Below are 57,671 nucleotides of genomic sequence, written 5' to 3' on the forward strand. Positions count from 1 at the left end.
ACCCTGTAAAGAAATGCACTTGACAGGATTAGTTTAGTGCGCAAAAAAACAAAAAGGGTGCTTAGGGGTTGACAGGTTTCGTTCATATCAGGGGGGAGAAATTCCCCCTACTCCAAACTGTAAACGATTTCAAACGAGTTTTTGAGCAAATAGTGTATTTATCCCCTTATATTTCTCGCCCTCTCGGACTTCCTTCAATCCAAAAAGAACAACAACACTTTAATTAAAAACAATACATTTTTATTGCAAAACAATAAACACCATGGTAAAGTCAAATCAATAATTCATAAGCGAGGTGCTTTTCATGAAACGAGGAACCACCCTCTTTTTAAAAATGGCGGTTATTCTCATGGGAATCCCGGTTCTGGCTTTGTGCATCTTTTTGGTGCCTGAGCTTGGAAATGTAGCAGCCAAATTGTTGCCTGCATTTACTCCGACCAAATTTCTCGTTTTCATCGTTTTTGATGGAGCGGCGATCCCCTTTTACTTTGCACTGTATCAGGCATTTAAACTTCTAACCTACATTGATCAAAACAAGGCTTTCTCGGAGTTATCTGTCATAGCTTTGAGGAAAATCAAATACTGTGCGATCACGATCAGTGGTTTGCATTTGCTCGCCTTGCCGCTCTTCTATCTTTTTGCAGAGATGGACGATGCGCCAGGGGTGATCTTCCTAGGATTAGTTGTTCCTTTTGCTTCGCTGGTGATTGCTGTTTTTGCTGCGGTTCTCCAACGACTTTTACAAGAAGCGATCCATATCAAATCTGAAAATGATTTAACGGTCTGAGGTGACTAACATGGCAATTATCATTAATGTTGATGTGATGCTGGCGAAACGTAAAATGAGCGTAACGGAACTTTCGGAGAGGGTGGGGATCACGATGGCGAATCTTTCAATTTTGAAAAATGGAAAGGCAAAAGCGATTCGATTAACCACTTTGGACGCGATTTGTAAGGCTTTGGATTGTCAGCCTGGAGATATTTTAGAATACAGGAGCGATATCGATGAACAATCTGATCACTGAAAATATCTCTAACCCCCATGAACTGGAGAGAATGTATAGAAAAGAACCCGAGGCTTTTAAAAAGTCATTCACCTCCGCCTGGGAACAAAACCCCGATTCACAGGTTCTTGCGGTTTGGTTTGAAAGATTGCATTTCAAGGAGATCGAAAAACCTTCCTTGCTGCGGAAAGATTTCTTGTTCATGGGTATTTTAGCCATCCTGGCGGGGATTACATCGAGGATCATCTTTCAATTTGTCGAGCAGCAAGTGATAGCACCTATTAACCTAGCTTTTGGCATTCTTCCTTTTATGGCCGCCTATTTTGTATACCAAAATCCCCCCAAAAGAGGTGTCCTTTACACCCTTATTGCGCTATTCGTCGTCTCTGGGTTTTACCTGAATATGCTGCCACTTGTGCAGAAAGACAGTGTGATCCTGGTTTACCTACACCTCCCCATTTTCTTATGGGTGTTAGTGGGGCTAGCCTTTACGGGAAATGATTATGGTGCCGGAAGCATGAGATTGGCCTACCTTAAGTTTAATGGGGAATTTTGCATCCTCTATGCCAGCATGGCCATCAGCGGAATGCTGCTAACCGCCTTAACTATGCAATTATTCCGATTTGTGGGCATGGATATCGCTGAATTCTATTTTAAAAATGTCGTGTTATTCGGGGCTGTCGCTCTCGCTATTGTGGCTGTATACCTGGTATCAAGGAACCTTTCGAAAAATATTGCACCCTATCTATCGAAAATTTTTAGTCCCCTTGTTTTGGCTACATTGTTGGTTTATCTGATCACGGTGATTTGGGTTGGCAAAAATCCATTTTTAGACCGCGATTTCCTGCTATCGTTCAACGGAATACTTCTTAGTGTGTTGGCGGTTACCATCTTTTCCATCACCGAAAGCGGGAAAGACGAGAAAAAGACCATTACCGATTATATTAACTTTGCCCTCATTGTCCTTGCTCTGCTCATTGACAGTGTCGCTTTATCAGCCATCGCGTTCAGACTTTCATCTTACGGGATTACCCCTAACAGACTTGCGGTTTTGGTCGTGAACATCCTGATCTGGGCGAATCTTATTTGGATTATGCTATCCTACTTGCATTTTCTGCAAAACAAAACCGGACCGGGGGCCATCCGGGATGCCGTGACAAAGTATTTGCCCGTCTACGGGCTTTGGGCAGCTTTCGTTACATTTGTTTTCCCACTTATTTTTTAGGGATTTGGTGGGCGATGACCGGGGTTGGCTAGCAGGATGGCTCCGGTTGTCGTGATTCTAGCTTGATTGGGACTGAGTCGGGGGGGCTCCAGGCTGCTCTGTCTTCATAGCCCCGATGAACATCAATCTCCCGTGTTCAAAGAGGCAGTTTGATCTTCATAGCCTCGATGAACATCATTCGCATCAAATTCAAGGGTCTCATTGATCTTCATAAGCCCGATGAAGTTCATTCTCTCCAATTCCAAGGGTCTCATTGATCTTCATAAGCCCGATGAAGTTCATTCTCGTCAATTTCAAGGGTCTCATTGATCTTCATAAACTCGATGAAGTTCATTCTCGTCAATTTCAAGGGGCTCATTGATCTTCATCACCCCGATGAAGTTCATTCTCTCCAATTCCAAGCAGCGCTTTGATCTTCATCACCCCGATGAAGTTCATTCTCTCCAATTCCAAGCAGCGCTTTGATCTTCATCACCCCGACGAAATTCATTCTCTCCAATTTCAAGGGGTCCCTACACTTCAGTTACACCACCACATCTTCTCTCCAGCTCTTCCCTCTTTCACTCCCCCCTCCCTCCCCAACCTAGTTAACATTAGGCACATGAAGAGAAAGAAGCCAACCGCGGCGACAAGGCCCACCCACACCCTGAGAGAACAGCCACCCCGTTTTGTTTAACATAGAGAAAAAACCTCCCTTAATCCTTTCCTCAAAAAAAAGTTTGCTTTAAAACCTTAAAATCCAAATAATTTTGTTGATTGTCAATTTTAAATATAGGAAAATGATCTTACTAACAGTGCAAGGGTGGTGGTATCGTTGGAAGACTTTATTAAGACTTTAATGACTAATTTCATGTTTATTTGTATACCACCTATTGTTTACTTTTTATACTGGACGAATATCGAAAAGAAAAATGACCGCTTTCCTTCTCTATTAATTTTTGTGGGACTCTCCATATCCATGATTTTGTGTATGTCTTTCCCAGTTCGCTATATGGAGCATTATACATTTGATTTCAGGCAGGTTCTTCTGGTTTTGGGGGTCTTTTATGGAGGGGCAAGGATTGGTGGGGCTCTTCTTATCATTTTGTTAACTTACCGCTACCTCATTGGCGGGGATGGTTTCTATATTGCATTATTCGTTTCCGGGACCCTTTATGTTTCCCTTTTATATATTAAATCCAAATTCGAACTGAATAGCCGGTACAAAATATTTTTAGCCCTAATGGTTTCCACGATCATTATTCCTCTCCTCTTAAAATTTGTGCTCTATTTAGGGAACTTTTACAGTTTAAAGGCATTATTCCTATTTAGCAGTTTTATCATCGTCCAAAGTATCGTTTTATGCTTACTCATTTATCTCATCGAATTTGTCATTGACCATTTCAAAATGGAAAAACAGCTGCAAGAAGCGGAAAAAATGAGGGTTGTGAGTGAGATCGCCGCGAGTGTATCCCATGAAGTCAGAAATCCGTTAACCACAGTCAAAGGGATGTTGCAATTATTAGGCGATGTCGATCTTTCCCAGGAGAAGAAACAGGAATTTGTTCGCTTAGCTCTAACTGAGTTAAATTCTGCGGTCAATATTATTTCTGATTATTTAACTTTCGCTAAACCCCAGCTTACGAATATAATGCACCTCAACTTAGCTCATGAATGCCGACATGTGGTGAATGTCCTAACTCCATACGCGAATTTTCATCAAGTGGATTTGATCTACAAATCGAATAACGATTGCATGATCATCGGCGACAGCCAAAAGCTTAGGCAAAGTCTCATCAATCTGATTAAAAACTGCATTGAAGCTTCCCACAAAGGAACAGTGGAAATCACCACGTCCGCGATCGGAGAAGTGGCAGTCATTAAGATTAGGGATACAGGAATCGGCATGTCCAAGGAGCAGATCAAAAGACTCGGAACCCCCTACTACTCAACAAAAGAAAAGGGAACTGGACTTGGAACCATGGTTTCGTTTAGCCTTATAAAAGCCATGAGTGGGGCGATTACGATTGAAAGTGAAATAGACAAAGGCAGCCTGTTCGTCATTTCCTTTCCTTCCCTTGATGACGCGGAAACACCTGGGTGACGTGGCCTTACTTTTCCATTCACCACGGGAGCCTAGATCGCATATTTTATTGCTAAAAGGCCCCCAAAATAGCAAGATCAACTCAATCAACCAACTCGCCCTACCGGGACAAACCAAAGGCCCTCAACTCTTGCATGATGCAATAAATGGGGGCCTTTAATCGTTTTCACTTACGGAGGGATCGTATCGTATGAACCTAATCCAGAGGCTGCACTCTTGCTTTGATGGAATCACAACGGCTACTTTAGAAGATCTTAGAAACTTATTGGAAAAGTTAAATCTTACGATGGATATCGTTCAGGACCATATTACAGAACCCCAGCATCTCCCTTATGGACGTCATGTGGTCTACTCAAATGAATATATAGAAGTGATCGTATTGAATATCCCTCCTGGCAGGCGAACAGCTTTGCATGATCACGGTGAATCCATCGGTTGTGCCTACGTCGTCGAAGGGGAACTGTTGAATAGAAACTATAAACTAGATGAAAAAGGGACTCCGGTAAAATCCAGTGAACAGCACCTGAAATCCGGTGATTATTATGTTGCTTTCAAAGGCCAACTTCACATCATGGAAAACAAGGGAAACGCAAGGTTTATAGGCCTCCATGCATACACACCCCCACTCACCAATATGAGCGTTTATGAGGATCCTGCATCTTGGTAAACCCCAGCACACTCGAGTAAGCGGACAGAGAATCACTTTTGTCCCACCCCCTCAATGACGGTCCATCCATCCCATCTGAAATTTGATCAATTCCTAAATCATTTGTATAATCATCCGTATGCTCAATCGTAATGGGACGCTTTTTACAAAAAGGTCCCTTACTTTGTGTATTGCCATTTTGAAGGGTTGAGATATTCGATGAAACATACATTATCTAACAAAGAAATTTTATTTATTGGTCTGATGATCTTTTCGCTATTTTTTGGAGCGGGGAATTTAATTTTTCCGCCCGAGTTGGGTCAAGATGCGGGGAGTCATATTGCCTTTGCCATGGGAGGGTTCCTTATTTCCGGCGTGGGTTTGCCTTTGCTCGGTATTCTTGCCATTGCTTACGCAAGTAATAAGGGTTCAACAGAAGATTTAAGCAAAAAAGTACACCCTGTCTTTGCCGTCGCTTTAACCAGTATCACCTATCTCACCGTTGGTCCTTTTTTCGCAGCACCTCGGACAGGCGTTGTTTCATACGAAATCGCGATTGTGCCTTTTTTAAAGGATGGGGGCAATTCGTTTACGCTCGCCATATTTACCTTAATCTATTTCTTGATCGTTTATGTACTAGCTTTGAATCCAAGTAAATTCGTGGATCGTTTTGGAAAAATGATCACACCCTTTCTACTCGCTGTTTTATTCACATTAATTGCAGCCGTGATCTTCAAACCATTTAACCCACTAGGGACGCCCACGGATAAATTTGCCAGTTTCCCCCTTTTCAAAGGGATCACAGAAGGGTATTTAACCATGGATACCATCGTTTCGATTGTGTTTGCGATGATTGTCATCAATTCGATCCGAGCAAAGGGGATCGATCAGAAAAGGGATATTCAGATCATTATCTGGAAAGCTGGTGTCATCGCTGTCGTTTGTTTGAGTGCTGTCTATGTCGGCTTGGGATATTTAGGTGCGGTGAGCTCATCCCTGCAATTTGCGTCAGGGGCTTCCATTTTATCTGGTGTCTCGCAGGCCTACTTCGGTGTGTACGGCAATGTCATTTTGGGTATGGCGATCTTATTAGCGTGCATTCCAACCGCTACCGGCCTTATGTCATCGTGTGCCCTTTATTTCAATAAACTATTTCCGGCCTTTTCCTATAGAGCACTCGTTACCGCTTTTGTATTATTCAGTGCAGTCATTGCAAATGTGGGATTAGCGCAATTAATTAACTTGTCCGTCCCCGTTTTACATTTTATTTATCCGATCATCATCGTGCTCATCCTTTTGACCTTTTTAGATAGGGTTTTCCGTGGTCATCGATTTGTTTATCGAGGCTCCGTGCTATTTACGATGGTTGTGAGCCTAAATGATGGTCTGATTGCGATCAATAAAAACTGGGATTTTATTTCTCCGATCCTCCACTTGCCATTTATTGAAGTGGGATTCGGCTGGATATTTCCTGCTTTATTAGGCGGGGTATGCGGATGGGTGTTGTCGTTGGGGAAAAAGTGAAGGCCGAGGAACCCGGTTCCTGACAGGCTGGACCCTCCTCACCCCTGTTCCTGTCAGAAAAGGCCCCGTTTCCTGACAGGCTATCACCCTTTTACCCCTGTCCCTGTCAGAATCCGACCCGTTTTCTGACAGGCAAGACCCTTTTCACCCTTGACCCTGTCAGAATCAGCCCCCTTTCCTGACAGGTTAACCCCTACTCACCCCCGACCCTGTCAGAAAAAGCACGCTTTCCTGACTGGCTAACTCCTGCTCACCTTGTTCCTGTCAGAAAAGGCCCGCTTTCCTGACTGGCTAGACCCTGCTTACCCCTGTTCCTGTCAGAAAAGGCCCGCTTTCCTGACAGGCCTGCCCTTCTTACCCTTGATCCTGTCAGAAAAAGCACGCTTTCCTGACTGGCCAGCCCTTCTTACCCTTGATCCTGTCAGAAAAAGCACGCTTTCCTGACTGGCTGACTCCTGCTCACCTTGTTCCTGTCATGAAAAGCACGCTTTCCTGACTGGCTGACTCCTGCTCACCTTGTTCCTGTCATGAAAAGCCCGCTTTCCTGACTGGCTAACACCTACTCACCCCCGACCCTGTCAGAAAAAGCCCGCTTTCCTGACTGGCTAACTCCTGCTCACCTTGTTCCTGTCAGAAAAGGCCCGCTTTCACATTGAATCCTGATACTTCCCACATAAAAACCCATCTTATACAGTGATAAGATGGGTCTTCTTTATTCAAACTCATCGCGGGATATATAGGTCGCCTTTCATGATCCTTCTCGCTGTTCTCTCTAATCCGACAAATGCCACATCGTGGCCATCGGTAGTTAACGATGCGCGGACTTCAGCAATTCCCTCAGGGTGCCCGATGCGAACCACTTGATTCTTTCGGTTGTCCATGTTTTGCGCTAACTGGTTCGGTAAGGTTCCTGGAAGTAACACCGCAGCCGCCAAATTGTAAAGACCGCTGCCTGCGAAAGTTCGGTGAAATCTCCCCATAGAGACCATCTTTGCGACAATATCGACCTCCTCTTTGGAAATCTTCTTTCCATCCGATGTCACATAATCTTGTGGCTCGGAAACGATGGCCAGCTTGGGAACAGCAGGAGCTAGCTTGGCCTCTACAACCGTCTTTTCCATCCCCGCCTCAACGGCACTATGGCTGCGGATTTCTTCCAATTCTTTTAATAGCTGTTGGTTCATAGAAAGCTCATGGTTAGGCTCAATCCCCTTGATCCCTAAGGAACGGCTTGATAAATAGACAAAGGGGTTTACAACATCCACAAAAGAAACATCCACTTTTTTATTTCCGATGAACAGAGACGAAGCTGCCCCAAGTGGAAGCGTCTTTCCTGTTTTCCCCCCGCCAGGCTCCAGGATATCGACTATAAACTTTGCCCCAGATGGGTAGACCCCAGGCATGAGATAATCCCCGCTCACTTTGGCCTTCCCATCAATAACAGGAACCTGCAGCTTGATCATTTTTCCAATATTGGTGTTAAAAACGGAAACCTCAACCATCTCTTGTTCATGATCCGCAAGATCCACAAGACCTTCATCGACAGCAAAGGCTCCGACGGCAGCCATTAGATTTCCACAAGTCCCTTTATCGTCTACAATCTCTTCACCAATCCCGATTTGATAAAAGGTATAATCGACATCCGCTCCCTCCACAGATGGAGGAGAAATCACAACCACCTTACTCGTATGCGAGGTACCACTTCCTAACCCGTTTACTTGCGATACATTGTACGCGTCAATCCCAGCGAGAAAAACTTTCCTTTGCAGATTCGGATCTTGTGGTAAATCCTTTTGGTGGAAAAATAACCCGCGACTGGTACCTCCACGATAGACAGAACATGGAACTGTGAATTGTGCCACGCAAATCGCCCCTTTACAGTTTATGGTTCCCCTCTACTAGCAGCTAGAGTAACCTCTCCCCTAAGTCTCCTTTCACATAAATCACCGTTCAATACGACAACCTTATTTCGACCACTGGCCTTCGCTTGATACAAAGCCTGATCTGCCCTTTCGATGAGCTGTTCTAACGTATCCACTTTAAATATGGTTATTCCAATACTGATTGTAAAAGAAATAGCAGCACCATGATGGTCTAACTTAACTTCTTGAACCTGATGCCTGATACGCTCAGCCATGCTGTCAGCTTGGTTTAAATCGGTATTCGGCAAGAAAAGAGCAAACTCTTCTCCGCCCATCCGCACAAAAACATCTCTTTTTCTTATTAACTCTTTGATTTCCGCTGCTAATCTCTGCAATACCAGATCGCCCGCATTATGCCCAAATTGATCGTTAATTTTTTTAAAATGGTCAATATCGAACAACATAATACTTAGCGTCTGCTTTTGTCTTGATGATTCCGTTAGAAACTTCTCATAGTACTGTTCTAAATACCTGCGGTTAAACGCTTGTGTAAGGTTATCTGTTAAGGAGTGATATTCAAGTTCCTCAACTAGTCGTTTATTTTTTATGATAAAAAAGGTCATGGTGAGGAGGATGAGCCATCCCACGATAGAGGTCGATACTAACCGGTAAAGGTAATCATTAGGGATGTTCCCGGAAAAAGCGGCATATTGCGTCAAATATCGAACGAACACTAAAATCACAATACAAAGGTTCCCTACTAGCCAGGTAGGAAAAAGAACAATAACCCCAAACAATGGCATTAAGAATAACATCCATAAACCCAGGAACGGAAAAAGATAATTTAATAGAATAGATAACGTCAAGGAAATAAGGGTGAAACCATAGATCAATCTACGATTCTTCATGATCTTTTTCTCCCAAGTTGAAGGCAGCAGAGCCTTTTTTTTCAATTTTACCACAACTTAATTGACTTTTAATTAACTCCTCCATTTCCTCTGCTGGGAGCGGTGGACTATAAAAATAGCCTTGTCCAAAATGGCAGCCGTTTTGGATTAAAAACTCAGCTTGCCTCTCGTTTTCAATCCCTTCTGCGATGAGGCCAAAATTCAAATTTTTCCCCATCTCAATCATCGTCTTCACGATGGAAGAGGTATTCGAGTTATTAAATATTTCACTCACAAATGATTTATCTATCTTCAAAAAGTCGATCGGTAATTTGTTTAGAACGCTCAAAGAAGAATAGCCTGTCCCAAAATCATCAATAGCGACTTGAACACCTATATGATTGAGCTTTTCGATAATAATCGCTGAGTGCTTTATATCTTGCATGACACTTTCGGTAATTTCTAAAATCAGATACTTAGGGGATAATTTATTGTTAGATAGCATTTCTTTTACAAAATCGATAAAAGAATGATTTTCAAACTGTAAAGCTGAAACGTTCACGGCCATTTTCATTTCAATGCCTGCCTTTTGCCACGCTTTAGTTTGTCTGAGCGCTTCTTTAAGCACCCAGTTTCCGAGTGGAACAATCATTCCTGTTTCTTCTGCAATGGGAATAAATTCGAGTGGAGGAACAGGACCTAACTCTGGATGATCCCAGCGAAGCAACGCTTCAACCCCTATGATGACTCCCGTTTTCAACTCTACTTTCGGTTGATAATTTAGTATAAACTCGCGCTTGTTTAGTGCTTTTTTGAATTCACGCTCTAAGGTATTACGCCGAACCAATCTATTTTCATTTTCATGTATAAAGAATTGAAAGTTGTTTTTCCCTCGTCTTTTCGCCATGTACATCGCAGTATCGGCATTTTTAATCAGCGTATTAGCATCCATCCCATCCTTTGGATACATGCTAATTCCGATGCTAGGGGTGATATAAATTTCTTCCCCAAATAAAATAAATGGCGCTGTGAAGCTATTTAAGATTTGTTCTGCAATCTCCTCCGCTCGTACAGAGTCAGTATCCCCTAGTAAAATAATGAATTCATCGCCACCTTGACGAGAAACGATATCATCTTCACGAATATGATTCAACAATCTTTCACTCACTTGTATTAATAGATGATCCCCTAATTGATGCCCCATGGTATCATTGATGAATTTAAATCGGTCCAGATCAATAAACAGGAGTGCTAAATACTGGTTGGATGTTTGACAGTCAGCTAATGCATATTCCAGATGCCTATTTAAAAAGAATCGGTTGGGCAGTCCTGTCAATGTGTCATGGAAAGCCATGAACTCAATTTTCTTCTGATATTCCTTATATACGGTTATATCTTTCCCAACAACCATGATGGCCGCTTGTCCTTTATAATTAATCTGTCTGCCTAACAATTCGAGATAAAGGGGTTTTCCTTCAGCATTTACGAGTGTATATTCTAAAAAATCATCGCCGCGCTCATTTTCTAGAATTTTTTGATTCCGAAGGATGGCCTTGTCTTTGTTCGTAGGATGGATAAAATCAAAGATGGATTTACCGATGACATCCACACCATCCTTCAAACCTGCCAGCTGTACGGCCGTTGGATTCGCATAAATAATTTTTTCATTCTGATGGATAATAATTAATTGAGGTGAATTTTCCACGACGTTTCGATATCGTACTTCACTTTCTTTCAATTCTTTGATTAGCTTTCCTAATAAGATGGCAAAAGCGAAAGAAACAATAGTTAAACCCAAATGATTATAGATATTCTGAAACGTGCTTCCGCCAATTACAATTTGGTAGTATACTCCCCATGCCAGATGAATGATACTGACTATAGATGTCCATAAAACAATTTTCCTTATATTAAAATAAAAAACAAAGATAACGATTGGGACAAAGAAAAGAAGAAATATCACCGCTGGAGTTTCTGATCGAAGAACATAATCTGTTGCAATTGGGACCACTATACTTAATATAATCACTCCCCACAAATGAAAAGGGATTTCTTTGTTATCCTCCATGTCTCACTTTCTCCTTTTTTACTTCGTGGTGATCCATTGCTCTCGCCTTAATCCATAGATTTATTGTGCATGATGAATCATAACTTGCATACTACTTTTTTTGATATTTTTAAAAAAGTTGACCAATATGAAATCTAGAAATGATTTCACCAAGTAAAGGTTAGCAGGACTTTTTTATCGTGAAAGGGAAAAACCAAAATCTATACTTCCTATTATGATGGCTACCCTATTCAATGGGGCGAAGAAAGAAAAGATCCCCCCATCACATCGGCTAATAAGGAATCCTTTGCCCTTTTCGTCAATGGAGAAGAAAAGAGGGGCCCAGGGTTTAACACCTTTTTAGAGCAAATCTTCTCGCGGGGTGAGGAAATTTATATCCCGATTGAATCCTTGTATGGTTTGGGTGTAACTGGAGACTTAAGTGATGATTATAACACCAGTATGGTGGATATGGAGAACGGTGTGTATTGGAGATTTCAATGGGATGGTGTTCCGAAAAAAATGGCTCCACTTATCCCGGGACGCAAATCTACTGCAACCAAAATGATATCCCGGAAGAATTTATTTTAAACGGCAGAAAAGTAAAGGTTGCCTGCCTATTATCCTACGGATAGCAGTTTACATTTCAATATTGGCTATAAGAAGAAATAAATTGTAAAAACCACTCTTTTTTATGGAGTGGTTTTTGCTGCATCTTGGGCCGGCACCCGATAAGGGGAGATTTTACACCTATTTTCTAGAAGGTAGCCGAATCAATCGAAATAAGGGCAGAAATTCCACCTAATAGATTTGAAAACGTCTTCAAAACATCGTTTTGTATAAATAAGAGTACTCCCCCTACTTCAACTCATTTGCATCGATTCTTAGAAATAGGGAGAATCTCTACCCTTATCCTCCCCCGCTCACGGGGAACGGGGACACAACCATTTGATCAATGAACGGATTCTATGTCCGCTTAACCCTTCAAATATCCGCCACACATCACATCATTTCACCCCATACATCCGCTCAAAATACCCGCGATACTCCCCACTAATGATCTGTTCCCACCATTCCTTGTTATCCAAGTACCACTGGATGGTCTGGGCGATTCCTGTTTCGAAGGTATAGGTCGGCTTCCAGCCTAACTTCTCCAACTTACTCGGATCAATGGCATAACGCTTGTCATGACCCAAGCGGTCCTTCACAAATTCGATCAAGTCCTCAGATTTCTCCAAGGTGCGGATGATGGTCTTCACAACCTCCAAATTCGTCCGTTCATTATGTCCACCTACATTATAGACTTCGCCGTTTACCCCCTCATGCATTACCAGATCAATCGCTGTGCAATGGTCCAGCACATGCAGCCAATCCCGGATATTGCCGCCATCCCCATACACGGGAACCTTTTGATCGTTCAGCACACGTGAAATGGTCAGTGGAATCAGCTTCTCAGGAAAATGGTAAGGTCCATAGTTATTGGAGCACCGTGTAATATTCATAGGCAGGCCATACGTTTCGTGATAGGCCCGAACCAATAAATCGGACGATGCTTTACTTGCGCTATACGGGCTGTTTGGTTGTAATGGGGTTTCTTCGGTGAAGAAGGTAGTTGGATCAAAGTCCAATTCCCCATAAACCTCATCGGTGGAGACGTGTACAAACTTCAACACCCCAAACTTCCGCGCAGCATCCAACAACACCTGGGTTCCAAGGACGTTCGTCCGAATAAACACCTCGGGATCTTCGATCGAGCGGTCAACGTGGCTTTCGGCGGCGAAGTGAATCACGTAATCAAATTTTTCCTCCTGAAAAAGGGGGATAATGGCCGCACGGTCGGCAATATCTGCCTTCACAAAGCGGTAGTTCTCCTTATCCTCCATTCCGCGATGTTTCGTTAGATCCCCTGCATAGGTCAAGGCATCCAAATTATAAATGTCATATTCAGGATATTTATTCACCATATATTGGACGAAGTTTCCCCCAATGAAGCCGGCGCCGCCGGTGACGAGTACCTTTTTTCTAGTCATTTTTAGTTCACCTCATGTGTTAAATAGTGTCGTAGTGCATCCTGCCAATGCGGCAGTGGCTTAAATCCTTGGTCCACCAGTTTCTGCTTGGACATCCGCGAATTTCTCGGACGGACAGCGCGGGTTGGGTATTGTTCAGTAGTTATGGCATTCACCTTCACAGCCTTCCCTGCCTGTGCAAAGATCTCGCTCGCAAAATCAGTCCAGCTGCAGTACCCTTCATTGGACGCATGATAAATCCCATATTTATCCGTCAAAATCATATCAATTAACAAGTGCGCCAAATCAAAAGTATAAGTCGGTGACCCAAACTGATCCGCAACGACGTTCAATTCATTACGAGTCTCCGCCAAACGCAGCATCGTCTTCACAAAATTATTCCCGTTCACACCAAACACCCAGGAGATCCGAACGATAAACCAATGATCAAGCAAAGTGGTGACCAACTTTTCCCCTTCATATTTGGTCAAGCCATAATATCCGATCGGCCCCGTCGAATCTTCCTCTGTAAAGGGGGTCTCCCCTTCTCCGTCAAAAACATAGTCGGTGCTGATGTACATAAACTTGGCGCCGATCTCTCGGGCAGCCTGAGCCAAATGCCTTGTGCCCTCCACATTGACCTGCCAGCAGGCTTCACGATCATCCTCCGCTTTATCTACAGCGGTGTAAGCCGCACAATGGATCAAGGCATCCGGCTTCAGCTGCCTAACTAGCTCAAAAACAGCCGCCTCATCCGTAATATCCAAATCACGAGATCCCACGCCATGCATCTCCAATCCACGGCGCGCCCCCTCGCGAACCACATCATATCCCAGTTGTCCTGTATAGCCTGTGACTAAAATTTTCATTATTTATTCTCCATAAACAAAATTGTTTTCTGCATCAAGGATTGACGGGGCAGCCTGATCTTTCGCAGATAAAACAGGTTCGGCCAACTCCACCGGCCACTCGACACCGATCGTTGGATCGTTCCATATAATCCCGCGGTCACATTCCGGCGCATACAGCTCGTCCACTTTATACTGGACTTCCACATCGTCCGTCAAGGTCATGAACCCATGGGCAAACCCTTTGGGAACCAACAGTTGCTTCTTATTTCCCTCACTCAACTCAATCCCAAACCACTTTCCAAAGGTTGGGCTTCCCTTGCGAATATCGACCGCCACATCAAAGATCCTTCCGCGGGTGCAGCGAACCAATTTAGTTTGTGCCTTTGGCGCTAATTGGTAATGGAGTCCACGCAAAGTTCCCTTTGTCGCGGAAAAGGATTGATTATCTTGAACAAACTTCAAGTCCAGTCCCGCCTCACGGAACTTCTCCTCACTATACGTTTCCATAAACCATCCACGGTGGTCGCCAAACACTTTTGGTTCAATGACCAAAACCCCAGGTAAACTTGTCTCCATTATGTTCATCTTTTCCCTCCGTGCTGTTAGTCTATTTCTATATAATACCATGTCTGCTCCATTACCTGAAACAGACCAGATAATCCCTGAAGGCAAGTAGCGCTTGGGAAAAATGGTTTATTATGTAATATGTTCACAAAAAAGAGCAGAAGTTATCTGCTCTTTACCTCTCAATCACAAACCACGAGTTCCCATTCTGCTTCAACTGTTTATAAACCAACCCATTTAATTGAACCGTGGCGGTATCCTTATACTGTTCATACTGCTGTTTCTTCCTGCTCGGCAGCCGAAACCGTTTCGACCGAATCAGAAGAAGCTTCGTCCTGTTCCTTTTTGGCTTTCATTAGCCACTCCAGCGCTTCAGTAGAATCCGGATCTTCTTTCATCGCAATTTGAAAAGCGCTAAACGCATCCTCATATCTTCCATCCTCGAACGCTTCCTGCCCCATCTCCATACTAACCTCATATTTGCTGCTTGACCCACACGCACTAAGCATGGCAAGGAGGATTAAAGGACTAGCTAGCATAAAAAAACCGGACCCTTGTCACGAATAGGGACCTCTAACTTACTCAATCCCCCGCAATTTTTGCGATACATTGACCCGCTCTTGTTTTAGCTCCCATACTTGGTCCTGTAATCGATCAAATTCATAAGAGATAAGTGTATTGTTCATTTTCCCGTAGATTTCTAGCAACTTCGTGTTGATTTCATCAAATTTCCCCCATAATTGAGCTGTTAATAGGGCTTCGACCTGTTCTTTCACTAAGACATCTCTATTTTGAAGTTTGCTAAGGATGTCTTGCTGCCAATCCAAATCCCCGATTTCCTTTGCGTATTGATAAAGATCCAGATAATCATTGATCCTTATTCGCTTTGTTCTAATTCGCAAGCTAACGCTTTAGCACAGTGATGGGGTCAGACCCACTGGCGTTGCATATAATTAGAATTAGAATTAACAGGTTAATACACGAAATATTCAGATTAAAAACTTTGGCCATAAAGGGCTAAAAAGTCTAACTCGAATAGAGTTTGACCTCGTTACTTCCATTAACTGGATATATATGTAATAAACTTACTTTTTCTTAAGCCATTTATGACGCCAGGTGACCTTTGCCACGGTTCCCACAAACGGATAGACGGGTTCTTTGTTTTTGGGGACTTTTTGTCGTCCTTTCGAAGTACGCGTTGGCTTACGGTTGAGTTCCTTAAGAAATGCATTCCAACTTTTATCTGCATAGGTTCGGATTAATCGAAGGACCTCAAAAATAGTCTTTTTTGTCTTGGTTTCCAACTTTACGAGTAAAGCAGCTCCATATGCCATAAGGGCTAGAAACATCTGATTCCATATTCCCTGAGGTTTGGTACTGTGAATCTTAATCAGACGTAAGTGTTGTTTAATCCACTTGAAAAAGGTTTCAATAGCCCAACGGTGGTGATAGATCTCGGCAATTTGTACCGCGGTAAGATCGCGACGGGTGGTAGCAATCCGGTAAGTACGGCCTTTCTCATCCCGATATTCCACTAATCGTAAAGGTTTCTTCACCCGATAGGTAGACTGGCCAAGCTGAATTTCAGCATCCTTCAAAATCATCGGATCTTCGGGGAGATCGTTCTCTTTTATTATCGTGATGTTATGGTTTTCTCTTAGTCTAATCACGAATTCAATACCCTTTTCACCCATTTCCAGCCATTGATTGATTCTTTTAAAATTGATATATCCACGATCCATCACATAGGTTGCATCTGATTCTTCGATCAATACATCCGATCCCTCGGAGTCACCAATTGTGCCCGTAGAAGGAAGAATTCGATCAGGAAATACCGTATCTGCTGAAGTTACGATGAGACGGGTATGCATTTTTACCACCGTCCACTCTTTGGAAACGAAAGCCCAATCGCATAATCCAGCAGGTAATTTAATATGAGTGGCATCAATAATCCGTAATTTTCCGATCCCTCCGTCCAAACCTGGGGAATCGTTCGTGAGAGTGTAAACTTTGGCGATGAGGCGACTGAAGATTTCTTGAACCCATTCGGTAGGAAGATCATTGAGTCTACGACTTAATTGAGATCCGCTAATACTACTTAATTCAAGGAATTCTCGTAATTTCTTATGGGCACGAAGTTTTTCTTCCATGTCCGCATAAGAATTCCACTCATCTAACTGGGCTGCCACAAAAATTTTTAGTAACGATTCCGTGGAAAGCTTTTTCATCCTATAATCTAAAAGTGGAGAACCTTCCAAGGGTAAGAGAGAAAGACATTGACAAATGACTTTCTTATGCCATATAGTTTTGTTATCCATAAAAACTCCTTTGTAGATGCTTGTTTTGGATAACAAGGTCGATACTTCTACAATAGGAGTTTTTTTCATTTTCGTCCATATTCTTCTAAACATTTATTTGAAAAAATGGGCATTCCTAGCAAGATCTTAACGTTTTAATTTATATGCAACGCCAGTGGGTCAGACCCCATTAACGAGGTGAGGCGCAACAGCGTCTTATTGTCTAATCCTTCCAATAATAGGAAGAACTAATAAAACTGATATAGCACATAACACTCCTAGAGAGAAAAATGTGAAGTTTACAAGAAGTAAAGAAGCAAAACTTGAAGCTATGGTCATGCCGAGGTACATGGCCGAACTGTTTAATGACATCACGGTTCCCCTTATTCTTGGGCTTAATTGTGAAACGAAGGCAGTTAATGAGGATTGGCCCACCCCGATGGACGCACTCCAGAATAGATGAATGAAAACCGATAAGTAAAGATATCCAGTTAACAATGAAAAACTGAGAACAAAGAGGGCTGCTGAGAAACTTGCAAAATAAATGACTTTCTTCTCTCCTATTTTATCGGACCATTTTCCACCAAATAGGTTTCCAAATACACTTGTTAGTCCAGCCATAAATAGGACAATGCCTATTCCACCAACATCCAGATTGAAAACATCATGATAAAACACACCAATGTATGAAAACATGCCATGCAACCCCGCTGTCCAAAAGAATGTAAGAAGGAGCGCATACAGGACAGAGCGATTTGTGAAAGCTGTTTTAAATGGCATAAAGTATGTTTTGATCATTGAATCTGATCTTTGTTTCTGTGGTGGCGTTTGGGGTAAACCAATAAAGGCCAGTAGAAAAACAAGAAAAGCCAGGAACCCAACAACCCAAAAGGTCATTTGCCAATGAACGAATTCAGTTATAAAAGCTCCAACGGGTACTCCGATCACAGTAGATCCAATCATCGCTCCCATTACCATCCCCATCGCCTTCCCCCTTTCATGTGCAGGGAATGTATCTCCTACCAACGCAAAAACACTCGGCATGACAATGGCTCCTGCCAACCCTGTCACCGCTCTAAAAAACAAAATCGTATCGAAATCATTAGAAATGCCTGTAAGAAACGTCCCGATTGAAAAGACAAACATTCCCGTTACAATCATGAATCTTCTGCCAACCCTATCTGAAATAGGGCCAAATAGCGGAGCAGTCAATCCATAAACCAATGCGTATGCCGTGATAAGTAAGCCTCCTCTTTCCATAGGGGTATTTGTTGTTTCTGAAATTTTGGGGATTAAAGGAGATACCAACATCGAATCAAGTCCGACAAAGAAAGCACATATCCCTAAAATGAGTAGTAAACCTTTTCCTCCACCATATTTCTTTGCTAATTCAGTCATTAAACATCCTCCTCCATTGTTTCATATATGAAATATTATTTGATAGAAAAGCCTCATAAAATGAGGGCTGTTCATCATTTGTTTAATCAAATCACCATCAGTTAATTACTTCACATATGAAGTAATTACTCATAAAGAACCTATCTCAACTAAGATCCTTCTCTAACTTTATTAATAAATCTAAGAGTGTTGCCTGTTCTTTGTCACTAAGTGATTTGAAATTAGCTTCCAGAAAAGATTGATACAAAGAAGTCAGTGAATTCCGTAGCTCCATTCCTTTTTGGGTAAGAAAAACAAGGGTTTGGCGTTGATCTTCTGGATTTTTAGTCGTTCTAACTAATTGTTCTCGAACCATCCGATTAATGAGGGTAGTCATATTACTTGGCACACAACCGACTAACTTATAAAGCTTCGTCATCGTCATCGCTTCATCTTCTGTTAAGGTCACTAAAACACCAAACTGAACCGGTGTAATGCCTTTGTCCTCAAGGATCTGACTAAAATGTTTCTGGGAAAGGGTATTAACATCCCGAATTTTTAAATATAGCTGTCGAAGTTTTTCCGTGTGCATGAATTGTTGCCTCCAATATTTCATATGTGAAATATAACAACTGAGTTAAAATATGTCAAGTGGCATTTTGATTGCTTAACGCTCAGGCCCTTGGGCTGGCAGAAACGGCTCCCTTATAGATCCGAGAACCCTCTCTCGAGCCCAGCTCTTTTAAACACAATCTTTCTTGAACCAATCCATTTTATCTCGTCAACATCCCAGTACATCGAATCATAACATCCTAATCGACACGAATCTTCCCTTTTGAAAAACGGTCTCCACATTTTAATCGATACTATTTAATGAGTAAGAACAGAGCCCAATAGGGTAAATTTCGCCAATTAAGGTAAGTGGTGGTTAAAAGCTGTGAAAATCAACTGAATATTGCGTGTAGATGTAATGATTCACGTTTTCATACCATTTAAAACCTTATGATTAACGCTTACATGAAGGAATTTCGACTTTGCTCCCCCCTCTCGAAAACGAGATAATAAAGACATCAAGAGCAAGGGGGAAAAAACAATGCTAAAATTTTTGATGAATGTAATTAATGTACTTAATGAGACGCTTGAAATGGGAGACGATGTAAAAAATCGTTATCGCCATCTCTTTTATTCATAGATCTAAAGTTTCTAGGACTTGATCATTAGTCGTATTTTTTGAATCCAATTTATCGAAGGGTAACAAAGGGACCTAGTGTTTAATAAAATGATGCCGTTATGTCATGTCGGTTCCTGCTATACGCGCTGGCGTGTAATTGGTGTTTGTTTACCTTTCTTAACATAAATAATAGTTCTCCTCCCAGTTCCCTTGAAATCCGTGCAGATAGCCTTTGTTGGACTTCTGAACGTTTTTCTCAAAAGGGAACTTTTCTTTGGTCCTTTGTTCACGAGCTCGTAAGAAGGATGAATGAAAGTAGGAAATACAAAAATCTCTAGTGAAAGAGTGAGATATGTTACTTTTTCAAAATTACTAGAATAAGTTACGACTTTAAGTTCCTTCTCATCATTTCCGTTTGAAGCATTGTAATAAAATCTAGCTCCAAATTTAGCTGGACGGATCTTTCGTATGCTTGTATTAACTTTTCATCAGTTAATTGACTAAAGTCGGGCGATCTTCTTAATTTTCCTGTTGTTTGGTTTTGTACTCTATCTATCATCCAATACACTCCTATCCCCTTATAAATTCTGTCTACTCCATCTCCTTTAAGCACGGAGGACCCGTGACTTTTTAGACTGAACTACATCTAATTTCGATAACAGCTTTAACAGCTTGTCCGATGCTTATTGTGTTTTTAATACGGCAATTTTCGTAATACCATTCACCTACCGACAAATTTAACGGGACGTGATCTGAGTAAAATCAACATTTAAGTTATAACCGTTAGAAAGTTTTCACATGATACAAATTCTACTAAAGTAAAACCTGTATAAATGTGGCAAATAGCCACGTTTACTACCATCAAATTTCTAATAGACTAAATTACAACATATACTATATTTTTATAGTACTTTCATCCTTTATTGACAGTAATCGCCTTGGCGTAGGTTAAGTAACTTAGATTATAATCAAGACACAACCTCAAAACTCACAAAGCTCATCATTTGTGTTCTTGCATACTGAAATATTGGGATATGTGAATTGGGGGGAACAATGAAGAGAGAGTGGTTAATCAAACTTCGCAAATCCAAAAAATTTACTCAAAACGCTATTGCAACGAAGGCATTTATTGATCGGGGTTATTATGCACAAATTGAGGCAGGAGTACGTAATCCAAGTTTTACTGTGGCTTTAAATATTGCAAAAGTTTTAGATTTTGATCCTTTAATATTCTTTCAAAATCTGCATAATAGAACAAACTCTTCGCAGCAAAATATAAATCTGTCTGTGAGTGATTGTTTTCTAAATATGGACAAAGCAAAGATATTGTACCTGTACAGTAATTTAGAAAGTTACCTTCAATATGAAATGACGTTTATTTTAACTGGAATCCAAAAAGCAAGCCATACCCTTATTATTGATAACAAGAGGAACTGTAGACAATTTCCTATTTTATGGTTTATTTTGTAAAAAGATTAGCTAAGGACCGAGGTGAATAAGATGATCCAGTTAACAAAATTTCTGCAGGTACCACGTTCTACTCACATCCTATATTTTTTTGAAGATATAGACATGTATTTAAATAACCTCTTGGCATATATTACAGCTGGCGTTAAACTTGGTCATCATTTATTGGTCATAGAGAATTCTGATATAATGGATCAAGCTAAAACAAGAATGAATGCGCTCCTTTCTGAAGAAGAACAAAAATTGGTTCATTATTATGATAATCACTTATACTATCGCTGTTATGGAGAATTTCATATCCAAAGCATCCTTCAACATTTCGGTGAATTAGTAACTTCTTTTCTTTCCAAAAACGTTAATATCCGCACATGGGCTCATGTTGAATGGAAAAAACAAGATGATATTTCAAGCAAACTTATGGAATTCGAACGTCTTGCGGATTGTAGCGTGAACGATATGAAAGTTATGTCAGTATGTGCATATTCCTCCTCAGATATTTCTGCATCATTCCAGACTACCATGATGAGAAGTCATGAATATCTGATGACAGATAAAGAATTTGTTCAATCTCCCCTTTATCGGAAGACTGTTGGTGCCAAGGAAGATTAGTTGATATCCAATTTAAAGGGCACTTTCTCTGGGCCCTTTTTGCTGCTGTAGTTAAAATAGCCGAAGTCTCACACCAGACTATCCTTGGAACAAATAAACAGGATTATGATCCTTCGATTTTTCATCCATTCCACTGCCCGTCCAATTTTCCTCCTATCGATTAAAGACACTTTCGTTTATACTACATACTCATATGGAACTCCTTTTACAATGGGGAAAAGGATTTTAATCGATGTCCCTTTGCCTTCGGTGCTCATAATCGTCAGTTGCCCGTTATGGTCTTCGACAATCTTTCTGCTTACCATGAATCCAAGGCCTGTCCCATTTTCTTTCGTGGTATAGAAAGGATCCCCGATGTTCTTTAATTTCTCTGCAGGAATTCCGATTCCATGATCCATAAATTCGATTTCCATATTTTCTTCGGTACAATCTGTTTTTATCTGGATCGTTCCGCCATTTGGCATGGCCTCAATGGCATTTTTTAGAAAATTGATATACGCTTGCTTCAGCTTATTTTCATCACCAAGGATCCTGGTCTTCTTATCACAGTAAACGGTTTCAAAAACAATGTTCTTCAGGTTCGCCTGTGGCTCTAACAGGGTGACCACCTGTTTGATCGTTTGGGTGACATCTATTTCTTGGAACTCTGTTCTATTGTGTTTGGTTAACATTAATAGTTCAGTGATGATATCCTCAATTCGAATGATTTCGTTTGAGATGATATCAAAATATTCATCTTTGGGATTTGTTCGTAACATCTTCACGAATCCTTTAATCGCGGTTAAAGGGTTTCTGATTTCGTGTGCAATTCCGGCAGCTAGCTGTCCTGCCATACTTAGTTTTTCCGCTTGGACTAATTTGGCCTGTTCTTCTTTCCTTTTGGTTACATCTCGAATAATGGTATGAATGGCAGGTTCCCCTTCGTAGATCGTAGGGATGGACAGGGTTTCGCCGTAGAAGGGCTCTCCATTTAACTTTAAAAGAACCTGCTCTGCAAGCTCCGCCGTTTTGCCAGCTTCCACTTGGCTTATGCGTGCTTTATTCATTTCCACATAATCCTTATGTACAAAGTCGTAAGACGGTATAGCAATCAGTTGCTCTTTGCTCTCCCCTCCAAATAAAGTAACCAGGGAGTTATTAATAAACTTCCACTGTCGTTTTACGGAAATAGCAATCGCATCCGGCGATTCCTCTACTAATCTCCTGTAAACTTCTTCACGCAGCTTGATCTCTTGATCGGCTTTCTTTTTTTCGAGACTACTCACAAGCATGTGCACTGCGATCAGAAATGTAAAATTGAAGACGACGATAAACCCTGCAAAGGTCAAAAAATTAAGGTCTAAACTTTTTAGGTAATTGATATAGAAGTAATCAAACAGCGTATAAATCAATAACCCGAACATAAACCCGGAAGCCTGCGCTGAAAAGGGTTTTCCATTCTTCCAAAGCGTGCAGAAGTACATGACCACTGCAAAAATGAGGATAACGAATAAACCTTGTGGCAATGAGGAAAAAACGGTTTGAATAACTTCTAATGTAAGATCTCCTTGGGAACGTTTTACGATGGAATAGATAATTTGGGAAACGATATACAGAAATAATACAATGAGCCCCTTGCTCCATGTAAGCACAAAAAATCCGATGGTCAAAGGCACAATGCTAAGGTTGAGAGTGACTCCCTCTGATATTTGGAAGTTAAACAATGTACATAAAAATGAGGATAGAAATAATGTCGAGATTAGCAGAATTGTACTCCATGAAACGCCTAGAAACCGTTTATCGGTTTTGTTTCCCCAATATTCTAGGGCAAAAAAAGGTAAAAACACACAGAGCAAATTTGCAATCAAGTTAGTAACATCTACCAAGTCCCGTTTCACCTCGCTGCGTTTTTAGATGCTATCTACCAAAATATATCATGTTTATCAGAATAATTATACAAGAATCTAATTTGTCCCAATTAATAGCGTGGGCGCGCTTCGCTGGCTGCTTGTCAACGTGCGTGGTTCAGGTCTAAAATATATATTGGCCAACTATCCCATCTTTTCCATAAATATGATAAATGTCACATAAATATCAAAGTATATAGGCTAATATTACTATGTTTACTCAACGTGCTGAATTGGATAGGTAGAAAATTAACCGACAACGAAGGAAGAAAAGTCTTTATTCCTTTGATTCGGGACTGGGAGGTGCCATACATGAATGCCAACGAATCTACCACCATAAAAAAAATAGATCATCTAAAAGAACAATTAAATCGCGTGGCTGAGAGTCATCATTGGAGCTTTACCGATGATGAAGTGGTCATGATGAGTCAGCAGCTGGATGGGTTAATCGTTCAGTTTATGCAAGAGAAAAAAGCTTCTGTGCCGTAAGACCATAAAACGATTCTCTCTTGTGATTGGGGTAGGGAACTTTTTGGTGGAGTGTGAAAGAAATGTTGCTACATCTATTACATCCGATCCAACAGCAATATCAACTGTATCACCTCTTTCAACCTATTCTTCATCTTCCTTCTTTTTCATGTCTTGGATATGAGGCTCTTTTGCGGTCCCCTTATGGTGATCCCGAAACATTGTTCAATACCGCAATGAAGAACAAGCAAAAATATGAATTGGACGTTTTATCGATCAGATATGCCATCGAAACCTTCCATCCATCTTTGGAGGTTCTAGAAGGTCTATTATTTTTAAATATCTTTCCTTCTACCTTAAATCGATCATTTCTATTCTCTCAATTATGTGAATGGAAATATGAATACGTTCCACACAAACGAATTGTTTTGGAAATTAATGAATCAGAAAGGATTCAGGATCTGTCTATTTTTAGGCACATCATTCATTATCTTAAAGAATTGGGATATGGGATCGCCATGGATGACATTGGGAAAGGAAGCTCCTCTTTAGCTGCACTCACGATGATAGAACCGGATATCATCAAGTTGGATAAATGGTTCGCAGAAGATCTGTTTCGATCGAAGGAAAAGCAAAATTGCCTTAAGAGAATGGTCCGGTTCTGTGGAAGCGATGTTCAATTAATTTTGGAAGGGATCGAAACAGCTGAAACGCTAGATATCGCTCAATCACTAGGCGTTTGCTATGGACAAGGATATCTGTTTGGAAGGCCAGCGAGTCTTCCACTGGTGAAGGAAAGGTAATGGCCGATTTTAACGTCAGAAAAGGAGTATGGAATCTCTCATGAAACGAACGATTGCTATGAAAATGTATGCAGGGTTTGGCGCTGTTCTCCTCCTCATGTTATTGATGGGAGGATCTGCCTATCTAGAACTGAAACTGACACAAGATACCTATGAAAATCTACTGAATGATCGGGTGCAGAAGATGAATCTGATCCGTGATTTAACCGAAGTGTCGAAGGAAATGCAATTAGCGAACCGGGGCTATCTGCTCATTGGAAACGAAGAAAGTCTCTCTAGTTACCAAGAAGCAAAGGACAAATATAATCAACTGAGTCAGAAATTAGAATCCCTTTTAGTGAAAGAAACGGATCAAAAACTATTACAAGAACTAAATCAATTTACCGATCAATACATTCAAGTAGCAGAGGAAACGATTACCTTAAAAGGGTTGAACAATTCCCGCTATATCGAGGTCATCTCTACCCAAGGGCCTCCTCTGGTGATCGGTTTCCGAGACAAAGCAGAAGAAATGATGAACTATCAAAATGAGGCACTCACGCAGGCAAGAGCGGAAACGACCGCCAGAGTCAAGGAAATCCAATTTAATCTCATCCTGTTAGGGATACTGGCTCTACTCTTGGGAGGAGGCATCGCGTACTATATCAGCCGAACTATTTCTAGGCCCGTACGGAAACTGGCTGTTGCGGCAGAGAAAATGGCTGCAGGTGACTTAACGCAAGAACAAATCCATGTAAAAAGTAAGGATGAAATCGCAGATTTGGCTCGTTCCTTTCATAGGATGTCCCAATATCTGCGCCAACTCATCCTGCAAATTCAAGGCAGCGCGGAGCATGTGGCCGCTTCTTCCGAAGAATTATTAGCAACGACCGAACAAGCTACCCAGGCGACCCATCATATTACTTCTGCCATTCAGGAAGTCGCGAGTGGTGCCGAAACACAAGTTATTAGTTCGCAAGAGAACGTTCAGGCGATGGCAGAAGTATCATCAGGCATCCAACATATAGCGGAAGCTTCTGCGACTGTTTCAGATTCTGCACAAGAGGCGACCGCTCTTGCCCAACAAGGGAATCAATCCATTCAGCATGCGATCCAGCAAATGGATTCCATTGAAAAAGGAACCCAACATACCACATTGGCCATTCAACAGTTACAACAGCGATCCCAAGAAATTGGAAAAATCATTGAGGTTATTACGGGAATTGCCGATCAAACCAATTTGCTGGCTTTAAATGCGGCCATTGAAGCAGCGAGAGCGGGGGAACATGGAAGAGGATTTGCGGTGGTCGCCGATGAAGTCCGAAAGCTAGCCGAACAGTCCCGGGAATCTGCGAGTCAGATCGTAGATTTGATTGGGGAAATTCAAAAGGATACCGAACATGCTACCCAAGAAATAGACCACAGCAGCAAAGAAGTAGGTGTTGGCAAGACCGTCATTGATCAAACAGGGCAAGCGTTCCAGCAGATCTTATGCTCGGTGGAACAAGTTCATGAGCAAATTCAAGAGGTATCGGCAACATCTGAACAAATCTCAGCAAATTCACAACAAGTGTCAGCCTCTGTGGAGCAGTTCGTCCACATGGCAAGAGAAGCCTCTGAAGGCTCGCAAACTGTGGCCGCCTCTTCAGAAGAACAACTAGCTTCCATGGAGGAAATCACCGCCTCCGCTGAATCGTTAAGTACCCTCGCCCAAGAATTACAAGGGTTAGTCGCGAAGTTTAAAGTGTGAACTACCACCATGTAGATGGCCTGTATACATGGGAAAAGATACAGGTCATCAAACATTGTTTTACCAAGAGGTGACATTAATAATGAACGCCATCGTCAGGTTATCCGATCTCCTCACGATTCCTAGAAAAGTATGGTTCCTTGTATTATTTAGCTACTTCATTCCGATCCTCACCCAATTTATTGTTTCCGATGATCCTTTGGTTGAAATGGAGGCTTCGATTCTTTGGTTTCTCTGTTTAATTTCATCGGTATTGATTACCTATTATATGGGACTACAAGGTGGCATGCTGACAACCGTTTTTACCATCGTGGTTCATATCCTAACGGAAATCATGGACGACAGTGATGGTGTTATTTCTTATGATCATTTCGTGATCATGGGTGAAGTCGCTTTTACGAATATTCTATTGAGTGTTTCCATCGGCTATTTAATCCAAAAATTGAAGGCAGAAAGAACACGTTTAAAACAGGTGAACAGGGATCTCACCATAAAGAAAGAACAACTTCACAATATCTTTGATCATCTTGATGTAGCAATTTGGTCTTTGGATATGGAAACACAACTCCTTCAAGTTTCAGCGGGACTAGAAAGACTTTATGGCATTCCACGCGAAGAGATCCTCGATAAGTCAATTTTTCTTTGGAAGAGCCTCGTTCACCCGGATGATAAATGGATCGCAGAAGATCTAGATGAACAATTCCTTTTGGGTATTCAGGGTACTGGGGTGTATCGAATTAGAAGGCACGACGGAAAAGAAAGATGGGTTCAAAATCGTGGAGTTCCGCTGGTTGATCAATATGGGAACGTCCTCCGGATTGATGGGGTGATCTTAGACATTACGGAAGAAAAGAACAAACATGAAATCATTAAGAACATGGCCTATCAAGACCCCCTCACCCATTTGCCTAATCGTCGTTCCGTGGAAGAAAGGTTAACTGCAACCATTAAACATGGACAGAATGGGACACAGGAATCGTTTTCTGTTCTATTCTTGGATTTGGATGGTTTTAAAAGCGTAAATGATACCTTCGGACACGATATAGGGGATTTGTTACTTCAAGAAGTCGCATCCAGATTAAAACATTGTATTCGTAAAATGGATATCGTAGGGAGATTGGCAGGGGACGAATTTATCATTCTTCTACCACAAACTCATCAAGAAAAGGCAATCGAGGTTTCACAGAGAATCATAGATGAACTGCAAAATCCCTTTCACATCCACCACCATCAACTAAGGGTAACGACAAGTATAGGCATCTCTCTATTTCCGGAACATGGACAAGACGTTAAAACATTAATGAAACACGCAGATGATGCCATGTATTTAGCAAAGAAATATGGAAAAAACAAGTATCATCTATTCCGGGGATTGCATCATGATTCGTGTATTTCACAATGATTGCATATGAAGCGCAACATCGGTAGGCTTAATAAACCGATTACCAATATGTTCATAATTCGTTAATAAATAGATCATAGGCAGACTACATCTTCTTACTATAATTCTATCAGATCATCGAAAAAGGAGAAGAAGGTAGAAGATGAAAAAGAATCAATGGAGTATAAAAGCAGCCTTGTTGTTACTTACCTGTAGTTTAACATCTTTGCCTGGAATAATCTCTGCACAGGAACAGACCGAGATGACTCGTGTCGTTATTGATGGACAAGAACTAGAAACCACCACCTTTTCACAGAATGGCCATATGATGGTCCCCGCAACATTTTTGAGTAAAATTGGAACGACAGTTGGCTGGGACGAGCAAAAACAGGCCGTGGTTCTGCAACGGGAGAAAAACCAGTTAGTCCTTCCGTCAGGGAAGAGCCATGCTGCATTGTATGTCGAAGATCAAAGCAAATGGCGGAAAGATGAGATAGGTTTAACGATCATGAACCAAGCCGATGCAACCTATATCCCCTTTCGCTATGCTGTTGAATCACTAGGAATGAACGTTCATTTCGATCCTGCTCAGGAAGCGGTTTCTATTGATACAACCATCAAACCAAAACAGAATCAATCGAATGAGATAAAATGGCTCTATCGAATTACCGAGGCGGAAGCAGGCGGAGAGAGTTATCAAGGAAAAGTCGCCGTCGCCGCCTCGATCCTTAATCGCGTAGAGAGCCCGGATTGGCCAAATACCATTAAGGATGTGATTTTCCAAGTCGTTGAGCAAAACGGGAAAAAATACTATCAATATTCCCCTGTAAAGGACAAGCGAATTTACCAAGTTTCCGTAACGGAGGAAACGAGAAAAGCTGTTCAGGAGGCACTGAACGGGAAAGACCCTTCCAAAGGTGCCGTCGTTTTTTTCAACCCTGATAAAACGGACAATAAGTGGGTCAGAACAAGGGAAGTAACGGGTACAATTGGTGATCACGTATTTGCACAATGATGCTCCTAATTGCTGGGCATTGTCTAAATATCGGGCACTTCTAGCCGGAGTTTGATAAGGGTAGATTTCTACCCTTATTTTCATGATTGGATTAGAAAGTAATATAAATAGGTGGAAACTTAATCGGGATTGCAAACGATTACAAATTACGTTTCAAAGATCCCCCTAGACAACGCTTTATCTCAGTGATGGGGTCTGAGCCCTTTGGCGCTGACTGAGAACGTGGAGAATCACCGTGCCCTGTCACGAATCCAGGGTATTCCTGACTGGGAACGTGGAAATCCATCGGCGCCTGTCACGGATCCAGGTTATTCGTGACTGGGAACGTGGAGAATCACCATGCCCTGTCACGAATCCGGGGTATTCCTGACTGGAAACGTGGAAATCCACCGGCGCCTGTCACGAATCCGGGGTATTCCTGACTGGAAACGTGGAAATCCACCGGCGCCTGTCACGAATCCGGGGTATTCCTGACTGGGAGCGTGGAAAACCACCGGTGCCTGTCACGAATCCGGATTATTCGTGACTGGGAACGTGGAATTCCACCGGTGCCTGTCACGAATCCGGGGGATTCCTGACTGGGAGAGTGGAAAACCACCGGTGCCTGTCACGAATCCGGATTATTCGTGACTGGGAACGTGGAATTCCACCGGTGCCTGTCACGAATCCTAGTGATTCCTGACTGGGAGCGCTGAACCCCCCGGACTCCTGTCACGAATCCCGGTTTTCCCTGACTGGATCAGACCAAAATCACGCATTCCTGTCAGAATTCAAGTCCTAAAAGAGGTTTGCAACGGCAAGCCTCTTTTTTTGTTTGGATACATCAGGTTTTATTTGTTTTTTTAGGAAAAAATATGTATGGGCAATGGGGGGATCATTTTGACATGGGATATACTTAATATTATTGGAACGATTGCTTTTGCGATCAGCGGTGCGATGATTGCCATGGAAGAGGACTATGATCTATTGGGGATTTCCGTCTTAGGGTTGACTACCGCTTTTGGCGGGGGGATGATCCGCAACGTATTAATTGGAATTCCTGTTCATACGATTTGGACACAATATCATTTATTTGAAATTGCCCTTCTTGCTATTATTGTCGTTTTTTTATTACCGAATATGGTCAATAGATATTGGATCAAGTGGGGAACTTTTTTTGATGCGATTGGTTTGGCGGCCTTTTCCATTCAAGGTGCGAACTATGCCGTTCAAAGCGGGGCTCCTTTAAGCGCTGTCATGATTGCATCGACGTTAACCGGAGTTGGCGGCGGGTTGGTACGCGATATTTTGGCAGGAAGAAAGCCCATGATTTTTCGTTCGGAGGTTTACGCTGCGTGGGGGGTATTAACAGGGCTGGTAGTAGGACTGGGTTGGGTCCATGGTACGTTTGAAATTCTCCTTCTTTTGATCGTCATTGTAACATTAAGGATGTGTTCGGTGATCTTTAAATGGAATCTGCCAAAGCATTTCAGAGGAAAATCATAAATTGAGGAGGGAATCGTAATGATTTTAACGGAAATGATGGATAAATTGGAACAAAAAGAATCGCGGATGATTGAGATTCGACGTTACTTGCATGCACATCCTGAGCTTTCCTTTGAAGAAACAGAAACAGCTCATTATATTGAGGAATTTTACAAAAACGTTCATATCGACAAAATCGAAACCCATTTCGGCGGCCAGAATGGTGTCGTCGTGACCATTAACGGAAAGATGCCTGGTAAAACAATTGCTTTGCGGGCAGATTTTGATGCCCTTCCTATTAAAGAAGAAACCGGACTGCCATTTGCTTCGAAGAACCCAGGCGTGATGCACGCATGCGGTCATGATGGACATACAGCTTATATGTTAATTCTGGCTGAGACCTTGGCGGAAATGAAGGATGAACTGGAAGGTACAATTCAAATCATTCATCAACCGGCTGAAGAAAAATCTCCAGGCGGTGCACAAGGTATGATGAAGGCCGGCGTATTAGAGGATGTGGATGTGATCTTGGGTATTCACGTGATGTCCACCATGGAAACGGGAAAAATTTATTACCATGCTGGCAACACACAAACAGGACGTGCGGATTTCACCTTACGGATTCAAGGGAAAGGCGGACACGGATCTTCCCCCCATTTATCCAATGATGCGATTGTCGCGGGAAGTTCTTTTGTGATGAATCTGCAAACTATCGTTAGCCGGAGAATCAATCCTTTTGATACAGCGGTTGTTACCATTGGTTCTTTTGATGGGAAAGGGGTGAGCAATGTCATCAAAGACGCCGTTACACTCGAAGGAAATGTTCGCTACATGTCCGATGAAACAAAGGAAATCGTTGAAAAGGAAGTACGAAGATTAGCGCATGGACTTGACGAAACATTTGGTGTGACAACGGAATTGCAATATTCCAATGATTATCCTGTCCTCTATAATGATCCGGCAGTGACGGAACACGTCAGTCAAGTTTTAAAACAAGCGGATATAAAAGAAGTGACGGAAGTAGCGGAAACCACCCCACAGCCGCCATCTGAAGACTTTGCTTTTTACTTGCAAAAAAAGCGAGGTTGCTTCTTCTATGTCGGGGCCATGCCAGATGACGGTCCGTTTTATCCCCATCACAATCCGAAATTTGATATTAACGAAAAATCGTTGCTCATTAGCGCAAAAGCAATGGCTGCCGTGGCTTTGTCCTACTGTGGGAAATCGGCTCATTGAGGATTGGCTTCGATGGTCTCAATAAATTTTTCGATGGTTGAAGTTAAGAAAATGTCGGCTCTTCTGATGAAAACCGTTTTAATCTTACTGTATTGGTCTGGTAGTGTGTGACATTGGATGAGTTTACTTTGTTCCATATGGGTGACGACTGACTTGGGAACAAATGAAATGCCTAGTCCCTCGGCCACACTACGCAAGATGGTTTCTAATGTACCGAATTCCATCACTTTATGCGGGGTGGCGTCCTGGTCTTTAAACCAAGCTTTAAGACGCGCCCGGTATCCACACCCTTCACTAAAGCATAAGACCGGTTCCTCTTTCAACTCTTCCAGTGTGGTGGCACGCATGTCTGAAATGAGAACAAGCTCCTCTTGAAATACTTCATGGGAAATAAGATCCGGATGAAAGTTGGATTGTGTAACGAATGCTCCATCCAACTTATGATTCAATACTTCTTTTTCTAGTGTTTCCGTTACACCAGTATATAAAGACAAATCGACATTTTTATATTTCTTAATATAGGTAGACAATAATTTTGGTAAATGTATGACCGTTTCAACGGTTCCAATATCCAATTTTCCAGACGGTTCTTGATTACTTTGAACAGCTTTCTTCATTTCATCGGTTAGCAATAATATTTTTTTACTATAAGCTAATAGTTTTTTTCCTTCGGGTGTCAAACTCATCCCCCGACGATGCCGGTTAAACAAAGGAGTATTCAGCTCCGTTTCGAGCTTCTGTATTCTCGATGTAATATTCGATTGCACGTAACTAAATTCTTTGGCCGCTTCGGTAATCGTCCCCTTTTCCGCCACCATCTGAAAGATCTCTAAGTCCTTAAATTCCACGATCGACCCTCCCTTTCATCTCTATTTCTATGATATCAAAAAAAATGATGATAAACATTATTATTATTCATTTTACAGGATGCCCTTATAAGGAGATGATGTATAGGTCAACTTAGAGTCGGAGGTAGAGGGAAAGTGAGAAATAGTGTATTGTTAGGGGCCTTTTTATGTTTTATCGCGGCTGTATCGTGGGGAGCCATGTTTCCTGTAGCACATGCAGCTTTCAAACATATTGATCCCTTTTATTTTACAATCATTCGTTATGGATCGGTTACGATCATTCTGGTAGCCATCCTATTATGGAAAGAAGGAAAGCAGGCTTTTCGATGGGAAGGAAAAGTCCTTCCCTTATGGTTTTTCGGTACCATGGCGTTCGCGGTTTATAATCTACTTATTTTCTGGGGAGAAGATTTATTAGGGAAATCAGGCGTGATGGTGGCTTCCATTATGGAGTCGCTGATGCCGATGATTTCAATCGTGATTGGCTGGATGATGTATAAAAAGCGCCCCCATCCTTTCACATTAATCTGTGTGCTCGTTTCCTTTATTGGTGCCGTGTTCGTGATTACAAAAGGGGATCTTCAAGCCTTTCTTGGTACGACGGAGCATCTTGTACCTTCCTTGCTCATCTTGGTTGCCGTAATTGGCTGGGTGATTTACACGATGGGCGGCAGTGAGTTTCGCGGTTGGTCTGCTTTACGGTATTCCACGTTAAGCTGTTTACTTGGGACGATCACAGCCGTTGTAATTGTCGCAGTTGCAACGCTTGCTGGATCGATCACCGCGCCATCAGGAGAAGACCTCAAAGCGGCAAGTCCGCATTTGCTGTTTATGATCCTTTTCCCTGGTGTCATTGCGTTGCTTGGTTGGAACATCGGGGTAAGTCTATTATCCCCATTAAATGCATTACTATTTATTAATTTTGTTCCTGTTACAACACTCTTCATTTCGGTTATTCAAGGGAATCCCGTAACGATATTCGATCTACTTGGTACCGCCTTTATCATTATTTCCCTATTGTCTAATAATCTATTTGTAAGGATGTTGCAAAAGCAAAAGTCAACTCAGCCTGTTCGAACAGGCTTGCGTGAGCGTGTATCTTAACTTGCAATGCAAGCAGAAAAAAAGTAACGAACTCCTTTGGTCAGGGGCGTGATCGTTACTTTTTTCTTTTGAGTTTAAAATTACCATAATCGATAACGATGATCCTCCTATTTCTTAGACGTAAGTTATCCGCCTTAGGTTTACGGTTGCGAGTGATATCTATAGGTTTAATCCCATGTTTTTTAAACTTACGTTTAAGTTTTAGCAACCTTTTCTTGTATTTTTTCGAATCTGGAAACGGTGTATCTACTTTTTTCATGATGATCCAACCCCTTCCATGATCAAACACCTTGGCAAGGTGTTTTTTTACGGAAGATGAAGCCTTTTTATATATTCTACCTTCTTTTTTGTTACATTTAATCCCTTTAGGTCTCTTAGCTACCTTTAACACCTTATCGTGACTAATATCATAAACGACTCTCCACTTTCCTGATCCTATTACACTACTACTTTTTATAAGGCGTTTAATCCTCCCGCTCAATTTTTTAAAAATACTTCTCTTAATTCGATTACCCATCCTTCCTATCACCTCAGCTCGCCTTTTATATATTTTATTCAAGTCAAAACTAATAGATAAACATATTTCAGCGGATTATTTCGGATACCAATATGCTCATAATTTGTTAATAAATAAATTATAGGTAGATTACATCTTCGTACTATACTTCTCAAAAAGGAGAATAAAGTGGAAGATGAAAATGAATCTTTGGAGAAAGAGCACAAGCGTTGTGAAATGACTCGTTTCGTTATTGATGGACATGAATTAGAAACCATTACTTTTTCACAGAATGGCCATATGATGGTCCCCGCAACCATTTGGGACGAGCAAAAACAGGCCGTGGTTCTGCAACGGGAGGAGGATCAGTTAGTCCTTCCGTCAGGGAAAAGCCATGCTGCATTGTGTCTCGAAGACAAAAACAAATGGAAAAGGGATGAGCTATCTTTAACAACGATCAACGGTTATAGCGAATCACCGAGGTAGAAGCAGGCGGAGAGAGTCCCGATTAGCCAAATACTATTAAGATGGGAGAATTCACAAAGTTTCCCTAACCGAGGAAACGAGAAAGGCTGATCAGGAGGCACTGAACGGGGAAAAAACACGGAAAATACACCATTACTATGGCCGAATACCGTTCCTATACATAACACTTTTTCATACCCTATTAACAAATTTTAATAGGAGATGAGAACCAATATGGGCATAAGAGGGCCAAAATGCTTTACAGCAACGCATACCCCCTCTGCAATAATAGGGACTATTGATGTAAACAACCCATTTGTAACGGTTTTTGAAGATACAACAATGAATCATAATAAAATACTTTTTACAGTTCGAAATTTATCTATCACAGAAACCTTTACCGTCACAATTCACACAGATTCCGATGATCCCGATCCGATTATAGTGCCGCCAAATCCGGATGAGCCAGCAGCACTCGATAGCAATGAAACCTCCGTGCAAGTTGAAAATGCAAGGCTGATTACAATCAGTTCTACTCATAATACTGATGATCAACCTAATTTTCAGTTCAGTGTTACCAAAACCTTTTGTATCTGTTGCCAGGGGAGACAATGTTCAATTGATACCCATACATTCAACAACACAATAGGGGTACCAGCAGGTAGCTCTAGAACCGTCTTTCAAGATCTTACTACCAACCATAATAAGACTATTGTTAGACTTAGTATCACCCAAGTAGAAGGAGCAGTACTCAGCAACGCAGGGATTACTGCCACATTCCGAACGGATCTGGTCACAGAGAATAGAACGATCTTCAATTTCCAACCCTTAATTATTCAATGGGAAGATTTGCGAGAGATAACACTTACCCCTCTAGCCGATCCTGGTGGTTCCTTTAATGTTGCCGTAGAATATCAAAAAACCTTCTGCATCTGTTGCCCATGAGGAAGTGCGTAAGAGTTTGTGGTATTTCCTGGGATAATAGGGAAACTAGCTGGATTCTGATAAGGGTACATTCAAAAAATAGGGGAAGTCAAGTCGCGAATCGCTCGGATTCGTGACTAGCTAGCATGAATATCATGGGGACCTACCGGAAGATCTATAATAGTATTGATATTAGAAGAGTGGCACTACCTTATATGCAAGAATTAGCAGGGAAGTATGGAGAGACCTCTTATCTAACAACAATCGATTATTCAAAATATGAAGGGATTGTTCTTGAAAAAATTGAATCAAATAAGACTTTGATTGTCGTCCGTCCAGTTGGCAGTAACTTTCCTTTATATGCCTCCGCTACAGGAAAGTCACTTTTATCAGGTTTAACAGATGAGGAGCTAGACAATTACTTTGAACATGTCCAACTTATTCCGTTTACCGAAAGGACACTAGCCTCGAGGGAAAAATTAAAAGAGGAAATTGAACTGATTAGACATCGCGGATATGCAACTACTCATGAGGAAATGGGAGACGGTGCCTCAGCCATTAGTTCTCCGATTCGTAACTATCAAGATAAAGTTGTTGCTGCTATAAGCCTTGCAGGACCTTCCCAAAGAATGATGGATCAAATTCCCTACATAGTCCCAGAAGTTAAGTCTATAGCGGAAATGATTTCAAAAGTCTTATAACACTTTAATTATGGAAATCACCAAAATCCAAAAAAACACTTGCTATCAATAAAAGTTGCGATTTTGCTCTTAACGGGAGCATGTAATACCCATACCTCTTTAGGAGTCCGGCAAAAGTGGCAAAGCCAATAGAGACTTGAAAAAAGATGAAAGCCAGCGCATATAGACGCTGGCTGGTAGTTAAGGATTATAGGCTTAGTGCTAACCACCCTTTAGACGGGTGGTTTGATTTTTGGGTTGCTTTGAGCATTTTCTTTACTCACCAGAAGATAAAAGCCTTTCTTTCTATTCCATGAGTAAATTCGGTAAAAAGGTAGTTATCGATGGAATGTAGACGAGAATAAACAGCACGACTATAACCGCTATGACAAACGGCCAGATTTGCTTCGTATAAGCCGTTGTCGTGATTCCATTCAAGGTACTTACCGTATACATCATCGTTCCGAGTGGTGGGGTAATTCCTCCAATGGTCAGATTCAACACCATTGCAACTCCAAAGGCAACTGGATCGATTCCCAATTGATTAATAATGGGCATTAAGAGCGGAGTCATAATGATCAAATTCGCAGTACCCTCTACAAAGCATCCTAATATAAGCAAGGAAACGGTTATGATAAATAAGATGACATACGGATTCGAGGAAAAGGATATCATCATTTCAGCAGCTTTGTGCGGAATCCGCTCCCAAGAAAGCATACGACCAAATGTGGAGGCAGCTGCTACAATCAGCATGATGACTCCAGTGATTCGAACCGTACTCGCCAATACATGTGCCAAGTCCTTTAATTTCATCGTACGATAAATAAAGAAACCTACAATTAGCGCATAAACAACAGCCATGGCTGCTGCTTCCGTATGAGTGAAAACTCCAAAGCGAATTCCTCCGACAATAAGTACTGGGAGTAACAGCGCCCAGAAGGCTTTGGCAAAGGAATCCCACATTTCCTTCGGTGATGCGATTTTCTCACGTGATGGCTTATAGCCTCGTTTTCTTGCTGTAATATGAACGGTGATCATGAGTGCAAGACAAAGCAGTATGCCTGGTAAAATCCCACCAATGAACAATTTACCAATGGAAACATCAGCTAGAAAACCGAACAAAATGAGGCCAATTCCAGGGGGAATAATTGGACCGATAATTGAACCTGCAGCTGTTAACGCCGATGACCATGCCCGGTCATAACCGCGCTTTACCATCTCAGGAACCAAGGTCTTAGAAATGGCTGCTGCATCTGCATTCGAGGATCCAGAGAGGCCACCCATTAATGTGTTTGTGAGGACATTTACATGGGCTAAACCACCAGTCAAGTGACCGACAAAAGCTTCTGCAAAACGAATCAGGCGTGCTGTCATGCCTCCTGCATTCATCAACTCACCAGCTAGGATGAAAAATGGGATAGCTAGCAGCGGAAAAGACTCGATCCCGGTAACAAATGCCTGAAAAACAAGCTGTGTCGGAACGGAATCATTCGTTAAATAATAAAGTAGCGTGGCGCCCGCAATGGCAATGGCCACCGGCATCCCTAGGGCCACGATGACAGCTAATACCCCTAATGACAAGCCAACCATTATAACGCCTCCTCCACATTTGGTTTATTCCGTTCTTCAAGCTTTGCTAAATCATTAGATAACACTATTTTGATATCTGAGATGATATGGCCTAAAACTCGGATGAACATCAGTCCAAAACCGATCGGCAAAGCCAGGTACACTACCGTATAATGCATCTGAAGCATTCCCGTCAGCTTTTTCCACCCTAAATCCCAAGCAAAATCCCATCCTCGAACACTAAAATCGACTAATAAGTACAGCATAACGATATTCATCAGTACTTCCAGGATAATCCTTGGTTTAACCGGTATCATCTGGACTAAAAAATCAATACTCGGATGTAATTTATGCCTAGCAGCCGCTCCGACTCCAAACATAACCATCCAAACAAATAAAATGGTAGAAATTTCACTAACCCATCCAACGGGGGCATTGAAAATATACCGCAAAACAACATTCAGAAAGACAAAAATGACAATCCCAGCCAAACAGATCCCGCCCAAAAACTCTTCAAGGTAGTTCCAGGCCCAGCGCAAGATTTTCATCTCGTTAATCCCCCCTTTTCATGAATCCTTCCCGGCTCATCCACCGGGAAGGTCTAAATCCAAATGATTATTTCTTAAGCAATTCTTGAATAGTATCGTATAGACCAGGAGACCATTGGTCAAACTTCGTATAAACGACTTTTGTAGCTTCACGGAAAGCATCTACATCCACGTCTTCGACGAATTTAACACCCTGTTCTTCTAACTTCGTTTTCCATTCGGCTGTCTGTTCAATCGCTGCTTTCGATTCTTCTTCCCCAAACTTCTGGAATTCTTCAACCAAGATCTGTTGAATATCAGCCGGTAGGCTGTTAAAGTAATCTGCTCCGATTACAAACCCAGTCAATGCTTTAAAGTGACCTGTCATCGAAATGACCTTCGCATTTTCATATAGTTTCGATCCATAAATGGTTGATAATGGAGCTTCAGCAGCATCAACTACACCACTGGATAGACCTGTATAAACTTCAGACCACTGTAATTCTGTTGGAGTCGCTCCCATTGCAGCAATGGTTTCCTTCCACATTACATTCGGTGGGATACGCAGCTTAACACCTTTTAAATCTTCCGGCTTGCGAAATTCTTTATTACTGATGATATGACGTTCACCGAAATACCAGTTTAGCGCAAGAACCTTGAAGCCTTTTTGCTCCATTTGAGAACTGATCCCTTTGTACCAATCAGAACTTGTAATCTTCGCATAATCATCTGGAGAATCTACAAGGAATGGCCCATTAAGAACACCGATATCTGGAACATAGTCCTGCCAGTAACCTGTATCCCCGTGTCCAATAACAGGAGCTCCAGCTAAAATTTGCTCATAGGTATCCTTATTAGAACCTAAGCTAGAATTTGGATATACTTCAATCTCAACCTGGCCATTCGTCCGTTCCTTCACCTTGTCTGCCAATTTTTTAGCATAAACATTGATCGGTTCATTATCGGCGATAACAGTACCCAACTTAATAACGTACTTTTCTTGGCTTCCTTCTTCCTTTTTCTCAGCAGATGAATTATTATTAGTAGTGTTTTGATCTTGTTTCTGGTCGCTGCTCGATGACGATCCACCGCAACCGGCTGTGACCAGGGACAATACGAGTACCGTTAACATGCTTAAGTAACTTGCTTTTTTCATTTTACGACTTCCCCCTTATCATTTTCTAATGTTTCATTCATCAAAAATCTTTCAAACCGCTCTAATATAGTTTAGATCACCTCCCCAAAAGCTTAGATGGATAGAGAGAATAGCGTTTTTCCAAATAGAAGCTTCTGCTCTTTTTGGAGAATTTGTTCAATCCATTCTAATCGTTCTTGACCTGCCATAAATTCCAATTTACGGAATCCAAATGGATCAATTTCCTTACGGATCAACCGCAGCTGTTCCTTTGATGGCGGTGTTGTTTCTTGGAGATCTGGACTAACCTGTAATGCAAATCCAGTATTGGCTTGAACATCCTCTAGATCGATCCCCGGATGAATATGCGTGAGAACAAGCTGACGAGAAGTTCTGTCCAATTCAAATACTCCATAGTTGGTAACCGTTTTCAACACTCCATCTGCTAGATGGACACTTTCTCTTTCGTCCTTGGTCACGAAGTGTCTATTTCCACTAACGAAATCAACAACATCGACCATTCGCTTCTGATCCTGACGGGTGATGTAAAAGAGAGAGTTATGATGGAAATTAATCACATCCGCTAATCCAGCCTGGCCCGGAAGCCTGACCTTGATCCGTTCCGCCTTTCTGATCAAGGAATTATTAATTCTTCCATGTTGATCCATCTGAGCCGTAGAACCGAACTCGACAGAAACCAAGCTTTTTTGATAAAGCCATTGCCATAAATCTTCAATCGCCCAATGAGAGCTGCTAGATTGATAGGCAAAAACCTCGGCTAATGATAATGTGATTGGATAAGCTGGAATATCGTTAAGCCCAGTGAAAGGAATCAACACCACATTTGGAACGTGCGTTTTCTTCGCTAACAAATAAGCAACCATCGATAATGGGGTATTCGATCCAACCGTGCTTACGACACCATCCTTAACTTCCTTGGCTAACAGACAAGCCATCAACTCATCCATGTGAAAGGGTTCTTCCTCGTCTGCCGAATCACTTGCAGATTGCCGCAATTGACTCTCAAACTGTTTGATTTCTATTTTCGTAAAGCGCTTTAATTTCCCTAATCGATCCCCCAGCACTTCTCCATCTGGCTGTTGGATTTGGTGGTAATTTTGATCCATTTTCGCAGTTTGCATCGCGTGTTGGAGCTGCCAATAATCTGCGATGTAATAGGGCAAACACGAGGACGGGTAAGCCCCTCCGGAAACCTGGCAGATTCGATTGATCAGGAAGTGGGGAATAATCACACCTCGAGGATCTGCATCCAGCTTTCCTTCTGGTACAATTTCCTCAACACTGACAAACGTTTGTTTAGATGCGCCGATTAATAAGCGATCCATTCCTTGCGATCCAAGTATTTGGATATTTCCTTTTTCATCCGCTTTTTGTGCATGAATCAGTGCCACATCAGGCTGAAACCCACGCATTAAGCCAAGTGTTTCACCGGTAAAAGGACATTCCATCACTTTATAGTAATCGGTTTCCTCATGGAAGCCTGATCCTACTGGTGGTTTCAATGGCAGATAAGGAACATTTTGCCGTCCGGCCTCCAATGCCTGTGTCATTTGCAGTGCGGTCCACTCTTCCCACTCTATCTCTCCATTTTCAATCGCTTTGCGAAAGAAGGGAGAGAGTCCAAACAAATCCATACTGGCGAAACTGAATATCACTTTCTTCACCAATTTGGCAGCAATGAGTTGATCTAAGGCCAACCCGCTGCAATGAGTAAGAACTGTTAGATTCTTGACTCCCTTTTTGACCAGTCCGTCAACAAGTGCCACAGGGATTCGCACAAACCAGAATCCCCCAATTGCAACCGTATCCCCATCCTGAATCTGGGACAGCATCCCTTCCATCGTGTCAAGCTTTACAGGATGTTGATGAAGGTAATCCATTTAAGATCCCCCTTTGATTAGAACCACCCATGCTTATAGTAAGAATCTAATGGATGGATCCCATTCTGCACATCATTTCGCACATGATTCTCGGTGGCAACCAATTCCTCTGCTCGAAGTAAAACATCCTGTGCTGCATCCTTCGGTACGACTAGCACTCCATCCTTATCTCCTACAATGATATCATCCGGATGGATGGATACATTCTGAATTCGAATCGGTACATTGTATTCTTTTAAGCACCATCTTCCCATAATATCAGCAGGTGTCGTATATAGATGGAAAACGGGAAGTCCAAGCTTCTGAATATAGTCTACATCCCTCACTCCACCGTAAATGACAGCACCTACTCCTCCGCGTGCTTTAATGGTTGTTGCCGAGAGTTCCCCTAAGTGCGAGCAGGTGTCATCATTGGGCTGGCTGATCACAATATTGTGTTTTTGGACATCGCCCAGCATTTTTAACATCGGTACGAAGACGACCTCCGGGTCCTCCGAATGAGTTGCCTCCCCTCTTACCGTAAGGGCTGTACCGCATAATTTCGCATCTGCTGTCAAACCCTTTAGCTCTTTTGGGAGCACTTGATCATGAAACCCCAGAAGATCCAAGGCATCCGAAATCGCTCCGGTGTAGATCTTCGAAAAACGTTCGATCATTTCTTCTAATGGAATCGCTATTGTTGTCATTGCTGTTCCCTCCTTCTTTTTCGGATGAACAAAACTATGCATTTTTCTTTTCTACTAAATATAGATGCTCACAAGCCAGCACTACTTCATTTCTTTGGTTAAATACTTCAACTAATTCACTGACGATTCCAAAATTAGGCCTTTTTGGACTATCCTTCTTTTCTTTGATTGTAGCTCTTACTCGGATGGAATCTCCGATAAATACGGGCTTAATGAACCGCAGGCGTTCATAGCCATAAGAGAAAGCCACCGGGTTGATCTCCCCTGCAGTCATCCCTACTGCAACGCTGAAGATCAACGTCCCATGGGCAATTCGCTGTCCAAATTCCTGTGTTTTACACCATTCGGCATCCATATGGTGGGGGTAAAAGTCCCCTGTTTGTCCCGCATGGATCACAATATCTGTTTCGGTAATGGTCCTTCCTGTCGAGTCACGATAAAACCCAATCTCGTAATCCTCAAAATAGATCTCCTTGCTCATGAACTCACTCCCATCGCCTTGTTAATTGTTTCTGCGCATTTTCTCAGTTCCTGTAGCAGCTCCTCTTTATAATCAGGATTATCTGGAGGAGTTAAATAAGGAATTGCCAACGCCGCACCTATACCAATTTTTGGATTCCCAACTAATACAGAAATATCTTTGATTCCCTGTAGTGTTTCATTCTCTGATGAAGCATGACCCTCTTTTCTTATCTGTTCCAATTTGCCGCGGAATTCCAGCTTTTGCTTCGGACTCATAGCCTGATATTCTTCATTGCCAGCAAGCTCAGCATCCAATTTATCAGCTGACATCTGAGAAAGCAGCAATCTCCCGGAAACCGTCCGAATGATTGAGAAATAGGCACCCACTTCAACAGAAACTCGCAATTTTTCTGGGCTTTCTGCTTGTGATAGAACCACCAATTTACCATGCTGAAGTACGCTCAGATGACAGGATTCCCGTACAGTTCTAGACAACTCCCACATCGGTTTATAGGCTACTCTTGTCAGTTGTTCTACCGGAGAATGGTTATGAGCCAGCTCAAACAATTTAAGAGAGAGGGTATAGTTTCCAGAAAAGTCGTCTTTATTGATGTACCCTCTTCTTTCTAAACAATCTACCATTCTAAACAACTCACTACTTGTCTTCTCCAACGATTTAGACAGATCTGTAAGAGACAGTGGCATCTGTGCATTGGATAAGGCTTCAAGAATATCAAGGCCTTTTTCTAATGCAGGAACGCGATAGTTGTTATGATTTGCTTTGCTTTGTACCTTCATCATCTCCACCCCATCTACTAGCTACTATTCAATCGATATAGTAACTTTAGCTAAAACAAGAGCTACTCTTTCTTTTCGACGAGATCCTGCCAAGCCTCTGGGTTTCGGTATTTCACTGTTTGCAAATGCTCACAGTACAATACCAGCTCTCCTTCATTTTTAAACACTTCATAACTCACTTTTACTAATCCTAAATCTTTATATTTGGGGCGCTTTTCCAGATGTGTCCGGACCGTATAGATGGTATCCCCAATGAAAACAGGTTTTATAAAACGTAGCTTGTCATACCCATAGCTGAAAGTGTTGATATTGTTGTGAGCCATCAATCCGAGACCTACACTAAATACAAAAGCTCCAGCTACTAAGCGGCGTCCAAAGATTCCCTCTTCTTTGGCGAAGGTTTCATCTGCCACGTAAGGGTGGAAATCCATCACCAAGCCATTAAACAACATACTTTCCCCTTCAGAAATGGTGCGGCGAATAGAGCGATCTTTTTGACCTACTACAAACTCTTCATACATCCAATTCTCTTTATTCCAAACAGGGATTTCTTCATGGATTCTTTGATTAGTAGTACTCATGCTTTACCTCCAATTTGCTGTTCTATGAGCGAGTTGTGTTCTCCCAACCGTGGAGCACCGAGCGGTGATTGATAAATATTCCCATCAATACGGATCGGACAACGCGTTGTGACCATGTTGACACCCTCGCCACGGCTAACCTCCTGAGTCATTTGTAAAGCCTTAAAGCCCTCGTGCTCCATTAAGCGATCCCATGTGAATACATCTGAACACCAAATATCTGCAGGTTCTAAAATATTCAACCATTCCTGTGTGGTTTTTCCCTTCAGGTGCTCTACTAGAATCCCTTTGATTTCATCACGATGTGAAAACCAGGTAGATGTATCTTGAAAGACTAACAACGCCTCACATTCAAGAAGCTCTCCTAATTGAGGTACAGATCCCATTGCTAAGGAAATATAGCCATCCTTCGTCTGATAGATTCCATAGGGCGCACCCAGATAGGCGTGTGCACTATTCACAGAACTACGCTGAGGTAAGCGATTACCATCGTTCAAATAGGTTGTGAATACTTCGAACTGAAAATCTAGCACGGATTCCATCAAACTAACCTCAACCAAGCCGCCCTTCCCTATTACCCCACGACGTACGAGGCAACCAAGGATTCCTTGGACCAAATAAGCACCGGTGAACATATCTGCTGCAGCTAATCCCATGGGTACAGGTGGCTGATCAGCATCTCCATTTAACCAGGCGAGCCCTGAAAGTGATTGGACTAACAAATCTTGTCCTGGCTTATCTTTCCACGGTCCTTCTGTGCCATAACCGGTCACCGAGGCATAGACTAAACGCGGATTGATTTCTTTTACCTTTTCATAGTCCAAACCAAGCTTTTCCATGACGCCTGGGCGATAATTTTCGATGAGGACATCGGCTTGCATGATCAGCTGTTTGACCTTTTCTAGATTCTCTGAGTTTTTTAGATTTACAGCGTAACTCTCCTTATTGCGGTTAATCGTGTGGAAAAGGGTGCTATCGCCATCCAACACCATATTGTTCAGCTTCAGCTGACGGCAGAGATCGCCTACTCCCTCCCGTTCAATCTTGATCACTCTCGCACCCATATCTGCCAGCCGCAGTGCAGCGGCTGGTCCAGCTAAAAACTGGCTAAAATCTAATACTAGCAGTCCTTCAAGCGGTTTCATCATCGGTTAACCTTAGATTCCTGATAGAGTTCCTGCAGCTTCTCTAAAACTTGCCTTGGATTCCCGCCATTGCGAACATAACTCTGCATAATATCTCCGGCATTGTCCTGGAAGTGCAAATATCCATTGTAGCGAGGGCGCAGATAGGCACGATCATGGGCTGCTAGTGTACCGCTAAAAAATTGACGGGTATTTTCATTGACTCTTTCATTAACCCAAGCAGAGCGATGACCGGGTTGTCCTCCATTTTCCACGTAAACCGTCCTCTGACATTCCGGACTCGCAGTATATTGAGCATACGCTAAAGCGGTTTCAAGATTCTTCGTTTTTGAGGAGATAGCTAGTCCAGTTCCGCCGAGTGTCGAGCGAAGTCTGCCATGCTCCCCAATCTTCACCATATCCGTAAAGGTTAATGGATGTTGGGCATATCCTGGTCTTGAGTAGTTTGAGTAACTGAAAGCAAATGGGCAATAATAAAGATCATCTCTTGTCGAAAGCGCTTCATATACTTTAATTGGATTCCATTGATACACCTCAGGTGTACAAAGATTCGTCAACTCTCTCAGTTGCTCTAGTACACGAATCCCCATTTCCTCACTGATAAAGTGATCCCCTAGGAAAGGCTCTTCCCCTTGTGACACACAGAGCATGTAATAATTCATCACCGTATCTACCGGTATAGCGGGTAGGGCAACTTTTCCCTGCTTCGCTAAAGAGATCAAATCCTCCCAGGTTTCAGGCACTTCCATTCCATCCCGTTCAAATAAATCCTTCCTATATGAAGCAACGGGTGTTGCAGCATCAATTGCTAATGCGTATTGGTTCCCATTGGAGATATAACTCTCATGAGATTTCCCCACACTATTTTCTGCTTGATCCTGCATAAATTCTTCCGGCAAATATTGATTAAAAGGAACAAGAACATCATGACTGGCTGCAAATCCAGCCCATGGATGATCAATTACCAGCAGGTCATAGCTCTCTGCTAGCTTACCGATTGGATAATCCGCAAATTCCTGTAGTGACCTCTTCTCCCAGTGGATTTCTACACCTGGATGAGTTTCAGCAAATCGTTGTGCAGTTGCAACAACTGGAATGAAGCCACGGCTATGATTCCAGGTAATCCCCTTTAGTACAACTCCCATTCGTGCCCCCTCCTTTATTCAGGAATTTTAAAAGTAGTTAATATATAAAAAATATTTTTATATATAAAATTTTATTAAATCATGATTATTTTGTAAAGTTTAATTTAATGTAAAAAGTAAATAAATTACGTCTTTGTACACAACTGTTACCGATGATCTGCCCAATTGCTGTTTGGAACTAAAGCGTACCAATCAGGTCTTCCTGGATCTCGGTCATACGGATAGCCGCCCAATTGTAGGTAGAGCTCCGCATATTGATTCAATTTATCACGATCAAGAGTTACTCCTAACCCAGGCTGATCAGGAACGCGAATTTTCCCTCCGCAATACTCCATCTTTCCGCCCACAATTACGTCGTCTACTAAATGGTGATAATGTGCATCGGCCGAGAAGGTCAGATTCGGAATCACAGCGCCTAAATGAAGCATCGTTGCAAGTTGGATGCCGAGCTCCCCAGATGAATGGACGGCCACACCTAACTGAAAGGTTTCACAAATCCCTGCAGCTTTAATACAAGGACGGATTCCACCCCAAAAAGTTGTATCTAAAAGAATCACATCAACTGCTGGATTTAGAATATTGGCCGACAGCTGTTCAAAATTAACAACTACCGTATTCGTTGCCATGGGAATTCTCACATTTTCCCGTACTCTTCGCATCCCATTTAAGCCCCAGGTTGGGTCTTCAAAAAAGTCATTGTTGATACCTTCAATTGCATGTCCAAAATGGATACTCTCTTCGACGCTTAGAGCTCCATTGGGATCATAGCGGTAACTATCATTCGGAAATGCATTAGCTAAGGCTAAGTAACACTCCAACTCATATTTGGGATTAAATACACCGGACTTTAGCTTATGTGAGGTAAAGCCATACCTTTCTTTCAAATCCTTGGCATGCTCAATCAACTGATCAATGGTGCGCACTTCTCCTGCACCCGTTTTCTCGTTCGGGTATCTATAGAAAAGATAGCTTGCAAATGGGACATCATCACGAAGCTTTCCACCTAACAACTGATACACCGGAACCCCTAACTTTTTCCCGATAATATCCAGGCACGCAAACTCTAAAGCAGCATGTAATTGAGTCCGGTTATTGTAGAGGCTGGCAGTAGGATTACAAATTTTAAACCGCATGGCTTCTAAATCGAAGGGATCATGACCTACCAAATAATTTTTCAGACTTTGGAAGGCGAGCTCTGCACTTTCTCCGCCACCACCCATTTCTCCTAAGCCCACAATCCCCTCATCGGTTTCTACCTCAATGATGGTCCGCACAAATCTCCCCCAGTGGGCACCATTACTATGTCGCAATGGCGCTTCTAAGGGCATGGTCACAGTAGTCGCTTTGATATCTACAATTTTCATTGACTAGCCCCTTTTAAATAGTTAATTAACTAACTCCCCTGGAAATTAGGTTTTCTCTTTTCTACGAAGGCTCGTATTCCTTCCTTCGCATCGTCTGTTACATAAAGATTGCCTATTACGGCACCCTCCAGGGTAATTCCTGTTTCCAGAGAACCATCTAAGCCATCGTGAATCAGCTTCTTTCCTTCCTGAACAGCTAAGGGTGCTCGAGAAGCAATGCTTTGTGCAAGCTGTAAGGCAGTTTCCATTAGTTCTTCAGCAGGGCAAACCGTATTGATCACCCCTAGCTCGAAAGCTTCTTGTGCACTCAGGCTTCTTCCTGTTAGCATATAGTATTTCGCCCGTCGTTCCCCAATGAGCCGGGTTAACCGCTGGGTACCGCCTCCACCAGGGAGCAAGCCCAAGTGGATTTCCGGAAGCCCTAGCTTTGCCTCGCTGCTTGCAACAGCAAGGTCACAAGATAACACCAGCTCAAAGCCTCCCCCGAGGGCATAGCCATTGACAGCTGCAATCACGACTTTTTTGTTTTTTTCGATCTTATCAAACATTACGCGAGAGCGACGTTGGTAGTCTGTAAACTGAATAGGGGTTTGCCGGCTATATTCTTCAATATCCGCCCCTGCAACAAAAGCACGACCCTTCCCTGTCAAAATTACAGCTCGAATGTGCTCGGAATCATTGGCACGTGTCAAGTGCTCGATCACCTGACTAACCACCTGCGAATTCATCGCATTCAGCTTTTCTTCGCGGTTAAATGTGATGATTGCAATAGGGCCTCTTTCCTCATATAGAACTGGATCCATGATCTCTCCCCCTATTCTTTTGTCAATGATCTAAATAATTGATTAATTTGTGCCATGGCTTCCTGGCTGTCCCCTTGTTCACGAAGCAGTTTATTAATCACTGGGCCCGCCTTTTCTTGGAAGCTGTTGGTTCCGATAATGCGCGGACGCAAATAAGCATGGTCTAGCGTTTCTAGTGTGTTCATATAAAATCGATTGATTTTCCCATTGATCTTTGGATCCGTCCAAGCCGTACGATGCCCTGGCTGACCGCCGCTTTCAAAATAAGTCCCTGTCTGATATTCTCTACTGCAGATAAAAGCCCCTAGCTCAACTGCCTCTTGCTTAAATTTAGAGAACGGGGATACAGCCAATCCAACACCCCCTAAAATTCCACCCATTGGTTTTCCAAATCTCGTAGGAATATTAGTATAATGGATCACATGTGGCTTGAACCCATTGATGGAGTAGTTAGAATAACCAAACATCAAAGGAACATAGGCAATTTCATTGGTTTCTGCCATATGGTCTGACATATAAATTGGATTCCAATCTAAAGATCTTTCGTGAACAAGCGGAACCAGCTTCTTTAAAAACTCTAAAGATTGAACTCCCGCTTCAACGTTAATCCCTGATGAATAATCCCAAAAATCGGTCCCCGTTAGGTTGACACAAAGCGCTAAAAAGCTGCAGTAGGAATGTGTTGGATTCAAAGGAATGCCAACTTTTACATCCTCAGGCAATTCCTTAATGAGAGCAAAAACCTCCTCCCAGGTTGTTGGAACCTTAACTCCATACTTTTCTAGCAAATCGGCACGGTAGGCTGACACCTGTGAAGCTGCATCTGCTGCGAGTGCCCACTGTTTGCCATTCCAGGTATAGCTATGATGACTTGCTCCCACACTGTTCTGCTTTTGGTCTTCCAAGTACTCAGCTGGAAGCCACTCGTCTAATGGAAGAAGCACTCCTTTTTCGACTCCTGTGCCAACAAAGGGATGATCAATCATCATAATGTCATATTTTTGAGCAAGAATTTCAATCGGATAATCTTCGAAATCCTCCAGCGGTCTAGCATCCCAAGAAATCGTAACATCTGGTCTTAGCTTCTGAAACTCCTTCGTAGCAGCCACAAGCGGTGCAATCCCACGCTCGTGCTTCCATGTCATCCCTTTTAATTCAATCATTGCCTTCACCCTTTCTCCTATTACTAAGCTGTGATATCCCCTTTTAGCAGATGCTTCATGACTTTTCCAGCGGCATTACGCGGCAGCTGTGAAGCGAACTCTACGATTCTTGGAACCTTATATTTTGCCAAGTGAGTAGCCACCCAGCTGCGTATTTCTTCTTCCGTCACTACCTCTCCCGGCTTCGCAACAATAATCGCTTTGACAATCTCTCCATATTTCGCATCAGGAAAAGGGATAATCGCTGCCTCTAGCACTTTGGGATGGCTATATAGAATATTTTCAACCTCTGCGCTATAAACCTTTTCTCCGCCACAATTTATCATATCCTTGACGCGATCCAACACGTAGAGAAACCCTTCTTCATCTTGATAAGCGATGTCACCGGTTTGCAGCCAGCCGTCGATGATTCCCTTTCTCGTTCCCTCCGGATTATCCCAGTAATAAGGGATGATCAGGGGACCTTTGAGAAGCAGCTCGCCAGATTGTTTCGGCCCAACTTCCTCCCTTGTATTCACATCAACAACCTTAGCTAAGGTGACTGGGCTAGGTATACCAATCGCACCAATCTTATCATCCGCTCGCTCCATTGGAGTGATAATGGCAGGCGATGTTGCCTCGGTCAACCCATAAGTGTTAATAATATGAATCTCTGGCAGCCATTGCTTGAGGTTGTTATAAAGCTTCGTCATCATCGCTGACCCGCCGACTCCGATTTTCTTCAAGTGCAGCTGGAAACGAGTATGGGTCGGTTCTTCTAATAAATACAAATAAATAGTTGGGACACAGATCGTATGTGTGACCTTTTCTCTTTCACACAACTCCAGCATTTTAAGAGCCTGGAAGGTTCGCAGTAAAACGACGGTTCCACCTAAATAAAGGAATGTAATTAGTTGACCAAATAACCCGGTTCCATGAAAGATCGGCACGGCAATCAGGGTGCTGTCCGTATGATCCAATTCGTAGCAGCGCTGATAATTGATGCAAGCGTGGATAGCATTGCGATGGGTCAGCGTCGCACCTTTTGGTCGTCCTGTGGTCCCTGAAGTATATAAAATAAAGGCTGGGTCTTCCTCATCTAATGAAACTGGAACAAACGGTTTTTTTAAATTAGGATGCAGCGACAGCACTTCACTTTCCTTCAAGACCCGAATACTACCCACTACGGACTCTATCTTTTCGAAGATTTCATCATCCACAATGAGCACTTGAATATTTGATTGTCTAAAAATATAGTCTATTTCTTGTGGATTTAACTTCGTATTGATTGATACCGCGATCCCACCAGCCTGAATCACACCAAAGGCACTCACTGCAAATTCTATTGAATTTCGCATCAGAAGACCTACTCGCTCTCCCTTTTGAATCTGGCATTGAGATTGGAGATATGCTGCTAGGATCTTAGATTTTTCCAAGAGCTCTTGATAGGTTATCCTCCGATGTTCTTCTACTAATGCATTTTTGCTCGAAAATCTCTCCACACTCCTGTTCAAAACCTCTACTAGGTTTTGAGGTCTATCTGTATAAACAGGAATGCTGCCATGCACGGAATCAACGAACTGTATCCCTGCTCGCTGACCCTCACGCCACTGCTGCATGTTGAAGCCTCCCTTGTACAATAAATGCTCTTCTGATTTATTTCTTGAGCTCCGTAACACCATCTATCTGAAAGCTAGCGATTTCTTCTTCGCTGTATCCTAGTGATTTTAGAATTTCCGCATTGTGTTGACCAATTAATGGAGGATGCATGCGATACGTTGCTGGTGTTTTGCTAAACTTACCTGGAAAGCCTACAACCTTAATCTCCCCAGCCTTTGGATGATGCATGGTCTGCAAGACATGATTATGAATGACTTGAGGATCTTCAAAGACTTCTCCTAAGGTATTGACTGGTCCACACCAGATGTCGTATTCAGCTAAAATAGAAAGCCATTCAGCTGTGGTTTTTTCAATGGTCTTGGTCTCTAATCTGCGTTTTATAAAATCTCTGTCCGTGAAGCAATCCATCCCATCCTGATAGGATTCTAACTCAGATAGCCCCATAATCTTTCCTAATAACGGAACAGAATTCATCGCCAAGGTCATGAAGCCATCTTTCGTTGGATATACCCCGAATGGAGCAGATAACCAAGGTGCACCAATTCCGGCTTCACTTCGTTCCCAACGCTGATCTAGGTTTAGATAGGAAAAAGCCTCCTGACATTGAATGGAAATGGCTGTAGAGAACATGTTCACTTCAATTCTCTGTCCTTCTCCAGTCTTCTGCTTATGTGTATAGGCTGCTAAGATACTAATTACGTTCATCATCGCTGTGGAAGCATCGACGACTGCCGTCCCCATTGGTACAGCTTGATCCTTCGTACCTGTACAATCGATTAATCCCGAAATCCCTTGGATCAACAAATCCTGTCCTGGACGCTTGGTATAGGGACCGGAAGAACCATACCCTGTACTTGAACAGTAGATAATGCCTGGATTGATTTTAGAAAAGTCCTCATAACCATAACCTAAACGGTCCAGGACCCCTGGGCGAAAGTTTTCAATCACCACATCAGCATCGGCAACCAATTTATAGATGATCTCTTTTGATTTTTCATGCTTCAAATCCAACGTCAAGCTGCGCTTATTGCGATTCATCGCCAGGAAGAATGGACTGTCTCCTGCGCACAGCTCACCCATCGAGGCAAGTCCTCTCTCCCACTCTCCAGTGGTTGGTCTTTCAATTTTAATAATGTCTGCCCCAAGGTCACCTAACATTTGGGTTCCAAATGGACCAGCCATCATTTGCGAAAAGTCAACAATCTTCATTCCTTCTAATGGCCCTTTTGTCATTACAACCATCTCCCTCTCTCGTATATGTCGGACCTTCTTTTGGTTTTACAGATAAAAATTATTTTTATCTTAAAAAATTCAAAAAAAATGAACCGAATTATTCCATCGCGCCTCCAATCCTTATAAGCTAAATTAGACTCAACTAAGTTCAGAAAGAAAAGCTGCTCTCGTTTACATCGGACCGAGCCGTTTTACAGAGCTTCGAATACGCAGTTCAGATTCCACAATAACATGCTGCGGCAGTTCATCATCACCCTCTAGAATCCCTAAAATCTTTCTGGCTGCGAGTCTACCCATCTCAGATAAAGGGTTCGAAATGGTGGTTAGTGGAGTTTTCAGCAGATGAAGATTGGGGATATTATCACAGCCAATAAGAGAGATATCTTCTGGTATGCGAATTCCCTCCTGCTCCAATCCCTCCATGGCTCCTAAGGCCATTACATCGTTCCCTGTAAAGACAGCTGTTGGTCTTTTAGAGGCTTGATTTAATAGCTTACGAATACCAACTAACCCCGAATCTTGATAGTAATCTCCTTCCACCACTAACGCCTCATCATAAGCAATCCCAGCTTCTTGGAGAGCTAGCATATACCCTCTCACACGCTCCTCCGTCATTTTAAGACCAGGAATGTTTCCAATCATCCCGATTGTCCGATGCCCCATCTCTATTAAATACTTGGTTGCCATATACCCACACCGCAAATTATCCCAAGAAACAGAGGCGATGCTGTCATGCGGTGGTTCACGAATAACAACCAGGGAAGGAATTGGCACTTTGGTTAAGATTTCCGTTAATTCCTCATCCCCCCTCCGCGACCCAATTAAAATGAGTGCGTCGGAAAGGCGACTATGTGCGATTCTCGGGATTCCTTGCACTTCCTCTTCTTCTGTTAATAAATTTAAAAGAACCTGATAACCTCGTTTGTTAACTACCTCGGTTATCGCTTTCATCATTTCAAAGAAGGCTGGATTCGTAATAAATTTATAGGAGGAAGGACCTGATACAATCAAACTAATGGTTTTCGTACTATTATTAACTAGCCCCTGAGCAATTGGATTCGGTACGTAATTCAACCTTTCCGCTGCTTCCAAGACTTTTTTCTTTGTTGATTCTTTTACTCCATATTTTCCATTGAGTGCATTCGAAGCAGTTGATATAGCTACTCCAGCCAGTTTTGCAACATCCTTGATAGTTACCACAAGTTGCCTCCTAATTCTAAAAAAATCACAACAGTCTAAAATTGCCCCCACGGTTACTATATCGCATTGAACCCAGTATTAAAAACCTGTTCTGATCTTTTATTTAAAATAGGATTCACACCTATACGCGATTGCTATAATAAACTGGCCCCTTTGATACCAACCTTAAACTTTGTAATATGCCAGCGGCCAAGGTTTGTCGTATACAGCTCATCTTCCCAAAATGCACAATTGGTGGGATGACAAAGCGTATGGGCATCTTGATCGTGAATCAGCACCTCGACCTCACCCTCCCTCTTAATTCGATAAAGCATAGAAGGCTCATAGCAGCTTACGTAAATATTTCCTACCTGATCAACGGAAAGACCATCAGGCAAAGCGTCAATGGAAGCTACAAACTGTTTTCCTCCTGCAGATCCATCTTCCATAATAGAAATCGCTGAAATCTGCTTGCCGAAGGTTTCGGCTACATATAATACATTTCCATCCAATGAAAGAACCATTCCATTGGCAAAATTCATTGCTTCCTTGAACCACAGTCCACCTTCACCTGTAGTCAAATCAAATCGCCAAACTCCTGGTCCCTTCCCGCCGAATTCATAGCTATCCGATACATAAAGACAGTTGCGTTGGTGATCGATGACAGGGAAATTCGGAACTCGAATCCCTTCCTTGGCTCCATCGATGAAGCGAGTTAATTCATTGGTTCGGATATTCAGTCTGAAAACAGCGTTGTGCTTGTTATCACAAACATACAATAGATCCTGTCGATCAAAAGCCATCCCTAAAGAAAACCCTCCAGTGTTCGCTACGATTTCGAGTGATTGTCCGTTGGGATCAATGCGATAAATTTCGCCTCGTTCTCCTCCGCACCATAAGTTCCCTTCTTTGTCAAAGGCTAGACCCTCCGGATGACTAAGCCTAGGCTCACTCATTGTGCCATCGATAAAAATCTTCGCCTGATCCATAGAGATTACTGGATTCATATCACGTTCCACCCCTCGCAAATTTTAATAGATCCTTGTCTTACTCTGGAAGCGCTACTCCTAGTGCAGCAGTCAACCCGCCATCTACTTTATATTCACCGCCAGTTACAAATCCTGCGCGTGGACCCGATAAGAAGAGAACCATCTCAGCCACTTCCTCCGCTTTCGCAATTCGTCCTAATGGATGCATCTTTCCCCAGGAATTGAGGGTTGCCTCTACCTCCTCATCGCCAAACAAGCCAGCTGACCAACGAAGCATTGGTGTATCCACAGATCCCGGACAAACCGTGTTCACACGGATTTGATCCGCTGCATGATCCAAGGCCATTGCTCTTGTAAGAGCATTGACAGCACCTTTGCTAGCTGTGTAGGCTGCAACCGATTTTTGTGAAGCAAAGGCTTGTACAGAAGATATATGCACGATCGAGCCGCCTTTTCGCTTCTGCATTTCCGGGATCGCATATTTTGAAAGAAGGTACATGCCTCTTACGTTCACATGAAACACTTCATCCCATGTTTCGATTGGAGTATCCACGACCGTACCATATCTTTGAATGCCCGCGCTGTTAACAAGAATGTCCAATCCCCCGAATTGTTCAACAGCAGCTTGAACAGCAGCTTTTGCATCTTCTTCCTTGGTAACATCGATTTGTAAAATATGGACCTGGTTTAGTCCCTTATCGATTAGAAAGCTTTTTAGCTCTTCTAAACCCTCTAGTACATTACCAGCTAGAACAACAGAGGCCCCGGCCTCTGCCAGCTTGATTGCAGAGGCTCTTCCAATGCCACCACCAGCACCTGTTACCAGGGCAATTTTCCCTTGAAGCTCCATTCTGTACCCTCCCTAGGAAATATTTGCTTTTGTTGTTGATTCCTCTTCTATTGGCTGCACATGTTCCTGTTTTTTATCTTTGACGGATGCTTGCAGCTGCTTTTGTTGAGCCCTCTTTCGGTATTCATCAATGATTACCGCTAAGATAATAACCCCACCTCGGACAACCTCCTGCCAGAAGGAGTTAACATCCAATAGTACTAAACCGTTGCTTAATACACCTAGAATTAACACCCCAAGAACCGTTCCAGAAATGGTTCCTTCTCCACCGGTCAATCGTGTTCCACCTAAAATAACCGCTGCGATTACATTCAATTCGAACCCTACCCCGATCGTCGGCTGAAAGGAATTCAAACGTCCCGTTGTGATTAATCCGCTGATTGCCGCAGTTACTGCACAAATAATAAATACCCATATTTGAATTTTGCTTACCGGCAAACCTGAGGAAAGTGCAGCTTTCTCATTACCACCTGCCGCATAAACATATCGGCCAAAGGTTGTATGATTCAAAATATAGTAGAATGCGACTAGCACAACGACAGCAATAATGACTGGAATCGGAATCGGTCCAACATAGCCTGTACCGATTAATTTCAATGTATCTCCCTCGGTTTGCACGGCACGCGCATTCGTCGAAAGATAACCAATCCCTCTCAACACTGCCATCATACCCAGTGTTGCAATCAAGGCATTAATTTTGGTTTTCGTTACCAAAGCTCCGTTGATCAATCCAACAGCAACTCCCACGATAATCGCCGCAACCACAGCCAAGAAAACACTGCCACTCATGTTATAGATACTGACGGTTACAATCCCTACAACCGCTAATAGTGATCCAATAGATAAGTCAACCTGGCCTGCTAATAGCGCCATCGTCATCCCTAGGGCTGCAATTAATTCAATAGATGATTGCCTTAATACATTCATAATATTGTCGACGGACAAAAATACATCTGATTTGAAAGATAAAAAAGCACAAATAGCCAACAAAGCGATTAAAAGTGGTGTTTGCTCGTATTGTGTTAGCTTTTTTAAAGTCGACCGTTGCTCTGACACCCTATATCCCCCCAATTGCCTTACTCATGATTTTTTCCTGAGTTGCTTCGTTTTGACTCAATTCTCCAGCCAATTCCCCTTCCTTCATCACATAGATCCGGTCACACATGGAAAGGAGCTCTGGCATTTCTGAAGACATCATCAGGACTGCAATCCCCTTGCTTGCTAATTCAGAAATCAAACGGTAAATCTCACTCTTTGATCCAACATCGATTCCACGTGTCGGTTCATCTAATATTAAAACCTTTAAGTCTTCTTTGATGAGCCATCTTGCTAGAATCACCTTTTGCTGATTCCCACCGCTCAAGGATACGATTTTTTGCTCAGAAGATTGGGTTTTAATTCGCAAATCTTCGATTGCACCCTGTGTACAATCAAATTCCTTCTTTTTATTAATTCGACCGCCCTCTACAAAGTTCTTGAGAACAGAAATCGTCATATTTTCCCTTACAGAAGCGGAAAGTACGAGTCCTTCTTCCTTCCGATCCTCCGGAATATACCCAATCCCTCTTTGTACAGCTATCTTCGCCGAATTGCGAGGAACCTCTTTTCCTTCTATTATTATTTGACCTTCGTGCGTTTGATCTAGCCCAAAAATCGCACGTGCGAGCTCTGTTCTTCCAGCCCCCATCAAGCCAGAAAATCCGATGATCTCACCTTTCCTAACATAAAAGTTGATGTCTTTGACCTTATCGGAAGTTAATCCTTTTACTTGGAAGGCGACATCGCCAGGTGTAACATCCATCTTCGGATAGAGGTTGCTCAGCTGTCTTCCTACCATATAGGAGATAAGCTCTTCACTATCTGTTTCCTTGGTTTTTACTTCGCCAACCTTTTCTCCATCACGCAAAATCGTGATTCGATCGGTAATCCGAAATAACTCATCAAATTTATGGGAAACATATATAATTCCTACGCCTTTCTTTTTCAACTTCTCAATAAGTAAAAATAGGCGTTCAATTTCTTTGTAACTTAAAGCTGATGTCGGCTCATCCATCGCAATGACCTTCGATTCGTGCGACAGAGCCTTCGCAATTTCCACTAATTGCTGTTGAGCCACTCCCAACAACCCCACTCTAGTACGCGGATTAATTTCTAATCCTACCTCCTCAAGCAGGACTTCTGTATCCTGATAAAGCTTATTCCAATTAACTCTTCCAAGCGCCTTTTTGGGCAATCTACCAAAAAAGATATTTTCTGCTACGGATAGACTAGGAACGAGATTTAATTCCTGAAAAACAACATTGACTCCAAGCTCCTGAGCACCTCTTGGGTTCTTTACTTCCACCTTTTTTCCATCGACCAAGTACTCTCCTTGCTCCAAGGAATTTACACCAGCCATAATTTTAATTAACGTTGACTTA

Annotated in this window: 55 protein-coding genes (1 of these 55 running past the window's edge); 20 read left to right on the plus strand and 35 right to left on the minus strand. The window is 42.4% G+C overall.

Features of this window, described 5'->3' with window-relative positions; translation table 11 throughout:
* Window positions 1-304: 304 nt before the first annotated feature.
* From J2Z37_RS21640 to brnQ, 6 genes are all read left to right on the plus strand, one after another.
* A complete protein-coding gene (locus J2Z37_RS21640) occupies window positions 305-787 on the plus strand; it encodes a DUF2975 domain-containing protein (RefSeq protein WP_209812407.1) in 483 nt (160 codons plus the stop codon).
* 10 nt (window positions 788-797) lie between these two features.
* Window positions 798-1,025 (plus strand): helix-turn-helix domain-containing protein, encoded by a 228-nt coding sequence (locus tag J2Z37_RS21645; protein WP_209812408.1) that lies wholly within the window; start codon window positions 798-800, stop codon window positions 1,023-1,025.
* Window positions 1,000-2,229, plus strand: coding sequence for a DUF4153 domain-containing protein (locus tag J2Z37_RS21650; RefSeq protein WP_209812462.1), 1,230 nt, complete (start codon window positions 1,000-1,002; stop codon window positions 2,227-2,229). Before J2Z37_RS21645 ends, J2Z37_RS21650 begins: the two co-directional genes overlap by 26 nt.
* A gap of 814 nt (window positions 2,230-3,043) precedes the next feature.
* A complete protein-coding gene (locus tag J2Z37_RS21655; RefSeq protein WP_209812409.1) occupies window positions 3,044-4,312 on the plus strand; it encodes a sensor histidine kinase in 1,269 nt (422 codons plus the stop codon).
* Window positions 4,313-4,502: 190 nt separating this feature from the next.
* The gene (locus J2Z37_RS21660; RefSeq protein WP_209812410.1) at window positions 4,503-4,979 is read left to right on the plus strand and encodes a cysteine dioxygenase; all 477 of its coding nucleotides are present in this window, start codon (window positions 4,503-4,505) and stop codon (window positions 4,977-4,979) included.
* A gap of 198 nt (window positions 4,980-5,177) precedes the next feature.
* Window positions 5,178-6,482 (plus strand): branched-chain amino acid transport system II carrier protein, encoded by a 1,305-nt coding sequence (brnQ, locus tag J2Z37_RS21665; protein ID WP_209812411.1) that lies wholly within the window; start codon window positions 5,178-5,180, stop codon window positions 6,480-6,482.
* Between the two features lie 722 nt (window positions 6,483-7,204).
* Here the strand turns inward: brnQ and J2Z37_RS21670 are convergent.
* The 3 genes from J2Z37_RS21670 to J2Z37_RS21680 are packed head-to-tail and all read right to left on the minus strand — an operon-like array spanning window position 7,205 to window position 11,299.
* The gene (locus tag J2Z37_RS21670) at window positions 7,205-8,344 is read right to left on the minus strand and encodes a PrpF domain-containing protein (RefSeq protein ID WP_209812412.1); all 1,140 of its coding nucleotides are present in this window, start codon (window positions 8,342-8,344) and stop codon (window positions 7,205-7,207) included.
* 20 nt (window positions 8,345-8,364) lie between these two features.
* Complete coding sequence (locus J2Z37_RS21675; protein WP_209812413.1) at window positions 8,365-9,252, minus strand: GGDEF domain-containing protein; 888 nt, start codon at window positions 9,250-9,252, stop codon at window positions 8,365-8,367.
* Window positions 9,239-11,299 carry a putative bifunctional diguanylate cyclase/phosphodiesterase gene (locus J2Z37_RS21680; RefSeq protein ID WP_209812414.1) on the minus strand — a complete coding sequence of 687 codons (2,061 nt, stop codon included), beginning with the start codon at window positions 11,297-11,299 and terminating at the stop codon, window positions 9,239-9,241. The genes J2Z37_RS21675 and J2Z37_RS21680 overlap by 14 nt, the downstream gene beginning before the upstream one ends.
* Before the next feature lie 479 nt (window positions 11,300-11,778).
* On the opposite strand from J2Z37_RS21680, the gene J2Z37_RS25905 reads away from it, so the two are divergent.
* The gene (locus J2Z37_RS25905; RefSeq protein WP_280922252.1) at window positions 11,779-11,913 is read left to right on the plus strand and encodes a hypothetical protein; all 135 of its coding nucleotides are present in this window, start codon (window positions 11,779-11,781) and stop codon (window positions 11,911-11,913) included.
* A gap of 372 nt (window positions 11,914-12,285) precedes the next feature.
* Here the strand turns inward: J2Z37_RS25905 and rfbB are convergent, their stop codons facing one another.
* The 9 genes from rfbB to sda form a co-directional block, all read right to left on the minus strand.
* The gene (rfbB, locus tag J2Z37_RS21685; protein WP_209812415.1) at window positions 12,286-13,308 is read right to left on the minus strand and encodes a dTDP-glucose 4,6-dehydratase; all 1,023 of its coding nucleotides are present in this window, start codon (window positions 13,306-13,308) and stop codon (window positions 12,286-12,288) included.
* A gap of 2 nt (window positions 13,309-13,310) precedes the next feature.
* Window positions 13,311-14,156 (minus strand): dTDP-4-dehydrorhamnose reductase, encoded by an 846-nt coding sequence (gene rfbD, locus J2Z37_RS21690; RefSeq protein ID WP_209812416.1) that lies wholly within the window; start codon window positions 14,154-14,156, stop codon window positions 13,311-13,313.
* A gap of 3 nt (window positions 14,157-14,159) precedes the next feature.
* A complete protein-coding gene (gene rfbC, locus J2Z37_RS21695) occupies window positions 14,160-14,723 on the minus strand; it encodes a dTDP-4-dehydrorhamnose 3,5-epimerase (protein ID WP_209812417.1) in 564 nt (187 codons plus the stop codon).
* Window positions 14,724-14,971: 248 nt separating this feature from the next.
* The gene (locus J2Z37_RS21700; protein ID WP_209812418.1) at window positions 14,972-15,211 is read right to left on the minus strand and encodes a hypothetical protein; all 240 of its coding nucleotides are present in this window, start codon (window positions 15,209-15,211) and stop codon (window positions 14,972-14,974) included.
* A gap of 69 nt (window positions 15,212-15,280) precedes the next feature.
* Entirely contained in the window at window positions 15,281-15,604 is a 324-nt protein-coding gene (locus J2Z37_RS21705; RefSeq protein WP_209812419.1) for a hypothetical protein, read from the minus strand.
* Between the two features lie 183 nt (window positions 15,605-15,787).
* Window positions 15,788-16,930 carry an IS4 family transposase gene (locus J2Z37_RS21710; protein ID WP_245204096.1) on the minus strand — a complete coding sequence of 381 codons (1,143 nt, stop codon included), beginning with the start codon at window positions 16,928-16,930 and terminating at the stop codon, window positions 15,788-15,790.
* 285 nt (window positions 16,931-17,215) lie between these two features.
* Window positions 17,216-18,397 (minus strand): MFS transporter, encoded by a 1,182-nt coding sequence (locus J2Z37_RS21715; RefSeq protein WP_209812420.1) that lies wholly within the window; start codon window positions 18,395-18,397, stop codon window positions 17,216-17,218.
* Window positions 18,398-18,542: 145 nt separating this feature from the next.
* Window positions 18,543-18,968: a MarR family winged helix-turn-helix transcriptional regulator gene (locus tag J2Z37_RS21720; protein ID WP_209812421.1), complete on the minus strand. Its 426-nt coding sequence runs from the start codon at window positions 18,966-18,968 to the stop codon at window positions 18,543-18,545.
* A gap of 961 nt (window positions 18,969-19,929) precedes the next feature.
* Complete coding sequence (gene sda / locus J2Z37_RS21725; RefSeq protein WP_209812422.1) at window positions 19,930-20,106, minus strand: sporulation histidine kinase inhibitor Sda; 177 nt, start codon at window positions 20,104-20,106, stop codon at window positions 19,930-19,932.
* A gap of 494 nt (window positions 20,107-20,600) precedes the next feature.
* Between sda and J2Z37_RS21730 the strand changes: the two genes are divergently transcribed.
* Both J2Z37_RS21730 and J2Z37_RS21735 read left to right on the plus strand, forming a co-directional pair.
* Window positions 20,601-21,017 (plus strand): helix-turn-helix domain-containing protein, encoded by a 417-nt coding sequence (locus J2Z37_RS21730; RefSeq protein ID WP_209812423.1) that lies wholly within the window; start codon window positions 20,601-20,603, stop codon window positions 21,015-21,017.
* Between the two features lie 30 nt (window positions 21,018-21,047).
* Window positions 21,048-21,623, plus strand: coding sequence for an MEDS domain-containing protein (locus J2Z37_RS21735; protein ID WP_209812424.1), 576 nt, complete (start codon window positions 21,048-21,050; stop codon window positions 21,621-21,623).
* Window positions 21,624-21,799: 176 nt separating this feature from the next.
* On the opposite strand, the gene J2Z37_RS21740 is transcribed toward J2Z37_RS21735, so the two are convergent.
* Window positions 21,800-23,254, minus strand: a complete 1,455-nt coding sequence (locus J2Z37_RS21740; RefSeq protein ID WP_209812425.1) for an ATP-binding protein — start codon at window positions 23,252-23,254, stop codon at window positions 21,800-21,802.
* 567 nt (window positions 23,255-23,821) lie between these two features.
* Here J2Z37_RS21740 and J2Z37_RS21745 point away from each other — a divergent pair.
* From J2Z37_RS21745 to J2Z37_RS21775, 7 genes are all read left to right on the plus strand, one after another.
* The gene (locus J2Z37_RS21745) at window positions 23,822-23,998 is read left to right on the plus strand and encodes an aspartyl-phosphate phosphatase Spo0E family protein (protein WP_209812426.1); all 177 of its coding nucleotides are present in this window, start codon (window positions 23,822-23,824) and stop codon (window positions 23,996-23,998) included.
* Between the two features lie 62 nt (window positions 23,999-24,060).
* The gene (locus tag J2Z37_RS21750; protein WP_209812427.1) at window positions 24,061-24,780 is read left to right on the plus strand and encodes an EAL domain-containing protein; all 720 of its coding nucleotides are present in this window, start codon (window positions 24,061-24,063) and stop codon (window positions 24,778-24,780) included.
* A gap of 40 nt (window positions 24,781-24,820) precedes the next feature.
* Window positions 24,821-26,509 (plus strand): methyl-accepting chemotaxis protein, encoded by a 1,689-nt coding sequence (locus tag J2Z37_RS21755; RefSeq protein ID WP_209812428.1) that lies wholly within the window; start codon window positions 24,821-24,823, stop codon window positions 26,507-26,509.
* A gap of 82 nt (window positions 26,510-26,591) precedes the next feature.
* Entirely contained in the window at window positions 26,592-27,911 is a 1,320-nt protein-coding gene (locus J2Z37_RS21760; RefSeq protein WP_209812429.1) for a sensor domain-containing diguanylate cyclase, read from the plus strand.
* A 142-nt stretch (window positions 27,912-28,053) separates the two neighbouring features.
* A complete protein-coding gene (locus tag J2Z37_RS21765) occupies window positions 28,054-28,905 on the plus strand; it encodes a cell wall hydrolase (RefSeq protein WP_209812430.1) in 852 nt (283 codons plus the stop codon).
* Between the two features lie 879 nt (window positions 28,906-29,784).
* Window positions 29,785-30,390 (plus strand): trimeric intracellular cation channel family protein, encoded by a 606-nt coding sequence (locus J2Z37_RS21770; protein ID WP_209812431.1) that lies wholly within the window; start codon window positions 29,785-29,787, stop codon window positions 30,388-30,390.
* A gap of 18 nt (window positions 30,391-30,408) precedes the next feature.
* Window positions 30,409-31,605 carry an amidohydrolase gene (locus J2Z37_RS21775; protein WP_209812432.1) on the plus strand — a complete coding sequence of 399 codons (1,197 nt, stop codon included), beginning with the start codon at window positions 30,409-30,411 and terminating at the stop codon, window positions 31,603-31,605.
* Here J2Z37_RS21775 and J2Z37_RS21780 read toward each other — a convergent pair.
* Window positions 31,599-32,453 carry a LysR family transcriptional regulator gene (locus J2Z37_RS21780; protein WP_209812433.1) on the minus strand — a complete coding sequence of 285 codons (855 nt, stop codon included), beginning with the start codon at window positions 32,451-32,453 and terminating at the stop codon, window positions 31,599-31,601. The genes J2Z37_RS21775 and J2Z37_RS21780 overlap by 7 nt on opposite strands.
* A 135-nt stretch (window positions 32,454-32,588) precedes the next feature.
* On the opposite strand from J2Z37_RS21780, the gene J2Z37_RS21785 reads away from it, so the two are divergent.
* Entirely contained in the window at window positions 32,589-33,557 is a 969-nt protein-coding gene (locus J2Z37_RS21785; RefSeq protein WP_209812434.1) for a DMT family transporter, read from the plus strand.
* 55 nt (window positions 33,558-33,612) lie between these two features.
* Here the strand turns inward: J2Z37_RS21785 and J2Z37_RS21790 are convergent, their stop codons facing one another.
* Window positions 33,613-34,074 carry a hypothetical protein gene (locus J2Z37_RS21790; RefSeq protein ID WP_209812435.1) on the minus strand — a complete coding sequence of 154 codons (462 nt, stop codon included), beginning with the start codon at window positions 34,072-34,074 and terminating at the stop codon, window positions 33,613-33,615.
* A 168-nt stretch (window positions 34,075-34,242) separates the two neighbouring features.
* Between J2Z37_RS21790 and J2Z37_RS21795 the strand changes: the two genes are divergently transcribed.
* The 3 genes from J2Z37_RS21795 to J2Z37_RS21805 all read left to right on the plus strand — a co-directional run bounded on the left by J2Z37_RS21795 (window position 34,243) and on the right by J2Z37_RS21805 (window position 36,143).
* Complete coding sequence (locus tag J2Z37_RS21795) at window positions 34,243-34,539, plus strand: hypothetical protein (RefSeq protein WP_209812436.1); 297 nt, start codon at window positions 34,243-34,245, stop codon at window positions 34,537-34,539.
* 201 nt (window positions 34,540-34,740) lie between these two features.
* The gene (locus tag J2Z37_RS21800) at window positions 34,741-35,463 is read left to right on the plus strand and encodes a hypothetical protein (protein WP_209812437.1); all 723 of its coding nucleotides are present in this window, start codon (window positions 34,741-34,743) and stop codon (window positions 35,461-35,463) included.
* 134 nt (window positions 35,464-35,597) lie between these two features.
* Complete coding sequence (locus J2Z37_RS21805) at window positions 35,598-36,143, plus strand: IclR family transcriptional regulator (RefSeq protein WP_425340345.1); 546 nt, start codon at window positions 35,598-35,600, stop codon at window positions 36,141-36,143.
* Between the two features lie 285 nt (window positions 36,144-36,428).
* On the opposite strand, the gene J2Z37_RS21810 is transcribed toward J2Z37_RS21805, so the two are convergent.
* The 20 genes from J2Z37_RS21810 to J2Z37_RS21905 all read right to left on the minus strand — a co-directional run.
* Complete coding sequence (locus tag J2Z37_RS21810) at window positions 36,429-37,712, minus strand: TRAP transporter large permease (RefSeq protein ID WP_209812439.1); 1,284 nt, start codon at window positions 37,710-37,712, stop codon at window positions 36,429-36,431.
* Window positions 37,712-38,239, minus strand: a complete 528-nt coding sequence (locus J2Z37_RS21815; protein ID WP_209812440.1) for a TRAP transporter small permease — start codon at window positions 38,237-38,239, stop codon at window positions 37,712-37,714. Before J2Z37_RS21815 ends, J2Z37_RS21810 begins: the two co-directional genes overlap by 1 nt.
* 67 nt (window positions 38,240-38,306) lie before the next feature.
* Window positions 38,307-39,374 (minus strand): C4-dicarboxylate TRAP transporter substrate-binding protein, encoded by a 1,068-nt coding sequence (locus J2Z37_RS21820; RefSeq protein WP_209812441.1) that lies wholly within the window; start codon window positions 39,372-39,374, stop codon window positions 38,307-38,309.
* A 92-nt stretch (window positions 39,375-39,466) separates the two neighbouring features.
* Window positions 39,467-41,254, minus strand: a complete 1,788-nt coding sequence (locus J2Z37_RS21825; RefSeq protein ID WP_209812442.1) for a CoA-transferase — start codon at window positions 41,252-41,254, stop codon at window positions 39,467-39,469.
* 17 nt (window positions 41,255-41,271) lie between these two features.
* The gene (locus J2Z37_RS21830) at window positions 41,272-41,940 is read right to left on the minus strand and encodes an RraA family protein (protein ID WP_209812443.1); all 669 of its coding nucleotides are present in this window, start codon (window positions 41,938-41,940) and stop codon (window positions 41,272-41,274) included.
* A gap of 34 nt (window positions 41,941-41,974) precedes the next feature.
* Window positions 41,975-42,421: a MaoC/PaaZ C-terminal domain-containing protein gene (locus J2Z37_RS21835; protein WP_209812444.1), complete on the minus strand. Its 447-nt coding sequence runs from the start codon at window positions 42,419-42,421 to the stop codon at window positions 41,975-41,977.
* On the minus strand, window positions 42,418-43,200 hold the full coding sequence (locus J2Z37_RS21840; RefSeq protein ID WP_209812445.1) for an IclR family transcriptional regulator: 783 nt from the start codon (window positions 43,198-43,200) through the stop codon (window positions 42,418-42,420). The genes J2Z37_RS21835 and J2Z37_RS21840 overlap by 4 nt, the downstream gene beginning before the upstream one ends.
* Window positions 43,201-43,262: 62 nt before the next feature.
* Window positions 43,263-43,781, minus strand: coding sequence for a MaoC family dehydratase (locus J2Z37_RS21845; RefSeq protein ID WP_209812446.1), 519 nt, complete (start codon window positions 43,779-43,781; stop codon window positions 43,263-43,265).
* Complete coding sequence (locus J2Z37_RS21850; protein WP_209812447.1) at window positions 43,778-44,926, minus strand: CaiB/BaiF CoA transferase family protein; 1,149 nt, start codon at window positions 44,924-44,926, stop codon at window positions 43,778-43,780. Before J2Z37_RS21850 ends, J2Z37_RS21845 begins: the two co-directional genes overlap by 4 nt.
* Complete coding sequence (locus J2Z37_RS21855; RefSeq protein ID WP_209812448.1) at window positions 44,926-46,071, minus strand: ABC transporter substrate-binding protein; 1,146 nt, start codon at window positions 46,069-46,071, stop codon at window positions 44,926-44,928. Before J2Z37_RS21855 ends, J2Z37_RS21850 begins: the two co-directional genes overlap by 1 nt.
* Before the next feature lie 146 nt (window positions 46,072-46,217).
* Window positions 46,218-47,435, minus strand: coding sequence for an enolase C-terminal domain-like protein (locus J2Z37_RS21860; protein ID WP_209812449.1), 1,218 nt, complete (start codon window positions 47,433-47,435; stop codon window positions 46,218-46,220).
* Window positions 47,436-47,464: 29 nt separating this feature from the next.
* A complete protein-coding gene (locus tag J2Z37_RS21865) occupies window positions 47,465-48,238 on the minus strand; it encodes an enoyl-CoA hydratase/isomerase family protein (RefSeq protein ID WP_209812450.1) in 774 nt (257 codons plus the stop codon).
* Window positions 48,239-48,249: 11 nt separating this feature from the next.
* Entirely contained in the window at window positions 48,250-49,401 is a 1,152-nt protein-coding gene (locus J2Z37_RS21870) for an ABC transporter substrate-binding protein (protein ID WP_209812463.1), read from the minus strand.
* 23 nt (window positions 49,402-49,424) lie between these two features.
* Window positions 49,425-50,999 (minus strand): class I adenylate-forming enzyme family protein, encoded by a 1,575-nt coding sequence (locus J2Z37_RS21875; RefSeq protein ID WP_209812451.1) that lies wholly within the window; start codon window positions 50,997-50,999, stop codon window positions 49,425-49,427.
* Window positions 51,000-51,036: 37 nt separating this feature from the next.
* Complete coding sequence (locus J2Z37_RS21880; RefSeq protein ID WP_209812452.1) at window positions 51,037-52,233, minus strand: CaiB/BaiF CoA transferase family protein; 1,197 nt, start codon at window positions 52,231-52,233, stop codon at window positions 51,037-51,039.
* 171 nt (window positions 52,234-52,404) lie between these two features.
* Window positions 52,405-53,433 carry a LacI family DNA-binding transcriptional regulator gene (locus tag J2Z37_RS21885; protein WP_209812453.1) on the minus strand — a complete coding sequence of 343 codons (1,029 nt, stop codon included), beginning with the start codon at window positions 53,431-53,433 and terminating at the stop codon, window positions 52,405-52,407.
* 134 nt (window positions 53,434-53,567) lie between these two features.
* Window positions 53,568-54,419: an SMP-30/gluconolactonase/LRE family protein gene (locus J2Z37_RS21890; protein ID WP_209812454.1), complete on the minus strand. Its 852-nt coding sequence runs from the start codon at window positions 54,417-54,419 to the stop codon at window positions 53,568-53,570.
* A gap of 40 nt (window positions 54,420-54,459) precedes the next feature.
* Window positions 54,460-55,251 carry an SDR family NAD(P)-dependent oxidoreductase gene (locus tag J2Z37_RS21895; RefSeq protein WP_209812455.1) on the minus strand — a complete coding sequence of 264 codons (792 nt, stop codon included), beginning with the start codon at window positions 55,249-55,251 and terminating at the stop codon, window positions 54,460-54,462.
* Between the two features lie 12 nt (window positions 55,252-55,263).
* Window positions 55,264-56,307, minus strand: a complete 1,044-nt coding sequence (locus tag J2Z37_RS21900; RefSeq protein ID WP_209812456.1) for an ABC transporter permease — start codon at window positions 56,305-56,307, stop codon at window positions 55,264-55,266.
* Window position 56,308: 1 nt separating this feature from the next.
* A protein-coding gene (locus J2Z37_RS21905; RefSeq protein WP_209812457.1) for a sugar ABC transporter ATP-binding protein crosses the window boundary here: on the minus strand, window positions 56,309-57,671 show its 3' portion. 134 nt of this gene lie beyond the right edge of the window; 1,363 of the gene's 1,497 nt are visible here — the last part of the coding sequence; its start codon lies off the right edge, out of view — the gene reads right to left on this strand; it ends in the stop codon at window positions 56,309-56,311.

The organism is Ammoniphilus resinae (genome assembly GCF_017873965.1).
GTDB lineage: Bacteria > Bacillota > Bacilli > Aneurinibacillales > RAOX-1 > Ammoniphilus_A > Ammoniphilus_A resinae.

What these genes read in the sequence shown, in the direction of transcription:
- J2Z37_RS21675 (WP_209812413.1), bottom strand. Translation starts at nt 9,252, where the DNA reads ATGAAGAATCGTAGATTGATCTATGGTTTCACCCTTATTTCCTTGACG.
- sda (WP_209812422.1), bottom strand. Translation starts at nt 20,106, where the DNA reads ATGATAGATAGAGTACAAAACCAAACAACAGGAAAATTAAGAAGATCG.
- J2Z37_RS21810 (WP_209812439.1), bottom strand. Translation starts at nt 37,712, where the DNA reads ATGGTTGGCTTGTCATTAGGGGTATTAGCTGTCATCGTGGCCCTAGGG.
- J2Z37_RS21680 (WP_209812414.1), bottom strand. Translation starts at nt 11,299, where the DNA reads ATGGAGGATAACAAAGAAATCCCTTTTCATTTGTGGGGAGTGATTATA.
- rfbC (WP_209812417.1), bottom strand. Translation starts at nt 14,723, where the DNA reads ATGAACATAATGGAGACAAGTTTACCTGGGGTTTTGGTCATTGAACCA.
- J2Z37_RS21835 (WP_209812444.1), bottom strand. Translation starts at nt 42,421, where the DNA reads ATGAGCAAGGAGATCTATTTTGAGGATTACGAGATTGGGTTTTATCGT.
- J2Z37_RS21645 (WP_209812408.1), top strand. Translation starts at nt 798, where the DNA reads ATGGCAATTATCATTAATGTTGATGTGATGCTGGCGAAACGTAAAATG.
- J2Z37_RS21710 (WP_245204096.1), bottom strand. Translation starts at nt 16,930, where the DNA reads ATGAAAAAGCTTTCCACGGAATCGTTACTAAAAATTTTTGTGGCAGCC.
- J2Z37_RS21860 (WP_209812449.1), bottom strand. Translation starts at nt 47,435, where the DNA reads ATGAAAATTGTAGATATCAAAGCGACTACTGTGACCATGCCCTTAGAA.
- J2Z37_RS21750 (WP_209812427.1), top strand. Translation starts at nt 24,061, where the DNA reads ATGTTGCTACATCTATTACATCCGATCCAACAGCAATATCAACTGTAT.
- rfbD (WP_209812416.1), bottom strand. Translation starts at nt 14,156, where the DNA reads ATGAAAATTTTAGTCACAGGCTATACAGGACAACTGGGATATGATGTG.
- J2Z37_RS21715 (WP_209812420.1), bottom strand. Translation starts at nt 18,397, where the DNA reads ATGACTGAATTAGCAAAGAAATATGGTGGAGGAAAAGGTTTACTACTC.
- J2Z37_RS21800 (WP_209812437.1), top strand. Translation starts at nt 34,741, where the DNA reads ATGAGAACCAATATGGGCATAAGAGGGCCAAAATGCTTTACAGCAACG.
- J2Z37_RS21815 (WP_209812440.1), bottom strand. Translation starts at nt 38,239, where the DNA reads ATGAAAATCTTGCGCTGGGCCTGGAACTACCTTGAAGAGTTTTTGGGC.
- J2Z37_RS21730 (WP_209812423.1), top strand. Translation starts at nt 20,601, where the DNA reads ATGAAGAGAGAGTGGTTAATCAAACTTCGCAAATCCAAAAAATTTACT.
- J2Z37_RS21820 (WP_209812441.1), bottom strand. Translation starts at nt 39,374, where the DNA reads ATGAAAAAAGCAAGTTACTTAAGCATGTTAACGGTACTCGTATTGTCC.
- J2Z37_RS21720 (WP_209812421.1), bottom strand. Translation starts at nt 18,968, where the DNA reads ATGCACACGGAAAAACTTCGACAGCTATATTTAAAAATTCGGGATGTT.
- J2Z37_RS21850 (WP_209812447.1), bottom strand. Translation starts at nt 44,926, where the DNA reads ATGAAACCGCTTGAAGGACTGCTAGTATTAGATTTTAGCCAGTTTTTA.
- J2Z37_RS21880 (WP_209812452.1), bottom strand. Translation starts at nt 52,233, where the DNA reads ATGACAAAAGGGCCATTAGAAGGAATGAAGATTGTTGACTTTTCGCAA.
- J2Z37_RS21890 (WP_209812454.1), bottom strand. Translation starts at nt 54,419, where the DNA reads ATGAATCCAGTAATCTCTATGGATCAGGCGAAGATTTTTATCGATGGC.
- J2Z37_RS21745 (WP_209812426.1), top strand. Translation starts at nt 23,822, where the DNA reads ATGAATGCCAACGAATCTACCACCATAAAAAAAATAGATCATCTAAAA.
- J2Z37_RS21845 (WP_209812446.1), bottom strand. Translation starts at nt 43,781, where the DNA reads ATGAGTACTACTAATCAAAGAATCCATGAAGAAATCCCTGTTTGGAAT.
- brnQ (WP_209812411.1), top strand. Translation starts at nt 5,178, where the DNA reads ATGAAACATACATTATCTAACAAAGAAATTTTATTTATTGGTCTGATG.
- J2Z37_RS21870 (WP_209812463.1), bottom strand. Translation starts at nt 49,401, where the DNA reads ATGATTGAATTAAAAGGGATGACATGGAAGCACGAGCGTGGGATTGCA.
- J2Z37_RS21805 (WP_425340345.1), top strand. Translation starts at nt 35,598, where the DNA reads ATGGGGACCTACCGGAAGATCTATAATAGTATTGATATTAGAAGAGTG.
- J2Z37_RS21765 (WP_209812430.1), top strand. Translation starts at nt 28,054, where the DNA reads ATGAAAAAGAATCAATGGAGTATAAAAGCAGCCTTGTTGTTACTTACC.
- J2Z37_RS21760 (WP_209812429.1), top strand. Translation starts at nt 26,592, where the DNA reads ATGAACGCCATCGTCAGGTTATCCGATCTCCTCACGATTCCTAGAAAA.
- rfbB (WP_209812415.1), bottom strand. Translation starts at nt 13,308, where the DNA reads ATGACTAGAAAAAAGGTACTCGTCACCGGCGGCGCCGGCTTCATTGGG.
- J2Z37_RS21895 (WP_209812455.1), bottom strand. Translation starts at nt 55,251, where the DNA reads ATGGAGCTTCAAGGGAAAATTGCCCTGGTAACAGGTGCTGGTGGTGGC.
- J2Z37_RS21640 (WP_209812407.1), top strand. Translation starts at nt 305, where the DNA reads ATGAAACGAGGAACCACCCTCTTTTTAAAAATGGCGGTTATTCTCATG.
- J2Z37_RS21700 (WP_209812418.1), bottom strand. Translation starts at nt 15,211, where the DNA reads ATGCTTAGTGCGTGTGGGTCAAGCAGCAAATATGAGGTTAGTATGGAG.
- J2Z37_RS21790 (WP_209812435.1), bottom strand. Translation starts at nt 34,074, where the DNA reads ATGGGTAATCGAATTAAGAGAAGTATTTTTAAAAAATTGAGCGGGAGG.
- J2Z37_RS21825 (WP_209812442.1), bottom strand. Translation starts at nt 41,254, where the DNA reads ATGGATTACCTTCATCAACATCCTGTAAAGCTTGACACGATGGAAGGG.
- J2Z37_RS21865 (WP_209812450.1), bottom strand. Translation starts at nt 48,238, where the DNA reads ATGGATCCAGTTCTATATGAGGAAAGAGGCCCTATTGCAATCATCACA.
- J2Z37_RS21875 (WP_209812451.1), bottom strand. Translation starts at nt 50,999, where the DNA reads ATGCAGCAGTGGCGTGAGGGTCAGCGAGCAGGGATACAGTTCGTTGAT.
- J2Z37_RS21840 (WP_209812445.1), bottom strand. Translation starts at nt 43,200, where the DNA reads ATGAAGGTACAAAGCAAAGCAAATCATAACAACTATCGCGTTCCTGCA.
- J2Z37_RS21830 (WP_209812443.1), bottom strand. Translation starts at nt 41,940, where the DNA reads ATGACAACAATAGCGATTCCATTAGAAGAAATGATCGAACGTTTTTCG.
- J2Z37_RS21755 (WP_209812428.1), top strand. Translation starts at nt 24,821, where the DNA reads ATGAAACGAACGATTGCTATGAAAATGTATGCAGGGTTTGGCGCTGTT.
- J2Z37_RS21735 (WP_209812424.1), top strand. Translation starts at nt 21,048, where the DNA reads ATGATCCAGTTAACAAAATTTCTGCAGGTACCACGTTCTACTCACATC.
- J2Z37_RS25905 (WP_280922252.1), top strand. Translation starts at nt 11,779, where the DNA reads ATGGGATGGTGTTCCGAAAAAAATGGCTCCACTTATCCCGGGACGCAA.
- J2Z37_RS21660 (WP_209812410.1), top strand. Translation starts at nt 4,503, where the DNA reads ATGAACCTAATCCAGAGGCTGCACTCTTGCTTTGATGGAATCACAACG.
- J2Z37_RS21855 (WP_209812448.1), bottom strand. Translation starts at nt 46,071, where the DNA reads ATGGGAGTTGTACTAAAGGGGATTACCTGGAATCATAGCCGTGGCTTC.
- J2Z37_RS21775 (WP_209812432.1), top strand. Translation starts at nt 30,409, where the DNA reads ATGATTTTAACGGAAATGATGGATAAATTGGAACAAAAAGAATCGCGG.